Origin of the sequence: Mesobacillus harenae (genome assembly GCF_013343715.1) — a bacterium.
GTDB classification, from domain to species: Bacteria; Bacillota; Bacilli; order Bacillales; family Cytobacillaceae; genus Mesobacillus_A; species Mesobacillus_A harenae.
Genome location: NZ_JABUNR010000002.1, coordinates 286,741 through 344,411, shown reverse-complemented (window position 1 = coordinate 344,411; position 57,671 = coordinate 286,741). Strand labels below are relative to the sequence as shown.

At 41.6% G+C, this 57,671-nt stretch carries 56 protein-coding genes, 1 other RNA gene, 1 pseudogene and 2 riboswitches (2 of these 60 only partly in view); of the genes and pseudogenes, 43 read left to right on the top strand and 15 right to left on the bottom strand.

The window, feature by feature from the left end; translation table 11 throughout:
- The 3 genes from thiW to HRJ06_RS03860 form a co-directional block, all read right to left on the bottom strand.
- Positions 1 to 377 carry the 5' portion of an energy coupling factor transporter S component ThiW gene (thiW, locus tag HRJ06_RS03870; RefSeq protein WP_174729176.1) on the bottom strand. Its footprint begins 133 nt before the window's first position, so the window shows 377 of its 510 coding nt (coding positions 1-377); it begins with the start codon at positions 375 to 377; its stop codon lies off the left edge, out of view.
- A gap of 108 nt (positions 378 to 485) precedes the next feature.
- Positions 486 to 596, bottom strand: a riboswitch (TPP riboswitch).
- A 128-nt stretch (positions 597 to 724) separates the two neighbouring features.
- The gene (locus HRJ06_RS03865; RefSeq protein ID WP_242035130.1) at positions 725 to 1,414 is read right to left on the bottom strand and encodes an ABC transporter permease; all 690 of its coding nucleotides are present in this window, start codon (positions 1,412 to 1,414) and stop codon (positions 725 to 727) included.
- A 2-nt stretch (positions 1,415 to 1,416) separates the two neighbouring features.
- Complete coding sequence (locus tag HRJ06_RS03860) at positions 1,417 to 2,265, bottom strand: ABC transporter ATP-binding protein (RefSeq protein ID WP_174729170.1); 849 nt, start codon at positions 2,263 to 2,265, stop codon at positions 1,417 to 1,419.
- A 170-nt stretch (positions 2,266 to 2,435) separates the two neighbouring features.
- Here HRJ06_RS03860 and HRJ06_RS03855 point away from each other — a divergent pair, with 170 nt between their 5' ends.
- From HRJ06_RS03855 to HRJ06_RS03810, 10 genes are all read left to right on the top strand, one after another.
- Entirely contained in the window at positions 2,436 to 2,753 is a 318-nt protein-coding gene (locus HRJ06_RS03855; protein ID WP_174729168.1) for an antibiotic biosynthesis monooxygenase, read from the top strand.
- Positions 2,754 to 2,881: 128 nt separating this feature from the next.
- Positions 2,882 to 3,646: a sensor histidine kinase gene (locus HRJ06_RS03850; protein ID WP_174729165.1), complete on the top strand. Its 765-nt coding sequence runs from the start codon at positions 2,882 to 2,884 to the stop codon at positions 3,644 to 3,646.
- 17 nt (positions 3,647 to 3,663) lie between these two features.
- On the top strand, positions 3,664 to 4,386 hold the full coding sequence (locus HRJ06_RS03845; protein ID WP_174729162.1) for a response regulator transcription factor: 723 nt from the start codon (positions 3,664 to 3,666) through the stop codon (positions 4,384 to 4,386).
- A complete protein-coding gene (locus HRJ06_RS03840; protein ID WP_174729159.1) occupies positions 4,383 to 5,426 on the top strand; it encodes a hypothetical protein in 1,044 nt (347 codons plus the stop codon). The genes HRJ06_RS03845 and HRJ06_RS03840 overlap by 4 nt, the downstream gene beginning before the upstream one ends.
- Positions 5,427 to 5,478: 52 nt before the next feature.
- On the top strand, positions 5,479 to 7,080 hold the full coding sequence (locus HRJ06_RS03835) for an ABC transporter substrate-binding protein (RefSeq protein ID WP_242035122.1): 1,602 nt from the start codon (positions 5,479 to 5,481) through the stop codon (positions 7,078 to 7,080).
- A gap of 148 nt (positions 7,081 to 7,228) precedes the next feature.
- On the top strand, positions 7,229 to 8,176 hold the full coding sequence (locus tag HRJ06_RS03830) for an ABC transporter permease (RefSeq protein WP_174729156.1): 948 nt from the start codon (positions 7,229 to 7,231) through the stop codon (positions 8,174 to 8,176).
- A gap of 13 nt (positions 8,177 to 8,189) precedes the next feature.
- Positions 8,190 to 9,089, top strand: a complete 900-nt coding sequence (locus tag HRJ06_RS03825; protein ID WP_197969826.1) for an ABC transporter permease — start codon at positions 8,190 to 8,192, stop codon at positions 9,087 to 9,089.
- 12 nt (positions 9,090 to 9,101) lie between these two features.
- The gene (locus HRJ06_RS03820) at positions 9,102 to 9,995 is read left to right on the top strand and encodes a DUF1028 domain-containing protein (protein ID WP_174729153.1); all 894 of its coding nucleotides are present in this window, start codon (positions 9,102 to 9,104) and stop codon (positions 9,993 to 9,995) included.
- 5 nt (positions 9,996 to 10,000) lie between these two features.
- On the top strand, positions 10,001 to 10,990 hold the full coding sequence (locus tag HRJ06_RS03815; protein ID WP_174729150.1) for an ABC transporter ATP-binding protein: 990 nt from the start codon (positions 10,001 to 10,003) through the stop codon (positions 10,988 to 10,990).
- Positions 10,983 to 11,945 (top strand): ABC transporter ATP-binding protein, encoded by a 963-nt coding sequence (locus HRJ06_RS03810; protein ID WP_174729147.1) that lies wholly within the window; start codon positions 10,983 to 10,985, stop codon positions 11,943 to 11,945. The genes HRJ06_RS03815 and HRJ06_RS03810 overlap by 8 nt, the downstream gene beginning before the upstream one ends.
- Positions 11,946 to 12,140: 195 nt before the next feature.
- Here HRJ06_RS03810 and HRJ06_RS03805 read toward each other — a convergent pair whose 3' ends face one another.
- Positions 12,141 to 13,613, bottom strand: coding sequence for a gluconokinase (locus HRJ06_RS03805; RefSeq protein WP_174729144.1), 1,473 nt, complete (start codon positions 13,611 to 13,613; stop codon positions 12,141 to 12,143).
- A gap of 568 nt (positions 13,614 to 14,181) precedes the next feature.
- Positions 14,182 to 15,039 carry a MurR/RpiR family transcriptional regulator gene (locus HRJ06_RS03800; RefSeq protein ID WP_174729325.1) on the bottom strand — a complete coding sequence of 286 codons (858 nt, stop codon included), beginning with the start codon at positions 15,037 to 15,039 and terminating at the stop codon, positions 14,182 to 14,184.
- A gap of 266 nt (positions 15,040 to 15,305) precedes the next feature.
- On the opposite strand from HRJ06_RS03800, the gene gnd reads away from it, so the two are divergent.
- The 11 genes from gnd to HRJ06_RS03745 all read left to right on the top strand — a co-directional run bounded on the left by gnd (position 15,306) and on the right by HRJ06_RS03745 (position 26,539).
- Positions 15,306 to 16,202, top strand: a complete 897-nt coding sequence (gene gnd / locus HRJ06_RS03795; protein ID WP_174729141.1) for a phosphogluconate dehydrogenase (NAD(+)-dependent, decarboxylating) — start codon at positions 15,306 to 15,308, stop codon at positions 16,200 to 16,202.
- 175 nt (positions 16,203 to 16,377) lie between these two features.
- Positions 16,378 to 17,430: a TRAP transporter substrate-binding protein gene (locus HRJ06_RS03790; protein WP_174729137.1), complete on the top strand. Its 1,053-nt coding sequence runs from the start codon at positions 16,378 to 16,380 to the stop codon at positions 17,428 to 17,430.
- Positions 17,431 to 17,595: 165 nt separating this feature from the next.
- Positions 17,596 to 18,126 (top strand): TRAP transporter small permease, encoded by a 531-nt coding sequence (locus HRJ06_RS03785; protein ID WP_174729134.1) that lies wholly within the window; start codon positions 17,596 to 17,598, stop codon positions 18,124 to 18,126.
- A 17-nt stretch (positions 18,127 to 18,143) separates the two neighbouring features.
- Positions 18,144 to 19,424 (top strand): TRAP transporter large permease, encoded by a 1,281-nt coding sequence (locus HRJ06_RS03780; protein WP_174729131.1) that lies wholly within the window; start codon positions 18,144 to 18,146, stop codon positions 19,422 to 19,424.
- 27 nt (positions 19,425 to 19,451) lie between these two features.
- Entirely contained in the window at positions 19,452 to 20,417 is a 966-nt protein-coding gene (locus HRJ06_RS03775; protein ID WP_174729128.1) for a sugar kinase, read from the top strand.
- 20 nt (positions 20,418 to 20,437) lie between these two features.
- The gene (locus tag HRJ06_RS03770; protein ID WP_174729125.1) at positions 20,438 to 21,082 is read left to right on the top strand and encodes a bifunctional 4-hydroxy-2-oxoglutarate aldolase/2-dehydro-3-deoxy-phosphogluconate aldolase; all 645 of its coding nucleotides are present in this window, start codon (positions 20,438 to 20,440) and stop codon (positions 21,080 to 21,082) included.
- Between the two features lie 36 nt (positions 21,083 to 21,118).
- The gene (dgoD, locus tag HRJ06_RS03765) at positions 21,119 to 22,267 is read left to right on the top strand and encodes a galactonate dehydratase (protein ID WP_174729122.1); all 1,149 of its coding nucleotides are present in this window, start codon (positions 21,119 to 21,121) and stop codon (positions 22,265 to 22,267) included.
- 4 nt (positions 22,268 to 22,271) lie between these two features.
- A complete protein-coding gene (locus HRJ06_RS03760; RefSeq protein ID WP_174729119.1) occupies positions 22,272 to 23,168 on the top strand; it encodes an AEC family transporter in 897 nt (298 codons plus the stop codon).
- Between the two features lie 24 nt (positions 23,169 to 23,192).
- A complete protein-coding gene (locus tag HRJ06_RS03755) occupies positions 23,193 to 24,188 on the top strand; it encodes a C-terminal binding protein (protein ID WP_174729116.1) in 996 nt (331 codons plus the stop codon).
- Positions 24,189 to 24,296: 108 nt separating this feature from the next.
- Positions 24,297 to 24,557 carry an HPr family phosphocarrier protein gene (locus HRJ06_RS03750; RefSeq protein ID WP_174729113.1) on the top strand — a complete coding sequence of 87 codons (261 nt, stop codon included), beginning with the start codon at positions 24,297 to 24,299 and terminating at the stop codon, positions 24,555 to 24,557.
- 236 nt (positions 24,558 to 24,793) lie between these two features.
- A complete protein-coding gene (locus tag HRJ06_RS03745) occupies positions 24,794 to 26,539 on the top strand; it encodes an ABC transporter ATP-binding protein (RefSeq protein WP_174729110.1) in 1,746 nt (581 codons plus the stop codon).
- Between the two features lie 177 nt (positions 26,540 to 26,716).
- Here HRJ06_RS03745 and HRJ06_RS03740 read toward each other — a convergent pair whose 3' ends face one another.
- Positions 26,717 to 27,193, bottom strand: coding sequence for a GNAT family N-acetyltransferase (locus tag HRJ06_RS03740; RefSeq protein WP_174729107.1), 477 nt, complete (start codon positions 27,191 to 27,193; stop codon positions 26,717 to 26,719).
- A 252-nt stretch (positions 27,194 to 27,445) separates the two neighbouring features.
- Positions 27,446 to 28,762, bottom strand: a complete 1,317-nt coding sequence (locus HRJ06_RS03735) for a short-chain fatty acid transporter (RefSeq protein ID WP_174729104.1) — start codon at positions 28,760 to 28,762, stop codon at positions 27,446 to 27,448.
- A 312-nt stretch (positions 28,763 to 29,074) separates the two neighbouring features.
- Here HRJ06_RS03735 and HRJ06_RS03730 point away from each other — a divergent pair, with 312 nt between their 5' ends.
- The 14 genes from HRJ06_RS03730 (at position 29,075) to hxlA (ending at position 41,215) form a co-directional block, all read left to right on the top strand.
- Entirely contained in the window at positions 29,075 to 29,635 is a 561-nt protein-coding gene (locus HRJ06_RS03730; protein WP_174729101.1) for a transposase, read from the top strand.
- 449 nt (positions 29,636 to 30,084) lie between these two features.
- Entirely contained in the window at positions 30,085 to 30,312 is a 228-nt protein-coding gene (locus tag HRJ06_RS03725; protein ID WP_174729097.1) for a hypothetical protein, read from the top strand.
- Positions 30,313 to 30,492: 180 nt separating this feature from the next.
- Entirely contained in the window at positions 30,493 to 31,497 is a 1,005-nt protein-coding gene (locus HRJ06_RS03720; RefSeq protein WP_174729094.1) for a LacI family DNA-binding transcriptional regulator, read from the top strand.
- Between the two features lie 21 nt (positions 31,498 to 31,518).
- A complete protein-coding gene (locus HRJ06_RS03715) occupies positions 31,519 to 32,475 on the top strand; it encodes a sugar kinase (protein ID WP_174729091.1) in 957 nt (318 codons plus the stop codon).
- Between the two features lie 12 nt (positions 32,476 to 32,487).
- Positions 32,488 to 33,036, top strand: a complete 549-nt coding sequence (gene hxlB, locus HRJ06_RS03710) for a 6-phospho-3-hexuloisomerase (RefSeq protein ID WP_174729088.1) — start codon at positions 32,488 to 32,490, stop codon at positions 33,034 to 33,036.
- A gap of 11 nt (positions 33,037 to 33,047) precedes the next feature.
- Complete coding sequence (allD, locus tag HRJ06_RS03705) at positions 33,048 to 34,058, top strand: ureidoglycolate dehydrogenase (protein WP_174729085.1); 1,011 nt, start codon at positions 33,048 to 33,050, stop codon at positions 34,056 to 34,058.
- A gap of 28 nt (positions 34,059 to 34,086) precedes the next feature.
- Positions 34,087 to 35,094 (top strand): TRAP transporter substrate-binding protein, encoded by a 1,008-nt coding sequence (locus HRJ06_RS03700; protein WP_174729082.1) that lies wholly within the window; start codon positions 34,087 to 34,089, stop codon positions 35,092 to 35,094.
- Between the two features lie 69 nt (positions 35,095 to 35,163).
- Positions 35,164 to 35,658, top strand: a complete 495-nt coding sequence (locus HRJ06_RS03695) for a TRAP transporter small permease (protein ID WP_174729079.1) — start codon at positions 35,164 to 35,166, stop codon at positions 35,656 to 35,658.
- The gene (locus HRJ06_RS03690) at positions 35,655 to 36,929 is read left to right on the top strand and encodes a TRAP transporter large permease subunit (protein ID WP_174729322.1); all 1,275 of its coding nucleotides are present in this window, start codon (positions 35,655 to 35,657) and stop codon (positions 36,927 to 36,929) included. Before HRJ06_RS03695 ends, HRJ06_RS03690 begins: the two co-directional genes overlap by 4 nt.
- Positions 36,930 to 36,940: 11 nt before the next feature.
- Positions 36,941 to 37,960, top strand: a complete 1,020-nt coding sequence (locus HRJ06_RS03685) for a zinc-binding alcohol dehydrogenase family protein (RefSeq protein ID WP_174729076.1) — start codon at positions 36,941 to 36,943, stop codon at positions 37,958 to 37,960.
- A gap of 11 nt (positions 37,961 to 37,971) precedes the next feature.
- Positions 37,972 to 38,601 carry a bifunctional 2-keto-4-hydroxyglutarate aldolase/2-keto-3-deoxy-6-phosphogluconate aldolase gene (locus HRJ06_RS03680; protein ID WP_174729073.1) on the top strand — a complete coding sequence of 210 codons (630 nt, stop codon included), beginning with the start codon at positions 37,972 to 37,974 and terminating at the stop codon, positions 38,599 to 38,601.
- Positions 38,601 to 39,656: a mannonate dehydratase gene (uxuA, locus tag HRJ06_RS03675; protein WP_174729070.1), complete on the top strand. Its 1,056-nt coding sequence runs from the start codon at positions 38,601 to 38,603 to the stop codon at positions 39,654 to 39,656. Before HRJ06_RS03680 ends, uxuA begins: the two co-directional genes overlap by 1 nt.
- Positions 39,657 to 39,671: 15 nt before the next feature.
- Complete coding sequence (locus tag HRJ06_RS03670; RefSeq protein WP_174729067.1) at positions 39,672 to 40,508, top strand: SDR family oxidoreductase; 837 nt, start codon at positions 39,672 to 39,674, stop codon at positions 40,506 to 40,508.
- Between the two features lie 86 nt (positions 40,509 to 40,594).
- Entirely contained in the window at positions 40,595 to 41,215 is a 621-nt protein-coding gene (gene hxlA, locus HRJ06_RS03665) for a 3-hexulose-6-phosphate synthase (protein WP_174729064.1), read from the top strand.
- Between the two features lie 53 nt (positions 41,216 to 41,268).
- On the opposite strand, the gene HRJ06_RS03660 is transcribed toward hxlA, so the two are convergent.
- The 6 genes from HRJ06_RS03660 to HRJ06_RS03635 form a co-directional block, all read right to left on the bottom strand.
- Positions 41,269 to 44,178 carry an EAL domain-containing protein gene (locus HRJ06_RS03660; protein ID WP_174729061.1) on the bottom strand — a complete coding sequence of 970 codons (2,910 nt, stop codon included), beginning with the start codon at positions 44,176 to 44,178 and terminating at the stop codon, positions 41,269 to 41,271.
- The gene (locus HRJ06_RS03655) at positions 44,179 to 44,385 is read right to left on the bottom strand and encodes an aspartyl-phosphate phosphatase Spo0E family protein (protein WP_174729058.1); all 207 of its coding nucleotides are present in this window, start codon (positions 44,383 to 44,385) and stop codon (positions 44,179 to 44,181) included.
- A 96-nt stretch (positions 44,386 to 44,481) separates the two neighbouring features.
- On the bottom strand, positions 44,482 to 44,721 hold the full coding sequence (locus HRJ06_RS03650) for a hypothetical protein (protein ID WP_174729055.1): 240 nt from the start codon (positions 44,719 to 44,721) through the stop codon (positions 44,482 to 44,484).
- A 399-nt stretch (positions 44,722 to 45,120) separates the two neighbouring features.
- A complete protein-coding gene (locus tag HRJ06_RS03645) occupies positions 45,121 to 47,220 on the bottom strand; it encodes a helix-turn-helix domain-containing protein (RefSeq protein WP_174729052.1) in 2,100 nt (699 codons plus the stop codon).
- A 2-nt stretch (positions 47,221 to 47,222) separates the two neighbouring features.
- Positions 47,223 to 47,456 carry a hypothetical protein gene (locus tag HRJ06_RS03640; RefSeq protein WP_174729049.1) on the bottom strand — a complete coding sequence of 78 codons (234 nt, stop codon included), beginning with the start codon at positions 47,454 to 47,456 and terminating at the stop codon, positions 47,223 to 47,225.
- A 13-nt stretch (positions 47,457 to 47,469) separates the two neighbouring features.
- On the bottom strand, positions 47,470 to 48,897 hold the full coding sequence (locus HRJ06_RS03635) for an ATPase domain-containing protein (protein ID WP_174729046.1): 1,428 nt from the start codon (positions 48,895 to 48,897) through the stop codon (positions 47,470 to 47,472).
- A gap of 292 nt (positions 48,898 to 49,189) precedes the next feature.
- Between HRJ06_RS03635 and ssrS the strand changes: the two genes are divergently transcribed.
- The 7 genes and pseudogenes from ssrS to HRJ06_RS03595 all read left to right on the top strand — a co-directional run bounded on the left by ssrS (position 49,190) and on the right by HRJ06_RS03595 (position 55,468).
- A non-coding RNA gene (ssrS, locus tag HRJ06_RS03630) (6S RNA) lies at positions 49,190 to 49,384 on the top strand.
- A 283-nt stretch (positions 49,385 to 49,667) separates the two neighbouring features.
- On the top strand, positions 49,668 to 50,324 hold the full coding sequence (locus HRJ06_RS03625) for a 5-bromo-4-chloroindolyl phosphate hydrolysis family protein (RefSeq protein ID WP_174729043.1): 657 nt from the start codon (positions 49,668 to 49,670) through the stop codon (positions 50,322 to 50,324).
- 2 nt (positions 50,325 to 50,326) lie between these two features.
- Positions 50,327 to 51,523, top strand: coding sequence for a toxic anion resistance protein (locus HRJ06_RS03620; RefSeq protein ID WP_174729040.1), 1,197 nt, complete (start codon positions 50,327 to 50,329; stop codon positions 51,521 to 51,523).
- A 534-nt stretch (positions 51,524 to 52,057) separates the two neighbouring features.
- Positions 52,058 to 52,145: riboswitch (cyclic di-GMP riboswitch) on the bottom strand.
- Between the two features lie 90 nt (positions 52,146 to 52,235).
- Positions 52,236 to 52,448 carry a zinc-ribbon domain-containing protein gene (locus tag HRJ06_RS03615; RefSeq protein ID WP_174729037.1) on the top strand — a complete coding sequence of 71 codons (213 nt, stop codon included), beginning with the start codon at positions 52,236 to 52,238 and terminating at the stop codon, positions 52,446 to 52,448.
- 211 nt (positions 52,449 to 52,659) lie between these two features.
- A pseudogene (locus HRJ06_RS23660) lies at positions 52,660 to 53,369 on the top strand (PrsW family glutamic-type intramembrane protease).
- 590 nt (positions 53,370 to 53,959) lie between these two features.
- Positions 53,960 to 54,388 carry a hypothetical protein gene (locus HRJ06_RS03600; protein WP_174729029.1) on the top strand — a complete coding sequence of 143 codons (429 nt, stop codon included), beginning with the start codon at positions 53,960 to 53,962 and terminating at the stop codon, positions 54,386 to 54,388.
- Positions 54,389 to 54,562: 174 nt separating this feature from the next.
- Positions 54,563 to 55,468: an acetamidase/formamidase family protein gene (locus HRJ06_RS03595; protein WP_174729026.1), complete on the top strand. Its 906-nt coding sequence runs from the start codon at positions 54,563 to 54,565 to the stop codon at positions 55,466 to 55,468.
- A 183-nt stretch (positions 55,469 to 55,651) separates the two neighbouring features.
- On the opposite strand, the gene HRJ06_RS03590 is transcribed toward HRJ06_RS03595, so the two are convergent.
- A complete protein-coding gene (locus HRJ06_RS03590) occupies positions 55,652 to 56,329 on the bottom strand; it encodes a type 1 glutamine amidotransferase domain-containing protein (RefSeq protein ID WP_174729023.1) in 678 nt (225 codons plus the stop codon).
- A 363-nt stretch (positions 56,330 to 56,692) separates the two neighbouring features.
- Here HRJ06_RS03590 and HRJ06_RS23560 point away from each other — a divergent pair, with 363 nt between their 5' ends.
- Positions 56,693 to 56,896 (top strand): DUF6688 family protein, encoded by a 204-nt coding sequence (locus tag HRJ06_RS23560; protein WP_338421045.1) that lies wholly within the window; start codon positions 56,693 to 56,695, stop codon positions 56,894 to 56,896.
- Positions 56,897 to 57,066: 170 nt separating this feature from the next.
- Here HRJ06_RS23560 and HRJ06_RS03585 read toward each other — a convergent pair whose 3' ends face one another.
- Positions 57,067 to 57,671: the 3' portion of a bifunctional diguanylate cyclase/phosphohydrolase gene (locus tag HRJ06_RS03585; protein WP_174729020.1), read on the bottom strand. Its footprint extends 1,216 nt past the window's final position; the window shows 605 of its 1,821 coding nt (coding positions 1,217-1,821); its start codon lies beyond the right edge, outside the window; it ends in the stop codon at positions 57,067 to 57,069.

Below are 57,671 nucleotides of genomic sequence, written 5' to 3'. Positions count from 1 at the left end.
GCTTCACGTCCAAGGAGCAATACGGCAATTGGGTAAGAGGCAATTGCACCCAAAATTCCTGTTCCGAATACCTCGCCAAGAGCGACCGCATATAGCTTTCGTGTTTTTAAATAAACGAAGGAAGCCAATAAAGCACCAATCATGCTGCCAGGGAATGCAAACAAAGATCCTGTTCCCATCATGTTACGAAGCAAAGACACGGTAAGGGCCTGTGCTACTGCGTAGTATGGCCCGAGTAATACCGCCGATAGTACATTGATGAGATGCTGCATGGGAAATACCTTTGCGAAGCCAACTGGGATATAAAACATATGGCTTGTTAGAGTGCCGATCGCAACCATCATAGCAGTCAACGTCAGCTTTTGCGTTTTTCTCATAAAAAATCCCTCCAGTAAATTTTGCACTGGGGGTGAAGAACCGAATTTCCTATCACTGAAGTCAACAAAAAAAGCCGACTCCAGCTTAGGAATCCGCGTATGTACGACAACAGAGCCGATACACTTCCCTCCGCTGGTATTAACCAGATCAGGTTCAAGGGTCAAAGACTACAGGTCTTAATCTCAGCCGGCTATTATCCGGCACCCCCAGTGCCAATCAAATATTCAATTCATTCACACTATAACATAAAGAAAGAAAATTGGGAATAGTCGTCGTGTGGCTTCTTCCATATTTCTGGGTGGTGCCTGTCACCTACCAGGCACCTTCCAGTTGTGGCCCAACAAAATCATCGATTCAATTCTTTTTTAACTAGGTATTGAATGATGAGATAACAGATTAAGATCCAAAGTAGGAGGAGTCCTAGCTCAAACCAAAGAATCTTTCGGTTGAAAATAGCAAAAATATTTTCTGCTACCACGACACTGGGTATGAACTTCAAAACGTCCTCCCAAGCTGGTAGCACTTGATATAAGGTTCCGATTAAAAATAGGGTAATCATAACAATGGATGACAGTGCGGATGCCGTTTTTGAGGAGTTCATCGTCAGGCCGATAATGATCCCGATTTGAATGAACAAGATTCCGCCTGCGACCATTAATGGAATCACTTTTAATAATTCCAAATCGAATCCAGTATTTAATAAATAGACTAGTGTTTGTGATAAAAATGAAAATAATAGGATGGTCGTACCTTTAGCCATGATTACTTCATTTAAGGTTAGAGGAGATATCATGAGTGCATCAAGCGTTTTATGCTCTTTCTCTTCAATAAAATTTGGGGCTGTAATCATGATGCCTACCATCACTTGAGCAAACAGAATCCAGCTGGGCAGCAGCATCATTTCCTGACCTGTGTCGCTCATTACACCAATAATCATGACAGACATGACAATCGGCAGAAGAACGAGGATCCATAGGGGAGGCTGCTTGAGGAAATCAATGATTTCATGTTTTATCAGCTTATACGTCAAGTTCATCCTCAACTTAATTCACTTCCTGTCAGTCTCGCAAACACATCCGCCAAGGTTGCTTCCTGTGAATGAAGATTGATTATGCTCCCTGCATACATTTTTTCATATAAAAAAGCAGCCGTTTCCGGTGTGTTTAGAGGTAAAATGACCTTCACCAAGTCGTTGTTTTCCTTGTATTCCACAACAACTTCGTCTTTCCCGTACCGTTCTTTTATTTTCTGAGGAGAGTCAAGTGCAACTAGTTTCCCTTGATACATGATTCCAACACGGTCACTTAATTGATCAGCCTCGTTCATATCATGAGTGGTCAAAACAATTGTAGTTCCCTGTAATTTTAACGAATGTATGTATTTGCGAATTAACGTTGCTGTGTTTGGGTCAAGTCCGCTTGTTGGTTCATCTAAAAATAAGATTTTAGGCTGATGGAGCAATGCCCTAGCGATAAGAACTCTTTGCTTCCAGCCCTTTGACAGTGAATGCACCTTTTGTTCAGCCTTGTTATCCAGATGTAAACTTTCCATAATATTTTCTACTTGTTTCAAAGGAACTTTATATAAATCTGCAAAAAACACAAGGTTGTCTCGGATCGACCATTTCAAATACAAATTTGGGAGTTCAAAGACGACGCCGATGCGTTCATGCACCTTTTTTGTGTTGCTTTGTATGTTTAATTGATCGATCCAAATTTCCCCTTTGCTCGGTTTCAGCAAACCAATCATCATTCGAATAGTCGTCGTTTTCCCAGCTCCATTAGGCCCTAAGAAACCGAATATCTCCCCTTCATTTACCTTAAAATTAATTTGGTCCACTGCTATAGAATCCTTAAATACCTTTGAGACATTCCGTACATCTATCATTCATTCCTCACCCCCTATATTTTTGCCTTAAACGTATCATACTAAAAAATAGTAAGCAACGGGTGACAGGCACCATCCAATTCACTTCCAATTACAGCTATTATGTTTTTGTGGTAATGATAATCATTTTCAGTTAAACTAATGGTATTAAGCATGGGGAGAGATGATTTATGTTTGTTCAAATGAGGAAGACGATCGTTACTGAGGGGAATTCTGATAAGGTTGTGGCAAGGTTTAGTGGGGAAGGAATTATTGAAAAACAAGAAGGGTTTGTAGATGTAACGGTGATGGTTAAGAAGGTTCGCCGCGGAGATGAAGAGGTTGTTGTGTTAGTCCGCTGGGAATCGGAAGACCACTGGAAGCAGTGGGAAAAGAGCGAGGAACATATTGCAGGCCATAAGGCGAAGTTAGGCCAGCCTAAGCCAGATTACATAGTAAGCTCTGAAGGCGGAACATACGAAATCAAAGCAGTCAAAACAGCAAAATAAGATTAAAGGTGACAGGCACCATCCAGTTTTCTGGATGGTGCCTGTCACCTTTTCTTTTTGAGGTATATCATGATGATTATGTTTGGAGTATAATAATTTTAAATATTTGAAATAATGGGGACTTTTGAATGATATCGTATGAGAGTTTTTTTATTGTGATTCTGATTAGTATTTTGGGGCCAGTGGTTGGTTTCTTTATATTGATTTTTTATACGAGCAATGAACGGCAGGTTTATTTTTTAGAAATGGAAAATCGCCAAGCATTACTTGAAAAAGAACTGGAAGTTAGCCGCTACCTGCAGCTCAATCAGCAAATCCAGCCGCATTTTCTTTTTAATGCGTTAAATTCTTTGCTCGGTTTGGTGCGTTTAAAACAATATGATCGGCTTTCAGGAGCGTTCGAGCATATGGTGATGTATTTACGGTCAAAGTACACGAACAAAGAAGCTTTATACCCAATGGAAAAGGAAATTTCCTACACAAATAACTATCTGGAAATACAAAAGCTGCGGTTTGGACATCGGCTGCAGATAGATTGGGAGATTGAAAAGGGATTAAATCAAACTCTCGTAATACCGTATCTATTGCAAACATTAGTCGAGAATGCTTTTAAGCATGGGCTTGAAATGATAGAAGAGGATGCTGCACTTTCCATTAAAATTAGTCAGCTAGACTCACAGACAATCCAGCTCACAGTAGAGGATAATGGGCCGGGTTTCAAAGAAGATTATATGGAACTAGCTTCGGAGGAAAATAAGATTGGCCTTTTAAATCTGCAGCGAAGATTATTTTTGCTTTTTCAACAAGAAGCTACCTTCACAACAAAAAACCGCAGCCACAATGGGGGTGCTGTAGTTGAAGTGACTTGGCCGCTTCGGACAGATCTAACATAAGAAAGGGGACGGACGATATGGATGTTTTATTGCTTGATGATGAACCAATCGAGTTGGCGCAGCTCGAGTTACTGATAAATGCTCATTATCCGACCTGGAATGTTCATCAGGCCATTAATGGTTCTGAAGCCATCCGGATTGTTGACCGCTGGGCTGAACGAGGCGAAACCTTCCAGCTGGCTTTTATAGATGTGAAATTGCCAGGCCGAAATGGACTCGAGGTAGCTTCGATCATGAAGCAGAAAATGCCTAACTTGGACCTCATTGTTGTAACGGCCTTCCAGGATTTTGACTATGCCAAAGAGTCTATTAAATTGAGAGTTTATGATTATGTAGTAAAGCCAGTCATCGAAAGAGAGCTTATTAAGGTATTGGACAATTATGTACTCGAACACCCTGAATTTGGGATGAAATCCAATGTAATAGAAAAGGTAATTACGACCATCAAGGAGCGCTTCCAAGAGCCTTTAAAATTAACCGCACTTGCCGAGGAGCTGCATTTTAATTCGAATTATTTAAGCCGATTGTTCAGTGAAGAAGTGGGTCAATCTTTTTCGGAATTTTTACTTCACTACCGAATTGAAATGGCCAAACAGCTGCTGGTCAAGCATAAGGACTGGAGCATTAACCGTGTCGCGGAAACTTGCGGTTTTAGCAGCCAGCACCATTTAAGCAGTTCTTTTAAAAAGCATACTGGCTTCTCTCCAAGTGAATACCGGAATTCGGTGCTGACAAAATGATCGTGCCGCAAGCGTTCCCGCCCAGTCTATCCAAGTTGGTTTCAGTGTGGCTCACGATCAGTCTTTTGTTTGTATCAGGACAAGCCGTCTATTCTTACGGTGCACTAGCTGGCTTTATAATCATCGGCAGTTTTCTTGCCGCTTTTGTACTTTTGATTCCATTTTTGTGGATGTCCCGCAGAAAGCTGATGAAAAACTCGCATTTGTTACCCCTTTTAAATGCAATCTTATTTTTGGAGTCGGTTACGATCCATCTTTTAATTTTATTCCTTATTTTAAATGCGTCATTAAGGTACTCATCTTATTTAATTCTGTTTGTACTGACCGTGTTTCTGCTCGCTTTAATTGTTCTTTTCAGAAATAAGGCGGACAGCCTGCATACAGTTAAAATTTCCATACTTTTAGGGTTAGCCGTATTCCTGCCCAACTACATTTTTCTGCAAAAAGGGCTTGAGACAGTTTATCATAATCTCTTGCACTATCATCCAAGGTTTCTTCACATCGAACAGGAGGGTGCAATTCTATTATTCTTCCTATTAACAGCAACATTCTTTTCGAAAATGTTTTCGCAGCTGCCATGGCTCGATCGTTATGTGGAAGTTAACTTCTCAAAGGGAATTCAAAAGTTGTTCTTTGGCACGTTAATTTGGGCGACAATTATTCTCGCCTTTTCTTCAATGACGCTTGTTTCGTTTACCCATACTAAACTTCTTCACCATGAGAATGAGCTTTTGTTTATGATGCTTGGCCAACAGGTTGAGCGCGGCTTCCTTATCATCGTTTATCTCAGTCTATTCACTTCAACCATCATCGAGCTATCAGGAGCCATTCGAAAGTTAGCGCCAGAACATTCCTTTTTAAAGTTTGGGCTGGCAGCAACAGCGATTATATTAACTGGGTATTCCCACCAGTTAGGCATTTCAATTATCACTCTATTTATATCGTTTGGCTTTATTTCTTCCATTATTTGTTTAATTTATATAATCAGAATGTTTTTACATCATTTAAATATAAAAACCGGGAAGGTAGATATAAATTAAATATTGAGAAAATTATTATAATTTTAATAATAGATGAGAGGGGGATTATATTTTGAAAAAATACGTACTTTACCTGTTTATGACTGTTCTATTAGTATCAACTTTCTTAATGGGTTGTTCTAATGACTCGTCATCTGGCTCCAGCGGCGGGTCTGCTGAAGAGAAGAATAACTTAATTATTGGTCTGGAGGCTGAGCCGACTTCACTAGATGCCCATCAGATTTCTGACTACAACTCCAGCCGTGCGGCTATGGAGATTTACGATCAATTGGTTCAGTTTAAAGACGAGAGCACAGAACTAGAACCAGATCTAGCTGAAAAATGGGATGTATCCGATGATGGACTTGAGTACACATTCCACTTGAAGAAGGATGTAAAATTCCACGATGGAACTCCGTTAAATGCAGAAGCTGTTAAATTCAGCATTGAACGCCAGACAGATCCTAACCACCCGTTCCATGATACTGGAACATATGCTTATGCGGAATTCACATTTGGACAAGTAGCTTCCGTTGAAGCCGTTGATGAACATACCGTAAAAATTACGCTGACAGAACCATTTGCTCCTTTCTTGGGCAACATGGCTATGCATGCAGCGAGCATTGTCAGCCCTGCTGCCGTTGAGGAGCATGGAGCAGATTTTACGAAAAATCCTGTTGGAACAGGCCCTTACAAGTTTACAAGCTGGAGCCCGGGAGTTGAAATCATTTTAGAAAAAAATGATGAATATTTCAAAGGTGCACCAAGTGTCGAGCAGCTGATTTTCAAGCCAATTACTGAAGCGCAAACTCGCTTGGCAGAGCTTGAGGCAGGCAATATCGATGTCATGGTTAATATTCCTCCGGATGATCTAGAAAGACTCCGCGGAAATGAAGACATCACAATGAACGAACAAGCAGGTATGCATGTTTGGTGGACAGCATTCAATACACAGCGTGCACCTTTTGATAATGTGAAGGTAAGACAAGCAGTTAACTACGCAATTAATAAAGAAGCAATTGTCGATGGAATTCTTCAGGGATCTGGTGAGATTGCAAACAGCCCGCTTCCTCCGACAGTTTGGGGCCATAATCCTAATGTAACAAACTATGATTTTGATCTTGAAAAGGCAAAGGAATTGCTTGCTGAGGCTGGACATCCAGATGGCTTTAAAGTGACATATTGGGTTCCGGAATCTGGTTCAGGCATGCAGCAGCCGCAAGCAATGGCAGCTGCGATTCAATCAGACCTTGCTAAAATTGGCGTAGAAGTTGAAATTCAAACGTTGGAGTGGGGAGCATACTTGGATAAAGTATTTGTTCCTGCTGATCAAAATGATATGGATATGCACCAAATGTCTTGGATCGGCGACAATGGAGACCCAGACAACTTCCTGTACATCTTGTTTAGCGGTGCACAATGGCCAACTGCCGGATTCAACGATTCTTACTATAAGAACGAAGAGGTAGATGAGCTCCTTGCTAAAGCTCGTGTAACGAAGGACAAAGCAGAGCGTACAAAAATGTACGAAGAAGCGCAAGAAATCATTATGTCTGAAGCACCTTGGATTGTTGTAGACCATGAGAAACAAATTATCGCTACATCCAGCCGTGTTAAAGACTTTAAGCTTCACCCAACTGGAGTATTCCGCTTTGCCAACGTTAATATTGAGTAAATTTTAAAGAGGAAATAGGAGGTAGCTCCTCTTTCCTCTTTTTCTTCCATTAGGAGATTTATTTTAAAAGGTTTTCGATTGCGTAAAACCATGAACGGCAATATCGAAAAAACGATTCTCAACTAAAGTTCTTCAGGAGGTGTTATGGTTGGCTTCTTATATTTTGAGGCGATTATTCGGACTAGTTCCGGTTTTGTTCGGCGTTACCGTACTCGTGTTTTCGATTATGCATCTATCGCCAGGTGACCCTGCGAAAATTATTCTTGGCCCGAAAGCGACAGAGGCGTCGATTGCCAAGCTCAATACACAGCTAGGGTTGGATCAGCCGCTCCATACACAGTACATAACTTGGATTGGCAACGTGTTTCAAGGTGATTGGGGCCGGTCGATTCAAATGAAAATGGAAGTGCTGCCGCTTGTAGCGGAGCGCTTTACAGCCACATTTATTCTTACGCTCGCCAGTATTATCATTGCTTCCGTCTTCGGAATTGGCGCGGGTATTATCTCAGCTTATAAAAAATACTCCTGGCTAGATCGTTCCATGATGTTCATGGTGCTGATCGGTTTTTGTCTTCCTGTATTCTGGCTGGGGCTTCTTCTTCAAATTGTCTTTGGTCTTAATTTAGACTGGCTGCCTATTTCCGGAATGTACTCGGCAGGACAGGATGGATTTTGGGACATGATCAGGCATTTAATCCTTCCGGCGATTGCGCTTTCAGCCGGTGCTGGAGCGATTATTGCCCGAATGACGCGTTCCAGTATGGTTGAAGTATTTAGCCAGGATTACATCCGTACAGCAAGATCAAAAGGATTAAAGGAAAAAAACGTTGTCCTTATCCATGCTTTGAAAAATGCTTTTATCCCTGTATTGACTGTAATTGGGATGCAAATTGGATTCCTGCTAGCGGGAGCTGTTTTAGTAGAAATGGTTTTTGCATGGCCAGGAATCGGAACACTGATGGTCAATGGGATTCTCGCCAGGGATTTCCCGCTCGTCCAAGGAGTCATTTTATTTGTAGCGACAACCTACGTGGCCATAAACTTATTGATTGATATTTTATACGCAATATTTGACCCACGCATTTCATATAAGTAGGAGGGGCTGATCAATGGAACCAGTCATACAAAATCAAGAAATCCCCAGCATCAAGCCTAAACAAAAAGCAAAGCAGGGTCCATGGGGAATGGCTTGGAAGGTATTTAAAAAAGACAAAGCGGCTGTTGCCGGCCTGATCCTGCTCGCGATTATGATGGTTGCAATGGCACTAGCCCCATTTTTGCCGTTCGCAGATCCCAATGAGGTAGACCTGACAAACCGATTAAAGCCAGTCGGTACGGAGGGACATGTTTTGGGGACGGATCATTTAGGCAGGGACATGCTTAGCAGAATTATATACGGAGGCAGGGTCTCGATCATTGTCGGTATTATCGCTGTTACCATTGCACTGGTTATTGGATCTGCTCTCGGATTAATTGCCGGTTATTTTAGAAATTTCTATGACACCGTCATTATGCGCTTTATGGATATTTTAATGGCATTCCCATACGTTTTGCTTGCAATTGCTATTATTGCAGCATTAGGGCCTGGCCTTATGAACACAATGATTGCAGTTAGTATTGTTGGAATTCCCTATTACGCGAGGATAGTCCGGGGAAGTACTCTATCCTTTAGGGAAATGGAATTTGTTTTAGCTGAGCGTGCTCTTGGAGCCGGACATTTGCATATCATTTTCCATCATATTTTGCCAAACTGTCTGCCGCCGATTATTGTTGCCGTCAGTTTAGATGTTGGCTGGATGATCCTTGCTGCTGCCGGAATGAGTTTCTTAGGTTTAGGAGCTCAGCCGCCATTAGCTGAATGGGGCGTCATGTTAAGTGAAGGCCAGGAGTTTATTCGTGTGGCCCCTCATGTCAGCTTATTGCCGGGCTTTGCAATTTTCCTTGTTGTTCTCGCCCTTAACCTTGTCGGAGATGGACTGCGAGACGCTTTAGACCCTAAATCGAAATAGGAGGAATAACAGATGACTAACAACCTAAAAATCCCTCGTGATTATGTTAATACTTTTTCCATCGTTGGACGTGATCCTGAAACGGGCGAGCTTGGAGTAGCGGTTGCCTCAAAGTTTCTGTCCGTTGGATCCCTCGTGCCATGGGCGAAAGCCGGAGTAGGCGCCATTGCCACTCAATCATGGGTAAATCCTTTATATGGAATACGCGGATTGGAACTAATGGAAGCAGGCAAAAGTGCGGAAGAAACGAGCCGTATTTTAACAGAGGAAGATGAAAATAAAGAAGTTCGCCAAGCAGGATTTGTTGATGCCAGCGGAAACAGTGCAACTTTTACCGGTACAGAATGTTACACATGGGCAGGCGGCATATCAGGCTTCAATTTTGCAGTCCAAGGGAATATTTTAACGGGAGAAGATGTTGTTCAAGCCATGGCAGACGCTTTTCAAAATGCCCAAGGAGATTTGGCATCCCGGCTGACAGCTTCGCTACAGGCTGGTGAAGATGCAGGCGGAGACAGCCGCGGCAAGCAGTCAGCAGCCTTGCTTGTGGTAAAAGAAAATGGCGGTTATGGCGGAGTCACGGACCGCTATATTGATTTGCGAATTGATGATCACGAGGAACCAGTCAAAGAATTAACACGGATTCTCAAGCTGCACCTGCTTTACTTCCAAAAGCCGAAGGAAGAAGATATTTTATCTGTTGATGGTGAGTTAAAAGCAGAGCTGACGGCCTTGCTTCAAAAACTTGGTTACATCAAGACTGAGGACCCATCTGATGAAGAAGTATACGAAGCAATTCATTCATTCCACTTGATCGAAAACTTTGACGAGCGGGTTATGGAAAAGGGCTCTATCGATAAGAAAGTCGTGGAATTTATCCAAGAATTAGCGGCACAAAAGGACTGATTGATATGACAGCTCTATTAGAAGTCAAAGATTTAGAAATTAAGTTCAGAAAAGATAAAGAAATGATATCGACCGTGGGTGAAATTAGTTTCGCTGTTAACGAAGGAGAGATGCTTGGGATCGTGGGGGAGTCAGGCTGCGGAAAAAGCGTTACATCGTTGGCAATCATGGGTCTCCTGCCAAAGGAAATGAGCCAAATCGGCAGGAACAGCGATATTCTTTTTAATGGAACTTCTCTTACAAAACTGAGTGACGCCGATTATCGCCGGGTTAGAGGTAAAGACATTTCGATGATTTTTCAGGATCCAATGACTTCATTAAATCCTGTCCTGACAATTGGGTACCAGATGAAAGAGATGATTCTTGCTCATGAAAAGGTATCAAAGCGCGAGTGCTGGACGCGATCTGTAGAAATGCTGAAAAAGGTTGGGATTCCACGTGCCGAGCAGATTATGGATGAATATCCGCATCAGCTTTCCGGTGGTATGAGGCAGCGTGTCATGATTGCGATCGCACTCACGCTTCAGCCAAAGCTCCTGATTGCAGATGAGCCAACGACCGCACTCGACGTTACCATTCAAGCACAGATTCTGGATTTAATAAAAGAGATCCAGAGAGAATCGAACACCGCCGTCATTCTAATTACCCATGATTTAGGCGTTGTTGCCGAGGTTTGCGACAGGGTTGTCGTGATGTATGCGGGCAAGGTTGTGGAGGAAGCTCCTGTAAAAGAGCTGTTTGTGGATCCAAAACACCCATACACAAAGGGGCTGCTTGGATCAATGCCGACATTGATTAATGACCAGAACCGCCTTAATGCTATACCAGGGAGTGTGCCGCTGCCAGAGGAAATGCCCCAGGGGTGCAGGTTTGCACCACGCTGTTCTCAGGCGATGCCTCATTGCTATACAGCCGAGCCGCCACTTGTTTCATTAGGAAATTCCCATGCGACGAGCTGCTGGCTTTATGACAAGGAGGAACAAAAATATGGCTGAACTGCTGCAAGTTCGCAATCTAAAAAAATACTACCCTGTTAAAAGCGGTGTTTTACAAAGAACAACTGGCTATGTAAAAGCTGTCGATGATGTCAGTTTTACTCTCCATGAGGGCGAGTCACTTGGACTTGTAGGAGAAAGCGGCTGTGGAAAATCAACATTAGGACGGACGGTTTTACAGCTGATCAAGCCGACAGCAGGGGAGGTCGTCTATGATGATAAAAACCTGTCCGATTTGAGCTTTCGGGAAATGAAGCCGTACCGGAAAGAGCTGCAAATGATTTTCCAGGATCCGTACGCTTCGTTAAATTCACGTAAAAAAATCAGTAATATCGTCACCGAGCCGCTTAGGATTCATAAAATCTCTACTATCAAAGAACGGGAAGAAAAAATGGAAGAAATTTTGGAGAAGGTAGGTTTAAACAGGGCATTTGCTGACCGCTATCCACATGAATTCAGCGGCGGACAGCGTCAGAGAATTGGAATTGCGCGTGCACTTATGCTGAATCCAAAGCTGATTATCGCTGATGAACCAGTATCAGCCCTTGACGTTTCGATCCAAGCGCAAGTTTTAAACCTGCTTCAGGATTTGCAGGAAGAGTTTAATCTCACGTACTTATTCATCGCTCATGATTTAAGCGTAGTCAAGCACATCAGTACACGGGTCGGAGTCATGTACTTGGGAAGAATGGCAGAGCTTGCGCCGAAAAATGCTCTTTATAAAGAGCCGCTCCACCCATACACACAGGCATTAATGTCTGCTGTTCCCGTACCGAATCCGCTGATCAAACGCGAAAGAATTATTCTAAAAGGGGACGTGCCCAGCCCGCAGAACCCCCCATCCGGCTGCGCCTTCCACACCCGCTGCTCAGCCTGCATGGCCATCTGCAAAGAACAGCGTCCCGAACTAAAAGAAGTCCAAAAAGACCACTTTGTAGCATGCCATTTATACTAAACGGTGACAGGCACCTTCCAGCTTTCTGGAAGGTGCCTGTTTTTTATCTAATAAGGTTCCGAAAACATTGATAAATCAGCTAATCAATCGTTTGATTAACAAAGAATTAGCGTTAAATTGAAGGTGATTTTACACTAAATGGGCGGTGCCAGGCACCATCCATTTAGTGCCAGGCACCATCCATTTATTACCTGCCTACAAGTATTGCTTATTGATGACTTCTGAGAGTTCTTTGTAGACTGAGAATCTTTCTTTGTAAATCTTATGGTTGTCTGCGTTTGGGGTATAATGGCCTTGCATTGGGATGTGTTCTTTGATCGAGGCGAGGTCTTTGACTTCACCTATACCATATAAGGCTACCCATGCAGCACCCCATGCTGAGCTCTGATAACTTATCGGAACCTGTACTTCCTGGTTGAAGACGTCAGCAAGGATTTGAAGCCACAACGGTGATCGGGCAAACCCGCCACTTGCGAGTATTTTTGTTGGTTCTCCTGCAAGCCGTTCTAGTGCTTGTCCAACATGAAAAATACTGTATATGACACCTTCCAAACCTGCTCTCACAATATGCTCTTTTCCGTGTCGTAATGATAAACCGAATAAATTGCCTCTTAATTGAGAGTTCCACATCGGTGCTCTTTCTCCATTTAGATATGGAAGGAATATTAATCCTTCTGCGCCAGGGTCTACTTTTGCTGCAAGGGAAGTAAGGTTTTCATAGCTATCATTATAGCCTAGTGTATCTCTTAGCCATCTCAGCACAATTCCGCCATTATTCGTTGGCCCGCCGATCAGAGAAAGTGATTCTGTGAAGTTATAACAAAAGGTTTCCTGTAACTCATCTGTTTTAGGTGCAGACACAATTTGCCTAATTGCACCACTTGTACCGATAGTGATGGCCACTTCTCCAGGGTTGATCGCTCCGATTCCCAGGTTTGCCAATGGACCATCACTTGCACCTATAACAAATGGGGTGTCGGCTGGAATTCCAAGTTTCTGAGCAACTTCCTTGTTTAAACCTGTTATAACTTCTGAAGGGGGAACAGGTTTAAAGAGTTTATCTTTTGTAATTCCAGCTGCTTGGAGTGCGTCATCATTCCATTGTTTACTTGTTAAATCGAATAAACCAGTTGCAGACGCAATGGAATAATCAACGATCTCGGTTCCGAACCAGCGATATAATAAGAATTCTTTAATAGAGACAAATTTTGCCGCTGATAAATATGGTTCGTAATTATGTTCCTTCATCCATATAAGCTTAACTAAGGGAGACATAGGATGAATAGGAGTCCCGGTTGCCTGATATAGGAGCCCGCCATGCTCTCGCAGTAGCGCAGCCTGATTTGAAGCGCGTCCATCCGCCCATGTAATAGATGGAGATAATGGTTCACCATTTTTGTCCATACAGATAAGGGAGTGCATGGCACTTGAGAGCCCGATAGCGAGTAAAGAAGCAGGATCAAGATTATGTGATTTTACTAATTGGTGTATGGCGTTTATTGTTGCGTTTTCGATTTCTAAAGGATCTTGTTCGGCCCAGTTCGGATGTGGTGTGTAAAGCGGGTATTCAACTTCTTTTTCTCCAACTACATTGCCTCTAGTATTAAAAGCGATTGCTTTAACACTAGTTGTTCCTATATCAAGTCCAATTACAATTGATTTATTCAAAAAATGGCACCTTCTTTATTAATCTTTTTGGCTCTGTAAACTTGCCGGTTGATTTACACTCCAGGCACTTCGCTTTCCGCGGGGCGGGCGGTGAGCCTCCTCAGTGCTAAAGCACTTCCGGGGTCTCACCTGTCCCACTGATCCCGCAGGAGTCTCGCACCTTCTGCTCCAATCAACCTGGTGCTACCAAACCTAACTAAGGATAAAACTCAAATTCTTTATAATAAGAAAACTGCCGAATTATTTCCAAGTTACGGAATAGAAAGCCAACTTTTCATATCAGGACTCCTGAGGAAAACTTAAAATCAGGAGATTTTCAGTGGCCTCGCATTAGCGTCTGTGGGGTCTCACTGTCCCGCAGATCCCGCTGGACATTGAAGAACTTCCTCGAGTAAGCCCACGCACGAAGGAAATGCGATAGCACAAGAGCATCCGTGAATTTACATGGCACGAAATTATGCTATAGCATAATAAGGAATTTCGAGGAGTCTCGCACCTTCCGCTCCAATCAACTTTAGTTTTCACAACTCATGCAAAAACAACAATCTTTTAGAAAATAGCCAAATTATTAGATTCGTTTAAGAGAAATGGCAGCTCGCATCTTTCGTAAAGATGGTTTTAATTTATCTTGTAGTTTTACACTCACATTCACAAATAATGCATCGATAATGCTTAATTGCGCAAGACGGGAGGCTAGTGCCTCTGATCTGAATTCTGTTTCTTCCGAGACAGTAAGCAGCGAGATGTCTGCCTTCGCAGTTAAAGGTGTCTTAGCGAAATGGGTAATTCCTATAATCGTTGCTCCGCTTGCCTTAGCTACGTCTACTGAGTCCAGAATATCTTTACTTGCCCCAGAATGAGAGATACAAACCACAACATCCTGATTTGTTAGCTGAGAAGCGCTCATGATTTGAAGATGTGCGTCCGTATAGCAGCTCGTTAGCAACCCACTTCGCATAAACTTATGGTTAGCATCCATAGCAATGGCTCCTGATCCGCCACTCCCGTAAAAATCAACCTTCCTAGCCTTTGTCAATGCTTCTACCGCTTTTTTAAACTGCTTTCCATCTATTATTTGCAAGGTGTCCTCGAGCGTTCTGATATTGGCTTTAAAAATTTTTTCAGCGATCGTTCCTTCGTCATCATCCAATGAAATGGTTTCGTGAATGTCATTCATCGGAGAAGTCATTTCAGAAGCTAGGGCAATTTTCATTGCTTGATAACCTTTAAATCCTAAACGCTTACAAAGACGAAATACAGTTGCATCAGCGACGTTTAGATCTTCAGCAATCTGACTTATTGTAGAATGAATAATTTTATCAGGATGGTCCAAAATATACTTGGCTACCGTCTTTTCTTTGATGCTTAATTGCGAATATACAGCGCGGATCCTAGTAAAGCAATAAGGTGATTGTGATTCAATCATCATGTATTCTCCTTTTAAACAGAATTAAAGCGTCACAGATGGGTTTTAAAAAGATAGTCAGTGAAAAACAATAGCTGCCGTAATCGCTTCCATTAAGAGTTATATCTATCATAATACAAAAATCAAAAAAAAAATATTTTTCACGAAACAAAAACTAATAAAAAAATATTTTTTCATGTAAACGCTTGAAATAAAAAATATTCGTTATATAATGAGTTCATAAGAAATAAATTTTCACACAATGCTGTGAAAGGGGTTACAGATATATGAAATTAGCAATGGTCGGCCTTGGGAAAATGGGTTATAACTTAGCGCTTAACTTACTGGATCATGGCCATGAGGTAGTTGCCAATGATGTTAACGCAGAACAGGTAACAAACATTTCTGCCAAAGGTGCTATTGGAGCCTTTAGCTTAGAAGAAGTTGTTCAGCAGCTAGAAACCCCAAGAATAATTTGGTTAATGGTTCCTGCGGGTGATATTACGGAAAGAGTGATCTCTACATTAGAAACGCTCTTAGAACCAGGTGATATTATCATTGACGGTGGGAATTCAAATTATAAGAATTCGGTCCAACAAGGAAACAGACTCCTTGAAAAAGGAATCTATTTTTATGATTGCGGTACTAGCGGCGGGGTAGACGGTGCGCGAAATGGTGCTTGCTTAATGGTTGGAGGAGACAAAGACGTCTTTAAGACGATTGAACCTCTTTTTAAAGATATTACAGTAGAAAACGGCTACTTCTATTCGGGTCCTTTAGGCAGCGGCCACTTTTTAAAAATGATTCATAATGGAATTGAATATGGCATGATGCAAGCAATTGCAGAAGGCTTTGATATTCTTGAAAAAAGCGAATTCGATTACGATTATGAAGGTGTAGCTAAAGTATGGAATAACGGTTCTGTTGTCAGGTCCTGGTTAATGGAATTAACCGAAAACGCCTTCTCTAAAGATCCAAAGCTAGAAGAAATTCGCGGGGTTATGAATTCTTCGGGTGAAGGTAAATGGACTGTTGAAACTGCTTTAGATTTACAAGTGCCAGCACCGGTTATCACTCTTTCATTATTAATGAGATACCGCTCACTAGAGGATGATACTTTTACTGGAAAAGTAGTAGCAGCATTGCGCAATGAGTTTGGCGGCCATGCTGTAGTTAAAAAATAATTCTGCTGGACTTAACACGAGCTGGAAAACTCTGCTGAGCAGACATCCTGTTGCTTAGTGGGGTGGAACAGTCTGTGATATTTGTAGGAGGTGAGGAATCGATACTACGCTGCCAATGATAAAGCTGAAATAATTATTAAATTATCATAAATATACTAATTAGGGGGATTTACAAATGAAAAAGTTTCTTGGATTAATCTTAACTGCATTTCTTGTTCTTGCTCTTGCAGCCTGTGGCGGGGGGAATAACGAAGGTGGAGAAAATGCTGACGATAAAGAAAGCGCTGACACTGCTGAAAAGAAAACGATCCGCGCTGGAATTGGATTAAATGATTCACATCCACAATATAAAGGACTTTTAAAGTTTAAAGAAATCGTTGAAGAGAAAACAGATGGCCAAATTGTTGTTGAAACTTATCACAGTGGACAGCTTGGTGATGACCGTACTATGACGGAAGCATTGCAATTAGGAAGCCAAGAGGTAGTAATTCCTTCAACAGCACCTTTAGCTAACTTTGTTCCTGAATTCAGCGTATTCGACTTCCCATTCTTGTTCCCAAGTGAAGAAGTGGCTGATAAAGTATTAGACGGTGAAGTTGGACAGAAATTCCTAGATAAATTAGAGGATCAAAACTTAATTGGTTTATCATATTGGGAAAATGGATTCCGCCAAGTATCAAATAGCGAAAGAGCAATTGCTAGTGCAGCTGACTTTAAAGGCTTGAAGCTTCGTACAATGGAAAATGATTTACACTTAGAAGCGTTCCGTGCGCTAGGTGCAAACCCAACTCCAATGGCATTTACTGAACTATTTACTGCAATGCAGCAAGGTACTGTTGATGGGCAAGAAAACCCATTTGCAACCATTTACCTATCAAAATTCTATGAAGTACAAGATCATGTATCAAATACAAACCATATTTATAGCCCGTTTGTATTCCTAATGAGCAAAACTTTCTATGATGGATTAACAGAAGAGCAACAGCAAATCGTAAGAGAAGCTTCTGTTGAAGCTGGAGTATACGAGCGTCAGTTAAACCGTGAAGCAAATGAGCAATACCTACAAGATCTACAAGCTGAAGGTGTAACTTACACTGAAATCGCTCCTGAACAGCATGCAGAAATGAAAGAGCTTGTTCAGCCAGTAATCGATAAGTATGCTGACAAAATTGGTAAAGATACAGTTCAAGAAGTATACGATGCAATCGAAGCTGCTTCTAAGGAATAATTAATTAAAAAGACTTTGGGGACGAGTTATTCTCAAAGTCTTTTTTTTCCCCATAAGCAGGATAACTCTTTCGCAGGTGAGCACACTAGGCTTAGGCCAAACTTGGCACAAGCAAAGGTTTATTTAATTTCTCTAGTTTAATTCTTTAGTAAAGAGGAGATCAAAATGAAAATCATTCGATGGTTTGATCGACATATAGAAGAGGCTTTATTAGTACTCTTTTCTTCGGTTATGGTATCTGTCATTTTTTTACAAGTAATAATGAGGCTTTTAGATAATTCATTATCCTGGTCTGAAGAGCTAGCGAGATACTGCTTTATTTGGATGGTGTATATCGGTATCAGTTATGGTGTTAAAAAGCAAAGACATATAAAAGTGGATGTAGCCTTCATGCTTCTTAAAGAAAAAGGGAAAATCATTCTAACGATAATTGCAAATCTACTATTTATCATCTTTGCACTATTTATCATTCGCTACGGGTATGATATTGCAAGTAAGTTATTAGCTTTTGGTCAGCAGTCTCCTGCGCTGCACATTCCAATGGGACTAGTTTATATGGCGACACCAATAGGCATTGGGTTGACTCTCATTCGGCTTATTCAAAATCTCATTAAATATGTTAAAGCCTTACTAGGTAAGGGAGAAATAGACGATCGGTCTGAAGCTGAAAGAGTTATAGAAAATGTTCGTGATTAATTTAGGGGGTTTCTAACATGACTGCTGCCGTGTTGTTTGGTAGTTTTGCGATCTTATTATTTCTAACAGTTCCTATTGGAATAGCTATTGGGCTAGCTACCCTAATTACCATTTTTTACTCGGGGAGCCTGCCGGTAGAATTTTTAGCAAAAGAACTTATTACTTCTGTAGACTCGTTTCCGTTAATGGCAGTTCCATTCTTTATCCTGGCTGGAGAAATAATGGGTAAAGGCGGTATATCCGAAAGGCTTTTTAAAGTAGCAAATGCACTAGTTGGTAACAAAACAGGCGGCTTTGCGATCGCAACAATTGTTACGTGTATGTTCTTTGCTGCCATATCAGGTTCAGGTCCTGCGACCGTTGCTGCTATCGGCGGAATTATGATTCCAGCGATGGTTCGTAATGGCTATGATAAAAAGTTCGCTACTGCTACAGTAGCAGCTGCAGGTTCTATTGGGGTTATTATACCGCCAAGTATTCCAATGGTTATCTATGGTGTTGTCGGGAATGCTTCTATCGGTGATTTATTTATTGCTGGTATTGTCCCTGGTGTTTTAGTAGGTTTAGCTATGATGGTCTGGGCATACGTACACTCCAAGAAAAAAGGATATAAAGGTTTAGACGAGCCAACTTCTTTAAAGAAAATAGGGGAAGCTTTTTGGGATGCAAAGTGGGCATTATTGATTCCAATTATTATCCTTGGAGGAATTTATGGAGGAATCTTTACTCCAACAGAGGCAGCAGTTATAGCGGTCGTATACGGTTTATTTGCAGGGGTTGTATTATATCGTGAACTCCGGATAAAAGACCTGCCTAAAATATTGGCTGACGCAGCTTTAACAACGGCTACCATTTTAATTATTGTTGGAACAGCAACAGCATTTGGACGGTTCTTAACAATTGAACAGATTCCAACAAAAGTGGCAAATGCAATGCTTTCTATTTCAAGTGAGCCGCTGGTCATTATTATACTGATTACCATTTTGTTGTTAATTGTCGGTACTTTTATGGACACATTAGCAGCGATCATTATCTTAACACCAATACTACTTCCAATCGCCCTGCAAATTGGCTATGATCCAATTCATTTTGGGATTATCATGGTTGTCAATTTAGCCATTGGCTTTATTACACCGCCATTAGGTGTTAACTTGTTTGTTGCATCAGGGATATCTGGATTATCAATAGAAACATTATCAAAGGCAATTGTTCCGTATTTCTTTGCGATGGTAATTACCTTATTGTTCATCACATTTATGCCGCAGATTTCACTGTTTCTTGTGAATCTAGGTGGATAATCAAACTAGATAAAGAAGGTTTTATAAATGAATAAAATTGATGTATTTACGTTCGGTGAAACGATGGTACTTTTTCAAGCAGATCAAATGCTGCCACTGGAGTATGTTCACCAATTCCCAAAACAAATTGGCGGTGCAGAATCGAACATGGCCATTGGATTAACAAGGCTAGGCCATTCAGTCGGCTGGGCCAGCAAGCTAGGAAATGACCCATTTGGTCGCTATGTTCTTAAATACATTCGTGGGGAAGGTGTAGATACATCTTCCTGTCTTTTTACAGAAAAAGCTCAAACTGGAATTTTCTTTAAAGAAAGATTATCTCCAGAAGACGTTAATGTGTATTATTACCGGAAAAATTCGGCGGCTTCCTTAATGGAGCCCGCCGATTTAAATGAGCAGTACATAGCACAAGCGAAAATACTACATATTACTGGCATTACACCAGCCCTCAGTGAGTCATGCTATCAAACCGTTTTAGCAGCGATAGAAATAGCCAAACGAAACGAAATGACGATCGTTTTTGATCCTAATTTACGTTTGAAGCTTTGGTCTGCTCAGCAAGCTAAAAAAGTGTTTAATGAAATTGCCTCACAGGCTGATGTGATTTTGCCAGGCCTTGATGAAGGCCAATTTATGACAGGTGAAAATGAAGTTGAAGATGTTGCAGAAGCACTTCTGGGGAACAAGGATAAGACCATTATCATTAAGCTCGGAAGTGAGGGGGCGTACTATCAAACTAATAAAGAAAAAGGGTATGTTGCGGGCTTCCCGGTCTCAAGAATCATTGATCCCGTAGGTGCGGGAGATGGTTTTGCTGCAGGGATTATAAGTGGTATTTTACGTAATGACCCGATAGAGCTTGTTGTAAAAAGAGCAAATGCAATAGGAGCAATGGTAGTTGGGGTAAGCGGAGATGTCGAGGGTTTACCGACAATGATTGATGTTGAAAGATTCATGAACCCTGATTTTAGTTCCAGAGATGTAAAAAGATAAGCGAAGGGAGCTAGGTGACTATGAAAAAATGGGAAGACTTAATTCGACTCAAAGAATCGGGTCTTGTTGCTGTTATTCGCAGACCGAAGCAATCACAAATTCATTCCATTGCAGAAGCACTTGTAAACGGCGGTGTTGGCGCTTTAGAAATCACTGTTGATACACCTGGAGCTTTGGAGATGATTAATAGTTTAAAGGATAACTTTAAAGATAAAGTCCTTGTAGGTGCCGGAACAGTCCTTGATGCGGTATCGGCAAAGAGTGCAATAGACGCAGGAGCTGACTTTATTTTTTCACCGATTTTCGATATTGAAACCATTCAATTAACAAATCGTTATGGGAGAATTTCGATCCCTGGTGTTATGACCCCAACTGAAGTTGTTCAGGCCTATTCTGCAGGAGCAGACTTACTCAAGGTGTTTCCCGGAGATTCGCTTGGTATTAATTACATTAAGAACCTCAAAGGGCCGCTGCCCCATATTCCAATGATGCCAACAGGAGGTGTAAGCCTTGACAACGTTGAAGCATTTATTAAAAACGGTGCAGTAGCTGTTGGTGCCGGCGGAACTCTTGTAGACAGCAAGGCTATTGCTGAAGAGCGCTATGAAGTATTAACAGAAATCGCACAGGAATTCATAACAAAAATTCAAAATGCAAGAAGCTGAAACGGGGATCCCCTAAAAAGAAGTGAGGGTTACAATATGAAAATCACGAAATTTGAAACATTCATTGTCCCGCCGAGATGGCTATTCTTAAAAATTGAAACAGATGAAGGAATTGTCGGGTGGGGTGAACCAATCGTTGAAGGTCGTGCTGCCACTGTCAAGGCAGCTGTAGAAGAATTAAGTGACTATCTAATTGGCAAGGATCCGCTAAGAATTGAGGATCATTGGCAAATGATGTACCGTTCAGGCTTTTATCGCGGAGGGCCAATCCTAATGAGCGCAATCTCAGGGATCGATCAAGCCCTTTGGGATATCAAAGGAAAATACCATAATGCACCTGTCTACGAATTGATGGGTGGAGCATGCCGTGATTCGGTTCGGGTCTATTCTTGGATTGGCGGGGACAGGCCAAGCGATGTAGGAATGGCTGCTAAAGCCGCAGTAGAAGCAGGTTTTACAGCAGTGAAAATGAATGGAACAGAGGAACTGCAATACATTGATTCATATCAAAAGATTGATGAGGCTGTAGAAAGAATTGCAGCTGTTCGTGAAGCTGTAGGAGATTATATAGGAATCGGGATAGACTTCCACGGCAGAGTCCATAAGCCAATGGCGAAAATTTTAGCGCGCGAACTAGAACAGTTCAGACCCATGTTTATCGAAGAACCAGTCCTGCCCGAAAATAATGAAGCTCTTCGTGAGATTGCACATGCAACGAATATTCCAATCGCTACTGGAGAAAGAATGTATTCAAAGTGGGATTTTAAAAAATTACTTGAAGATGGTTATGTAGATATCATTCAGCCTGATTTATCTCATGCTGGAGGAATAACAGAGTGTAAGAAAATATTTGCTATGGCTGAAGCTTATGATGTAGCGGTTGCTCCTCATTGTCCACTAGGACCTATTGCATTAGCATCATGTTTACAGGTAGATGCAACCTCGCATAATGTGTTTATTCAAGAGCAAAGCCTGGGGATTCATTATAACCAGGGCAGTGATTTGCTTGATTATCTCGAAGATAAACAGGTGTTTGAGTACAAGGATGGGTATGTTGATATGTTACATAAACCAGGGTTAGGTATTTCTATTAATGAAGAATTTGTAAGGAAACAGGCAGAGCAAGGACATAATTGGAAAAATCCTGTATGGCGTCATAAAGATGGTACGATTGCTGAGTGGTAACTAGATGACTATTTTTATTCAAGTTGTAATGCCTGTCCTCCTTATATTCCTATTAGGGTATGGCATTCAAAAGTGGAAAAGGCTTGATATAAGGCCCCTTTCAACAGTAGCTATCTATATCTTTACGCCGTTGCTGGTGTTCCAGACATTTTATCGGGCAGAGTTAAATAAACAATACGCCATTATGGTCTTATTCTCGGCCCTACTATTAATTGCATTAATTATTGTAAATAAGATTTATTGTAAAATAAGAAAACACGATTCATCGGTAGAGAGTGGGCTTATATTATCAACGGCATTTATGAATTCGGGTAATTATGGGGCACCAATTGTGTTATTTGCTTACGGAAATACCGGATTTGCCTATGCGGTTTCTTTTTTGGTCTTACAGGCGATAATTATGAATTTCTTTGGGATTTACTATGCTGCCAGAGGAAAAGCAGGGTTTAAATTTGCTTTAAAGGCCGTCTTTGAAATGCCACCTACCTATGCGGTAATTATTGCCCTAATACTAAATTTGGGCGGAATAAAAGTCCCGGAAAATATTTTGTCGGCCGTAGACCTTGTAGGACCGGCAACAATCCCGCTTGTAATGGTAATACTAGGTATGCAGCTTGCAGAAATTAAATTAACAAACATGGAATTGGATAAAATCTCTTTTGGAGTAATAGCCAGGTTATTTTTGTCCCCTATTATCGCATTTGGCATTATTTTATTAATTCCAATGGACCCTATTTTACAAAAGGTACTAATCCTTTCAGCAGCGATGCCATCTGCCGCTACGACGGTATTATATGCGGTTCAATTTGATACAGAGCCTGAGCTTGTGTCCAGTATCACCTTAATCACTACCTTGATTAGTATCTTTTCAATCACTACGCTGCTAATCATATTAGGATAATTTACTATCTGAGGAGTGTCAGAAATGAGTCGTTTCAAAGTACTCGTTACAGATTTTGAATATGATACCTTTGCACCTGAACAAGAGGTATTAGATAAACTCGGAATTGAGTTAACTTTTGCTCAATGCCGGACAGAAGATGAGGTAATCGAGGCTGCCAAAGATGCTGATGCTCTGATCAATCAGTATGCTCCTATCTCACGCAAGGTTATTGAAAGTCTGGAAAAATGTAAAGTTATCTCACGGTATGGCATTGGATTTAACACAATCGATGTGGATGCAGCTACCGAAAAAGGGATCATCGTCGGAAATGTAACAGATTATTGTTTGGACGAAGTTTCCGATCATGCAATGGCTTTGCTGCTTTCATCTGCACGTAAAGTGACCATGTTAAACAATACAGTGAAGGGTGGAACCTGGGATTATAAGGTAAGTATCCCGATCTTTCGCTTAAGAGGGCGTACTTTAGGTCTCGTTGGGTTTGGAAATATTCCTCAAACTGTTGCAAAAAAAGCACAGGCGTTTGGTTTGAACGTTATTGCATATGACCCATTTGTGCCCGAAACGGCTGCAAACCAGATGAATGTAAAACTTGTTACCTTGGATGAATTATGTGAAAGGTCGGACTTCATATCCGTTCATGCTCCGCTAAATCAACATACACAAGGTATGATTAGCTATGACCAGTTTAATAAAATGAAAAAAGAAGCCTTTATCATTAACACGGCACGCGGTCCTGTCATCGATGAAGCAGCTCTCATTGCTGCATTGCAGGAGGAAAAGATCGCTGGTGCCGGCCTGGATGTTCTTGAGATTGAACCGATTAAACCTGACAACCCTTTGTTAAAAATGGATCATGTGATCCTCAATCCTCATGCTGCTTTTTATTCAGTGGAAGCAGAAGCGGAACTAAAACGAAAAGTTGCTCAAAACGTTGCAGATGTGTTATCTGGTTATTACCCAACCTATTTAGTTAACAGGAATGTAAAAGAAAAAGTAAGTCTTAAAGATAAGGAATAAGGTGATTTACCCAGGTGAGGGGCTTAACGAACGATTGCCCCGAAGCTTGCTGGAATTAGCGTCATTGCTTAAAAGGAAAATCACTATAAACCTAAAGGAGATAGGCAAATGGAAAAAAGCAAGAGTCAAAAAATTATTGTGAACATTTCCGAAAGTGTAACAATCTCAGAAGTAAGTAAAGCTACCCAAAAGTATCATTCTGATATCTTACTTGAAAAAACGGTGAATGGCATTCCCCATGAAATTAACCTGAAAAGCTTTCTTGGTTTAATTACATTGCAGTTAAAAAACGGTGACAGTATTAACATCAAAGCAATCGGGGAAGATTGTGAAGAAGCACTAGCAGAAGTAGTGGATTATCTATCTTAAGTAAGATAACCAGTATAAGGCCAAGGTAATGGAAGGGCCCTTTAACTTTACTAATACAGTTGTAGCGATCTTAAATGGGATCGCTATTTTTTTTGCTGTTTAGTAGGCGCAGACACACTGTATGGTGGACCAATTTTATATAGGAACTGAGTCTATAATTTGGTAATGGCAGATAAAGTCTATATAATTTTAGCTGAATCTAAATAAAATGTAACAGTTGAAAAGGTGTGACCTGTATGGAAGATAAAGCGGGGACTGAGAAATTGAACTCCAGTAATTGGAAGGCTTTCTGGCAATTGTTAAAAGAGTCGAATCCGCCTAAGTGGATTTTGATTGTGGCGATCGTATTAAGTTTACTTGAAACAGCTGCCGCTTTAATTGTGCCGCTTTTTACAAAATCGCTTGTCGACCAGATCGCAGAAGCTTCACTCGAAGCCTCTCTGATCTTAATGCTGGCGGCTGCATTTATCATCCAGACGATTTCGTCAGGATTTTCGTTTTACTTTTTAAGTTACATAGGAGAATCAGTTGTTGCGTCGATTCGGAAGAGGCTATGGCAGCAGATCTTAAACCTGCCGGTGTCTTTCTTTGATAGCCATCAATCAGGGGAAACGATGAGCCGGGTGACCCAGGATACTAACATCGTCAAAAATCTAATCACTCAGCATTTAATTTCTTTTATTACTGGAATTATATCAATTATCGGTGCTGTGGCGATCCTTCTCGTAATTGACTGGCGAATGACGCTCATCATGCTGCTTGCTGTCCCGCTTTCACTTGGAATCATGATGCCACTGGGACGGAAGATTTATAAAATTTCAAGAGCCACCCAGGATGAGATGGCGAGCTTTTCAGGGAATTTAGGCAGAGTGCTGTCGGACATTAGGCTCGTGAAAGCTTACCATGCTGAGAATGCCGAAAAAGAAAACGGAGAGAAGGGCATTAGGCACCTATTTGGATTCGGCATGAAGGAGGCGAAAATTCAGGCAGTCATTTCACCTTTTATGACGTTCATAATGATGCTTGTGCTGGTTATTTTAATCGGCTATGGAGGCGTCCGAGTAGCATCAGGGGACTTGTCGGCGGGATCTTTAGTGGCAATTATTATTTACATGTTTCAGATAGTCGTACCCTTTACACGAATGGCCTCCTTTTTTACTAGCTTCCAAAAGGCAATAGGAGCGACCGAACGTATCCAGGACATTTTAGGTTTGGACAAAGAGACGTCTGAACAGAAATTAGAAGTGGCAGATCCAGCACAGGATATCGAGTTTCGGAATCTTTCTTTTTCATATAAGGAAACCCCAATTATAAATGGTATTTCTCTTATGGTGCCTGCCGGGAAAACAACGGCCTTTGTTGGGCCGAGCGGAGGCGGAAAAACGACCTTGTTCGCGTTGCTGGAGCGGTTTTATAAACTTGATTCAGGAGAAATTTTACTGGGAAATACCAGTATAACAGATTTCAATCTCGGATCTTGGCGAACTCAGATTGGCTACGTATCGCAGGAAAGCCCGATTATGTCAGGAACAGTTAAAGACAATATAAAGTATGGAATAGACGAAGAAGTCTCGGATGAGGAGATCAAGCAGGCAGCTGAGCTCGCGAATGCCGCAGAGTTCATTGAGAGGCTGCCTGAAGGGTATGAAACTCAAGTGGGGGAACGAGGGATGAAGCTTTCGGGGGGACAGCGGCAGCGGATCGCAATCGCTCGAGCGATCATCCGAAATCCGCAAATTCTGCTGCTGGATGAGGCCACCTCCAACTTGGATAGTGCTTCAGAGCTCTTAGTGCAAAAGGCTCTCCAGCGGCTGATGGCAGGGAGGACAACTCTCGTTATAGCACACCGCCTCTCAACCGTCATCGAAGCAGAACAAATCGCCGTCGTCGAAAATGGCCAAATAACCGGCACAGGCACCCACCACCAACTCATGCAAACCCATTCATTATACAAACAACTCGCCGACCAGCAACTCGGGTAGGGGAGAGGTTAGGTGACAGGCACCATCCAATTTTCTGGAAGGTGCCTGTTTTTGATGGGCTAAGGTTCCAAAACATTGATACATCAACTAATCAAACGTTTGATTAGTTGAATATTGGGAGTGGTGTGCTAAAAGTTGACTGGATTTTTCCAGTTAATGGGCGGTGCCTGTCACCATTTAAATTGACAGGCTATAGATGAATTGTTCGCCGATGGGGCCTAGCTTTCGTCGGCCGGTGTCTTTATAGCCGACTTTCTTATATAGGTTTTGGGCAGGAATGTTTTTATGGTTAACCGCAAGAATGATCTCATTGCACCAAGGAAACTCCTCTTTCAAGAAATCCCTTACCCCTAGCATCCCTTTCTGGGCCAAGCCCTTGCCCTGCTGCGTGTATTCAATCGAAAAAGCTGTTAATAACATGGCATTCGGATTATCTGTATACTCGTTTACTCGAGCGCTAGAGTGCAAAACAAAGAAACCGACTGGTTCCACACCGCTTACAATAACAATAGGGAACCGCTCTGCTGAAGCTTCAAGCATGTCAACAGGCTTAGCTGTAAATCTCTCTTGCTCCTCAGGCAGTGTGAAATTTTTTAGGTGTTCATAATAACCCGGTGCGTAGTGTTTTAATACAACCGTATTTTCAGCTTCCATCCTAATTCTCCTTGGCATGATATTTTCTTAATTGTAAACCAAAGAAGGCTCCTATGCCGAATATGGTGACAGGCACCATCCAAATTTCTGGAAGGTGCCTAGTTTTTGAATGAGGTAGGATATATAAACCTTGATACAAAAACTAAAACATAGGATTGATGAACAAATGCTTAGAGATGGATTTAAGTGAGTTAGACTGATTTTTCCACATAATGGATGGTGCCTGTCACCTTTTTAGTAGTGCCTACCTTTTTAGTAAACAAACAACATTAATATTGAGGTGATAATTCCGACCCAGATTCCTAGCAGGATGCAGTAGCCCATGATGTGGCGAATGTGGAGCCCGACGACACTCAGTATTGGCAATGCCCAGAATGGCTGGATTAGGTTCGTCCATGCATCTCCCCATCCAACGGCCATGGCTGTTACTGCTGGCTCGACACCGAGCTGTAAGCCCGCAGGAACTTGCAAAGGTCCTTGTAAAGCCCACTGGCCTCCGCCTGAAGGAGCAAGAATGTTAACAAGTCCTGCAGACCAATAGGTAAAAAGATCAAATGTTTCTTTAGTAGCCACGGAAGCCATGCCATTAATAATAGACTCACCTAAACCAGAACTCCCAAGTACCGCAATGATTCCAGCATAGAATGGGAACTGAAGAATAATAGGTGATATAGCAGATGCTGCAGCTTTAAATGCTTTTGCATATTGAATAAGTGATTTGTGCAAAAAGAGACCGAGTGATAAGAATAGAATATTAATAATATTTAAATCTAAATCTCTTCCATTTATAAATTCATAGATAAGGTAAACGAAACCTATAATTCCAGTTAGGATTCCAAGAATAGGGCTGTTTTCCAATCGGCCAGCTGGTGTTCCTGACGTTTCATCCAACGATTCCGTCTGTTTCTGCTTGATGGAGGGAGGAGCATAGGGGATGATTCCTTTTTTAGGAGCCATTAAAACAATAAAAATCGGAATTGTAATTAACAGAGCAATTAAAATCGTGATCGTTCCAGGGTGGAAAATTGTCTCGGAGGTTGGTATCACACCCGAAATTCCTTCGAGAAAGTGCCCCTTTGTTGCGACTGTAAGTCCGATGGAACTTGAGAGGCCAGCTGTGTACAAAACTGTTGGTGCATATGCAGATGCTACCAATAGGGGGAAGTGGGCATTCTTATTTCTTTTACCAACTTCACGGGCAATAATGGCTCCCACAACAACCGCGAGCCCCCAGTTTATATAGTAGGCTGCAGATGCGACAAAGAATGTTAAAACATAAGCTTGGTTGGCTGTTTTAGCCTTTGATGATAAGGCTTCTAGCAAACGCTGGATCATCGGCACAGAGGCTAGCGCCATCCCTGTCATAAGTAAAAGGACCATTTGCATCGTAAAAGCAAGATATACCCAGAAGCCATCACCGAAAGATTTAAAAAGTTCAACAGGCTCAGACGGCTTCATAAAAAAGCCAAGGATAAAAACAAATAGGGTCATAAGCACGGCAATAACAAACGCATCCGGCAGATACTTCTCAACAAGCTTCGAAAAACGATTAGCCATCCTGTTTAACATAATTCACTCTCCCCTTCATGTTGTCAGTACATGCTATGGAGAGGACAAGTTCAATATGACAAATTTCAGGAGGGAAACTCCTGGAAGGTGACAGGCACCATCCAGAAGATTGGAAACTATTATTTCATGAAAGGCTCCGCACTAGGAACTGAAAGATGCTGCCATCACAATAGAGATAAAATCCAACAAAAATTGCTCATCTTTTGAGGTATTCTCGCCAATTCGGCTGATATATAATTTGAGGTAGGTGGTCCAGTCAGGTGACAGGCACCACCCAATTTATTGGAAATAAACTTCCGAAAGGAGCAGAATATGGGAAGAAAGAAGAGAGTGTGGGTTCCAGAGGCCTACCATCATATTTATTCAAGAGGAAACAATCGGCAAGTTATTTTCCGGGATGAAATCGACGTGGCCGAGGTATTTAGGCTGTTGACGATGATTCATGAAAAGAGTCCAATTTCGATTTCAGCCTTCTGTCTCATGACAAACCATTATCACTTCCTGTTAAAATCGGAGAAATTATCTATCTCTGATGTAATGAGCACCTTTAACAAACGCTATACAGACTATTACAATCGCAAGTATGAGCATATTGGCCATCTGTATCAGCAACGTTTCAACAGTAGTCCTGTTCTGTACCCCCAAGATCTCCTGTATGTTAGCAGGTACATTCACCGGAATCCGATTAGCACGAAAGAACCACTGGTGAAACGAATGGAAGATTACCCCTACAGCAGCTACCAATACTACAAAAAAACCATTATACCGCCATTCCCTTTCATCACCACTCAGGATCTCCCCACTAATTTCACCTCTCCATCAGAAAAGTCTCTTACACATTATTGTGAATACGTCGAGTCCGAGGACGAATAAAAGGTGACAGGCACCATCCAGAAAACTGGATGGTGCCTGTCACCTTTAAGTCTACTACTACTTTACTTTTCGATATGCTCGGCGTTCGGCGTATTCGGAACAGGGGATGCAGACTTTTATGGTTTTGTCATTGTCATCAATGTACTTTCGCAATGGCTTGATTTTTCTTTTGCAGATCACACATTTGTTGTTGAAAAAATCAAAAAGACCCATGTTTTCTCCTCGAAAAATCTGACATATCTCTGTTTCTCCATTTTACTTTTTTGTAAGCTAGGATTACAACCGAACAGCTTTGCTGAGATAAATGCTGAGCTTGGAAGGCTTGCCAGCACGAACAAACCCACTATGAAATATAAAGTTTTCAGAAAATTCACTTATAGTTTGCGTGTGCCACAAAAAAGACATATAATAATCATAAAATAGACAAAAAATACAAAAGGCGGGATACAATGATTCGGATGTCAGTTGCAGGTATTGGCGGTTTTATTCTTGTCTTTATTGAAACCTTTATTGTTATGAAGTTAAAAAATTATCATTCAATCGAATTCGGAGGCGTCGCCCCCTTTGTGAATGTTTGGGCGATGAACTTTTTCATGCTTTTTGCGATGTTTACCCAATACAAAAACTGGCATGAAGAAAAAGAAGCCGCAAAAGAAGAAACACAGTACGAAAGATAACCTGAACGGGATCGAAGCCAAAAAGGTGACAGGCACCATCCAGAAAACTGGATGGTGCCTGTCACCTTTTTTAGTATTTTCGTTATATTAGAAAAGTTCTTGACAGTGAAAGGGGTTTCATTCTATAATTCTACTAAATCGGTTTACTAAATCGGTTTAGTAGTAGCGAGGCGATGAAAAATGAGAAGTGTAACTATGCAGGATGTAGCTGAAAAAGCTGGTGTTTCTAAGAGCACTGTGTCGCAGTATATTAATAGCCGCTATGAATATATGGGAGAGTCAACAAAGCTTCGCATTCAGGAAGCGATACGGGAGCTTGGTTACATACCGAACTCTGTTGCTAAAAGCCTGAAGCTGAAAAAAACATCAACAATTGGTGTGATTGTCGCCAATATTCTCCATACTTTTTCAACTGAAATTATCAGAGCCATTGAAGATGTATGTGAAGAAAACCATTTACAGTTATTCGTATGTAATGCAGATGACAATCCTGTGAAGGAACGCGAGTATATTGAGATGCTTTTAGCAAAACAGGTTGATGGTCTGATTATCTTTCCAACGGACGCCAATATGTTTTTGTATGAGCAGCTGAAACACTCCAATTTCCCGCTAGTGTTTGTAGACAGGAAACTGGAACAGCCGATATACCCTGTTTTGATGCTCGATAATGAAAAAGCTGCAGAAATTGCTATAAAGCGGCTGATTCAAAAAGGACTAACAAAGATCGGTTCTGTCTCGATGTCGATCACCCTTAATGTTTCACCAAGGATTGAACGAATTGAGGGATTTAAAAAAACATTAACGGCAAATGGTATCGTTCCAAATGATAATTGGATTGTTGCAACACACCGGACCGATATTATATCCGAACTGGAAAAAATCTGGCTTGGAGAAGACAGGCCGGAAGCATTCTTTGCGACAAATGATTTATCTCTCATAGAACTACTTAAATTTTTTAGAAAAATAAATATTCGCATTCCCCAAGATGTAAGCGTTATAGCGATTGATGATTCAGACTTTTTGGAAATTGTATCAACACCGATTACCGCAATTAAGCAGCCAACCTTCCAAATCGGCAAGGATGCGGCTGAAGCACTGCTAAACATGATAGCAGCGGAAAAATTAGAAGATTCATATGAAATAAAAAGATACACTCCGCATTTAATCGAGCGTGAATCTGTTTAAGAGTGTTAGGAGGGAAAAGTAATGCCATCACCATTTAAAGTTATGACAATAGGCGATGCAATGATCACATTTAATCCTGCTGCCAAAGGTCCTTTGCGTTTCGTGGGCAGTTTCGATCGAAAGGTAGGCGGGGCAGAGCTGAACTTTGCTATCGGGTGTGCACGGCTTGGTTTAAACAGCAAGTGGGTCAGCCGGCTTGGCAAAGATGAGTTTGGCCGGGTCATCTATAACTTCACTCGCGGTGAAGGTGTAGATGTGTCGGCAGTCGAGTTTGTTGAAGGGTACCCTACTTCGCTAAACTTCAAAGAAATCAATGAAGATGGTTCAGGAAAAACCTTTTACTACCGCTTTAAATCACCGATTTCAACATTATCACCAGAAGATATCACAGCAGACTTATTTGAAGAGGTCAGCCTCATCCATTTAACCGGTGTATTTCTTGCAATCGATAAAAATAACCTCGCTATTGCTCAAAGAATTATCGAGGTCGCTAAACAGAAAGGGATCCCAATTTCTTTTGACCCAAACATCAGACTTAAGCTTTGGACAATTGAGGAAGCCAGAAAAGCATATGAGTCAATCTTCCCCCATATAGATATCTTGTTGACAGGCCTTGACGAGATCAAGTTGATCGCAGGCAAGGATTCTGAAGAAGATTTAAAGGAGTTTGCAAGCGAATACAGCATTAAAGACCTTGTGATCAAGGATGGGGCGAATGGGTCAAAACTATTGCGCAACGGAGAGTGGGTCCACGGATCCAGCTTCAAGGTCACACCAGTCGACACGGTTGGAGCAGGAGATGGCTTTGATTCAGGTTATGTCTACGGTTGGCTTCACGGGTATTCTCCAGAAGAGCTTCTCCGTTTTGCGAACGGTGTCGGAGCACTTGTAACGACCGTTTCAGGAGATAATGAAGGCCTTCCTTATTTGGAAGAGGTAAGCGCTTTTATCAATGATGAAGCCATTATCGAGCGGTAAAGGGGTGAGACAATGGAAACTATTTCAACCGTTTTAAACGAAATGCTGGCAGTCTGCAAGAAGGTTGAACAAAAGCAGTACGCCTCATTTGTTGAATTGCTTAAAGAAAACAAACGGTTTTTCTTCACCGGCGAGGGCCGTTCCGGATTTGTTGCCAAGGCAATCGCGATGCGTTTAATGCACAGCGGCAAATCAGTTCATGTTGTCGGAGAAACAACAACACCAGCTATCAAGGAAAATGATATTTTAGTAGTGCTGTCAGGTTCTGCGAAAACTGCGCAAACGGTTAACGTATCAGAAAGCGCTTCTAAAGCAGGAGCAACAGTGTTCCTTATTACTACAAATAAAGAGGTACTTGATCATGAGGGTTGGGTTTCAGGCGGATTATTAATTCCAGCCGCGACCAAATATCGTTTGCCAAATGAGCCGAATACGATTCAGCCTCTCGGAAATCAATTTGACCAGGCGGCCCATTTGATCATGGACGCGGCCATAATTGATAGTCTGGCAGCCGAAAAATCTAACGAAGAATTAAGAAAACAGCATGCGAATCTGGAGTAGGAGGAATGGGGATGTCAACGGTTACCCTTTCACATGAAGAAGCAAAAGCATTAGTTGTTAAAAAATTAAGCGAAGCAGGATTGAACAAAGACCACGCTGAAAAGGTGGCGGAAATTCTTGTTCATGCAGACTTGCGCAACGTTAACTCACATGGGGTTCTGCGGACCGAGCATTATGTGAACCGCTTGAATGAAGGCGGTATCAATCCTAATGCAAATATTGAGTTCAACAAAACAGGCCCGGTTACCGGAGTAGTGGACGGCGATGACGGCTTTGGCCACGTAATTGGTGATGTCGCTATGAACCAGGCTATTGAGATGGCGAAGGAAAATGGCATCGGAATGATTACGGCAATCAACAGCAGCCACTGCGGAGCACTTAGCTATTTTGTTGAAAGAGCAGCTGAACAAAACCTGATTGGAATTGCCATGACCCACACGGACAAAATTGTTGTCCCATTTGGAGGCAAGGAAGCTTTCCTTGGAACCAACCCAATTGCATACGGCATTCCCGCTAAAACGAATAAACCTTTTATCTTAGACATGGCGACCTCAAACGTTGCGTTTGGTAAAATCCTTCAGTATAAGGAAGAAGGAAAGGATATCCCGCCAGGCTGGGGGGTTGATGAAAACGGTGAAACGGTTAGTGACCCATCAAAGGTCGTGTCATTGCTGCCATTTGGAGGGCCAAAAGGCTATGGCCTGTCTATGATTGTCGACATCTTCTCAGGTTTGCTGGCAGGAGCTGCTTTTGGGCCGCATGTAGCAAAAATGTATGGAGACTTAGACAAAAAGCGTAAGCTTGGACATTACTTCTGTGCTATAAACCCAGCATTTTTCACTAATGTTGATGACTTCTTGGCAGGAATGGATCAAATGATGGATGAGGTTCGTCAAGTGCCGCCAGCACCTGGATTCTCAAGTGTTATGGTACCTGGTGAAATTGAACAGAAGAATGAAGAAAGAAACCTTGAAAATGGCATCACGATTGCTTCTACTGTGCATCAATTTTTAACAAAATAAATATTAAAGGAAAAAGGGGAGAATTAATATGAAAAAAGTAAAATGGTTATCTGGTATTCTAGCTGCTAGCTTACTGCTAAGCGCTTGTGGTTCAGGAGATTCTGGCAGCTCAGACAGCGCTGGCGGAGAGCAAGAGGTAATTAAGTGGAAGTTCGGTCACCTGGCTGATGAAAACCACATCTGGCACAAAACAGCTGAAAAATATGCTGAGCTTGTTGATGAAAAAACGGATGGCGGGATTCAAATTCAAATTTACCCAAGTAACTCACTTGGCGGAGAAACAGATACAATCAATGCGATTCAATCTGGAACAGCTGATATGGTCATTTCCGGTGAAACCCTGCAAAACTGGGCTCCAAAAGCAGCCTTGATGGCAGTACCATACGCATTCCGCGACTTAGACCATGTACAATCTGTTGTTGAAGGTGAAATTGGGGAGCAAATCGAAGCTGAGATCACTGAAAAAGCTGGACTAACTCCATTGTATTACCATACTCGTGCACCGCGTAACTTGACTTCTAATAAAGAAATCAAAACGCCTGCAGATTTAAAAGGCTTCAGCATGCGTGTACCGAACGTTCCATTGTTCTTAAAAGTTTGGGAAGCTGCAGGTGCAAAGCCGCAAGTTATGGACTTTAACGAAGTATTTACAGGACTTCAGCAGGGCGTTATCGATGGTCAGGAAAACCCAGTTGACCTTATCAAGAGCGGTGGACTATATGAAGTTCAAGACTACGTAAACCGTACTGAGCATGTATATTCTTGGATTTATATCCTTGTTGGAAACAAACAGTTCGAAGCACTTAATGAAGATCAAAAGAAAGCTGTAACTGAAGCAGCTGCTGAAGCACAAGCTTTTGGTGAAGAGCTTTACAACAGTGAGATTTCACAAATTGAAGAAGACCTAAAAGCAGAAGGCATGGAGTTTGTTGATGTTGACCAGGATGCATTCCGTGAAGCAATGATCCCAGCAATTAAAGATTCTCTAAAGCCTGAGCAGTTTGAATTATATGAGCAAATTCTTGAAGTAGAGTAATCATTTTAAAAGGCACAGCTTGGCCGTCTTGGCCAGCCGTGCCTTTCCCTTAAGAAAGGAATGAAACGAATGAAAGTTCGTAAGTGGCTGGATATGCTTTTATCCATATTAACTGTTCTAAGCTTTGCCGGTGTTATCGTTGTTGTCATGATTCAGATCATGTCACGGTACTTCCCTTACACAGCCATTTGGACGGAAGAACTTACACGATATTTATTTCTTTATTCTATATGTTTTGGAGCCCCGCTGGCTTTGCTTAAAGGTGAGTTCATTAACGTGGATATGATCTTAACGAAAATGTCCCATAATTTCAGGCGTTACTATGAGATTGTTATTTACCTAGCAATCATTGGATTGAACTTAGTAATGGTTAAGGAAGGATGGGCTTTTACACTTGTCGGAAATGTCCAGACCTCAGCCACGATGCCATTCCAAATGTCTGTCATTCATGTGTCCATTTTCTTAATGAGTTTATTTTTAGTTCTATATTCAATTTTTAAAATCATTCGCCTCTTACGGGATCAAGAGGACTTTAATTCGCAAATGGGTGGTGGAGAACTATAATGGCTGCCGTACTTTTCATCTCGTTTATATTGCTCATTTTTCTAGGCGTGCCAGTAGCTTTCAGCCTTGGTTTGTCTTCCTTGGTTTACTTAATTATTGCTGAGATACCGCTTACCATTATTCCTCAAAAAATGTTTGCAGGGCTTAACTCGTTCGTCCTGCTTTGTATTCCTGGCTTTATCCTTGCAGGTAACCTAATGAACGCAGGTGGTATTACTGAGCGGATCATTCAGTTTGCGAACAATATTTTGGGTCATATTCGCGGTGGGCTGGGACTTGCTAATGTTGGTTCATCGATGGGCTTTGCCGGAATTTCGGGTACAGCACTAGCAGATACTGCGAGCATCGGTTCAGTCATGATTCCCGCTATGAAAAAAGAAGGTTATGGAGCGGGCTTTTCTGCGGCTGTAACGGCTTCATCCTCTACAGTTGGGCCGATTATTCCTCCATCCTTGCCAATGATTATTGTTGGAACGTTAGCTTCTGTTTCGATTGGAGATTTGTTTTTAGCAGGAGCGCTTCCTGGTTTATTGCTTGGGGTAGGATTAATGATTCCAACTTATATTATTTCTGTGAAACGGAATTATCCAAAAGGAACACGGAAATCACTTAAGGAAATTTGGACTAGCTTTACGGGAGCCTTCTGGGCACTGTTTATGACAGTGATCATTTTATGGGGTATCCTTGGCGGTTACTTTACACCAACAGAGGCTTCCATTATTGCTGCACTATATGCATTGGTGATTGGAATTTTTGTTTATAAAGAATTGCCAATTAGAAAGATTCCTAGTATCATGCTGTCGACTATGACAACGACTGCATCCATTATGCTGCTTGTCGGTTTTGCCAATTTGTTTGGCTGGATTATGGTCAGTGAGCAAATTCCGCAAATGGTTGCAGATGCGATTTTGGGCATTTCGTCGAACCCGATTGTTGTTATCCTGTTAATTAACTTGCTGCTGCTGTTTGTCGGAACATTCATGGAAACAATTGCAGCGCTTGTTATTTTATTCCCTGTGCTAATGCCGGTCGCATCCTCGGTAGGAATGGACCCAGTACAGTTTGGCGTTATGATGGTATTGAACCTTGTAATCGGCCTAGTAACCCCTCCAGTCGGTGTCTGTTTGTTTGTTGCTTCTCAGATTGGTAAAGTTCCAATCGGAAAAACAGCAAGAGAACTTGTGCCTTTCCTTGGGGTAAGTTTAATTGTATTAATGCTAGTGGCGTTTGTGCCACAGGTTTCACTATTTCTTCCAAGTCTATTTGAATAGGTGGTTTTAAAATGAAAGCAGTCCAAGTCCCGAAAGCGATGGAACTGGAAATTCTCGAATTAGAACAACCCGTTATAAAAAATTCCGATGATGTACTTGTAAAAGTAAAGCGAGTCGGTATTTGCGGCTCTGATATGCATATCTACCATGGTACAAACCCGCTTGCCACATATCCGAGAATCGTCGGCCATGAAGTCGCTGGCGAAGTTGTTGAAATTGGCACAAATGTAAAGAACGTAAAAGTCGGTGACCATGTGGTTGTCGAGCCGATCCGCTACTGCGGTGAATGTTATGCTTGCCGTAAAGGCCGGCCAAATGTTTGTGAATCACTGTCTGTTTTTGGTGTCCATGAAGACGGCGGAATGCGCGAATCCTTCGTTTTACCGGAAAAACAGCTTCATCCAGTTGATTCCTCGCTGGATTGGGATGAAATTGTGCTGGCTGAACCTTATACAATTGGTGCCCAGGCTGTTTGGCGGGGCGGAGTCCAGGATGGTGACACTGTATTAATTCAAGGCAGCGGTCCAATTGGGATTTGTATTTTAAAAATGGCGAAGCTTCAAGGTGCGAAGGTCATTATTACAGATTTAAAAGAAGAACGCCTTGCTTTTGCAAAGGAAAATGGAGCAGATGTTACAATTAATGCTTCAAAGGAACCTGTTGGAGACAGAGTAATGGAAATAACGGATGGGGAAGGTCCCAATGTTGTGATCGATGCGGTATGCCTGCCGTCAACTTTTGAACTTGGAGTCGAGCTTGTGTCTCCAGCCGGAACCGTTGTTGTGCTTGGCTTTGATGAGCGCCCGTCCGCAATTTCACAGCTGCCAATTACAAAAAAAGAAGTGACCATTGTAGGCTCGCGTTTACAAACCAACCAATTTGAAAAAGTTGTGTCCTTACTTAACGAGAGAAAAATCAAAGCAAATGGCTTTATATCGCATCAATTTCCGTTAGAGCAAGTAAAGGAAGCGTTTGAGTTTGTCGAAAAAAATCCGGATCAGGTTCGTAAAGCTGTTATCGTTTTTGAATAAGGAGTGATTGGATGAATATTAAAATAGAAGTTTTAAATGAATTAGTCGAATCAAAGGTAGTGGCTGTTGTCAGGGGAGCGGATGCAGATGAAGCGATCGCAATTTCTGAAGGTGCCATCAGCGGCGGATTTCGGGCGATTGAGTTAACCTATACGACTCCAGATATTGCAAAGGTATTTGAAGCATTAAAGGGATCAGATGCCGTTTTAGGCGCTGGAACAGTCCTTGATCCAGAAACAGCCCGTCATGCCATTTTAAGTGGAGCGAAGTTTGTTGTAAGCCCGCATTTCAACAAGGAAATAGCGGTATTGTGCAATCGGTACAGCGTTGCCTATTTGCCAGGCTGCATGACAATAACTGAAATCGTGACGGCTCTTGAAAGCGGCTGTGATATCGTCAAGCTATTCCCAGCCAACCGTTTTGATCCTTCCTTCATTGGTGCGGTTAATGGACCGCTGCCAAACGTTAAGGTTATGCCTACAGGCGGAGTGAATCTTAATAATGTAAATGATTGGCTCAATGCAGGGGCAGTTGCTGCTGGCATCGGAAGCGATCTAAATAAGGCCTACCGTTCAGGCGGCAAAGCAGCTGTACAAGAGCTTTGCCAAAAATATACTGATACAGTTAGCGGTGAACGATAATGAATATGACATTCCGCTGGTACGGTCGAGGCAATGACACGGTAACGCTTGAACAGGTTAAACAGATTCCCGGTGTAAAGGGTATTGTCTGGGGACTGCACCAGAAACCGGTTGGGGAGTTATGGGAAAAGGCTGAAATCGAAGCTGAAATGAAGTATATCCAGTCTTATGGCTTTCATGGTGATGTTGTTGAAAGTGTGAATATCCATGAAGCAATCAAGCTTGGCAATGAAGACAGGGACCGCTACATCGAGAACTACAAACAAACGATTCGTCATCTTGGTGAATATGGAGTTAAGGTCATTTGCTATAATTTCATGCCGATTTTTGACTGGACGCGTACCGACCTATTTAAAGAACTTCCAGATGGTTCAACTGCGCTATTTTATGAAAAAGCTAAAGTGGAAAACTTAGACCCCCAAGAGCTTGTTGATACGATTTCTTCAGCAGGTAACTTAACGCTGCCTGGCTGGGAACCGGAAAAAATGGCTCAAATTAAAGAATTGTTTGCTGCTTATGAAAATGTGACGGAAGACGATCTATGGGAGAACCTTGGTTACTTCCTTCAAGAGATTCTGCCAGTAGCGGAGCAGGCTGGGATTAAAATGGCGATTCATCCGGATGATCCGCCTTGGTCCATCTTCGGACTGCCACGCATCATGACAGGAAGAAACAGCTTAGAGAAACTCCTTGGGATATCTGATTCACCATCAAACGGTATTACATTCTGCACGGGCTCGCTTGGGGCAAATCCGGATAATGACATGGTAGCGCTCGCTGCTGAGTTTGCTGGCCGGTCACCGTTTGCACACATCCGAAACGTTAAGATTTATGAGAATGGCGACTTCATCGAAACCTCCCATTTAACCGCTGACGGATCCATTGATCTTAAAAGGGTCGTGAAGGAATTATCCGATATTCAGTATGACGGCTATGTACGCCCTGATCACGGACGTCACCTTTGGAATGAAAAATGCAGGCCTGGTTACGGATTATACGACAGAGCGTTAGGAATCATGTATTTACATGGCCTATGGGATGCTTACCAATCTTAAAAAGGAGGAATCAAGATGTTCCCAATTCATGAAAATTTAAAAGGAAAAACAGCAGTAATTACAGGCGGCAGCGGCGTTCTTTGTTCAGAAATGGCACGTGAACTGGCACGCCAAGGCGTAAACGTTGCGATTCTTAACCGTACAGCTGAAAAAGGCGAAGTGGTTGCTTCAGAAATTAAAAATGCAGGAGGGTCAGCTCTGGCTGTTGCAGCAGATGTACTTGACCGAGCTTCGCTTGAAAATGCAAGAAAGACTGTAATGGATGCATTTGGCGGAATCGATATTTTAATCAATGGTGCAGGCGGGAACCATCCCGACGCCATTACAGCAGCTGAGACCTATGATGAAAACAGTACAGGGAAATCATTCTTTGATTTGGATGAAAGTGGATTCTCTCAGGTTTTTGCTAGCAATTTTACCGGATCGTTTATGGCTAGCCAAGTTTTTGGTCAGGAGCTGCTTAAGAAGGAGGCGCCTGTTATCATCAACGTATCTTCAATGAGTGCTTACTCACCAATGACAAAGGTTCCGGCCTATAGTGCGGCTAAATCGGCAATTAACAATTTCACGATGTGGATGGCTGTTCATTTTGCAGAAACTGGTCTTCGTGTTAATGCAATTGCACCAGGATTCTTCCTGACAACTCAAAATGAAAAGCTGCTTCAGAACGAAGACGGCACACCTACTGCAAGAGCCCAAAAGATTTTGACAAACACACCGATGAAACGTTTTGGTGAACCAACCGATTTAATTGGTGCTTTGCTGTGGCTTGTTGATCCAGACTATTCCCGTTTCATAACAGGCATCACTGTTCCAGTTGATGGCGGATTTATGGCTTATTCAGGAGTTTAATAGTAATAAAGGCAAGATCCATAGGAGAATTTCCTGTGGTTTTTCCTTTTTAAAAGGGAAATCTAATTTCAGGCAAGGAGGCAATCATGAAGATACAATTGGCTTTAGACCGTCTGACAGAGGAAGCATGCTTTCATATTGTTGAAGAGACTGTAGATCAGATAGATTGGATTGAGATTGGAACTGGTGTCATTAAAGAGTACGGCATGGAGATTGTACGAAAACTGAAAAAGAAATACCCAGAAAAAACGATTGTTGCCGATATGAAAACATGCGATGCCGGGAAGCATGAAGCTATTCAGGCCTTCGAGGCAGGCGCTGATATTATTACTGTAATGGGTTTTTCATACAATGGAACCGTGACGGAAACGCTCAAGGCAGCACGGGATTACAATAAGAAGATTATGATTGATCTGCTTGGGATTACTGAGAAGGAACGGGTAGAAGAGCTTCACAAGCTTGGAGTCGATTTATTTTGTCTCCACGTTGGGAAGGACATGCAAAAGGAAGGCGGATTAGCCGACCCATCCCTCTACCAGCTAGTGGAAGGACTTGAAGGCATCCAGGTGGCAATCGCTGGGGGAATCTCTGAACAAACAATCGGAGCATTAAAAGAAACACCAGTCGACATTGCCATCGTCGGCAGCGCAATCACAGCCAGCAGCAACCCAAAAACCGCAAGCCAAAAAATAAAAGAGCTAATCTAAAAATGAAAAGGTGACAGGCACCATCCAGTTTTCTGGATGGTGCCTGTCACCTTTTATTTGCGAACTTTGATTGCGAGTTTATTGAGTGTGGCGGCTAGGTTTTCGCGTTCTTTTTCGGTGATGTTAAATTCGACTCCATATTGTTGAAGATCGTCATTTAATGTTTGTTTCCACGCCACGTTACCTTCGAAAGTAAAGGGATTCTCTAGTACTTCAAATTCAAACCGCAATAAGAAGTCCTTGGACTCTGGGATTTTTAAAGATGAGTTAAATCTTAGGCCCCCTAAGCCAATATCATCTATTTCAACCTTCGTCTTTCCAAGTCGAATAGTTTTTCCATTGATTTTAACAATCGTCATTAAGGAATCTAGTGGTTCCGGCAATTGGATCCTAAAGTATTCTCGTCTGTTTTCGGCTGGTCTCGATTCTGCTTTTAAAGCAGCTGGGAAAAGGGTTGTCCCTTTAGCAAGCATACCGGCAAAGTCATCAGCTTGTAATGGTTTACTGAACAGGAACCCTTGAATAAAGTCACATTTATTTTCAACCAGGAAAGCAGCTTCCTCAGCCGTTTCGACTCCTTCGGCAACTACCTTCATATTAAGACCGTGTGCAAGCGATAGGATTGATTTAACGATCGCTTTGTCTTCAGCGTTGGGAGTGATGCCGCTAATGAAAGAGCGATCAATTTTCAAATAGTCGGCTTTAAATTTTTTCAAATAGCCAATTGAGGAATATCCGGTTCCAAAGTCATCTAAAGAAATCGCAATGCCCATTTCTTTTAACGTGGCGATAGCTGCTAAAACCTTTTCTTCATACTGGATTAAAGAGGTTTCCGTTATTTCAAACTCAATCCATTTAGGGTCTATATTCATTTCCGCTAGTATGCTCGATACTTTGAGGGCGAGATCTCCTTTGTTAAATCGTTTCGGACTGACGTTGATGCTGATCGGAACAAGGTTAACGCCGTTTGCCTGCCATTCATTGATCTGCTTGCAAACAGAGCGTAATACCCAGTCACCAATTTCAAGGATTAAATTGCTTCCTTCTGCAATTGGAATAAATTCCCCAGGAGATAAGATTCCCCACTCCGGATGAATCCAGCGAATTAACGCTTCAGCCCCAATAATCTTAGAAGTTATTGGATCTACCTTTGGCTGGAAATGAAGCAAAAATTGTTCCTCTGTAATCGCTTTTCGCAAGTCATTTTCAAACAGGAAGGACTTATAAGTTTCAATATTAAGTGAGGGAGTGTACAGCTGCAGGTTGTTTTTTCCTGCGTCCTTGGCCCGATATAAGGCTAAATCAGCATTAGCAGTTAACTCTTTAACCGTCTGTCCATCCTGAGGAAAGAACCCAATCCCAATACTCGTTGTTATGTGCAATTCGTAGTCTTCGATCATAAATGTTTTTTCAATATCTTCAATGATATCTCCGGCGATTCGGATGGCTTCTGATTCTTCTCCATAATTGGACAGAAGAATTGCAAATTCGTCTCCGCCCAGCCTAACCAATAAATCATCCTTGGTTATGTGTGTTGCAAGCCTTTTTGACAGTGCTTTTAAAAGTTCATCCCCAATAGAATGGCCTAGTGTATCATTTACAAATTTGAAGCGATCCATATCCAAAAAAAGCAGAGCGAAGTTTTTGCCAAGCCTAATTAGATCTCTTAGCTCTTCTTCGTACATATGTCTGTTAGGCAGACCGGTTAAATAGTCATGATAGGCGTAAAAATTAATTTTCTCTTCATGCAGCTTCTGTTCATGTATATCAGTCATTAGACCATCAACCCGGATCAAATCTCCTGAAGAATCAAGAGAAGGGAAGAGCCGGTCGTCGACCCATTTAATGTTTCCGAATTTATCATAAATCCTATACTGCAGCTGTGCAGGAACACCTGAGGCTAACCCTTCAAAGTGCTTGTTGAAATTTTCTACATCATCAGGATGGATATAATCCGTCCATTTCAAGCTCATACCCAGCAGTTCGGTAGGGTGAACTCCAAATAATGGTTCCATTCCGGAGGAAGCATAAACCAACGTATTAGTACGGAAGTCGAGAGACCTTATCCCTACATCAAACGCATCTGAAATCGTTCTTAACTGCTTTTGATTCTCCATTAGCCGTTGTTCAGCCAGCTTATGTTCAGTAATATCATGGAACGTGCCAATTAATCGAGCTGCTTGTCCACTATCATCCAAAATAAAATCTGCTTTTAAGTTGATGAATCTTTCTGTGCTATCTTGACGAATAATATAAAATTCAGTAACAATCCCTGTCGCTGAAGTACAAGCTTCACTAAAGGTTTTATTCAGGCGATCCAAATCCTTTGGATGTACCATATCCAAAAAACCGTTTGTTAACTCCGCTTCCAAAGGCACACCCATTATGCGGTGTGTTTGTTCTGAGCAAAACACCTTGCCTGACTTTATGTCATATTCCCAGCTGCCGATATTGGCAACCTCCTGGGCGCGGTTCAGGCTGTTTTTCATATTTGTCAATTCACGGTTTTTGTCTTTTCTCTCGGTTATATCTTTAATAATTCCGTAAACACCAGTGATCTTGCCATCTGTATACATGGGAATGCTTGTAACGCTCAGATCAACAATGTGGCCATCTCTATGGATTGCCTGGCAATAGTAGTTTTGTGCTTTCCCCTGAGCTGCCAATGTAAAATGATAGACGACTTGTGCTAGATAATCTTCTACAACGAACTGGTGGAACGGGCCCTCAATTTCCTCCGGCAACAGTCCAATTAAACTTTCGCTATGTTTATTACAGCTTGTAATTATGCCTTCTAAATCCATGGTTATGATCGTATCCGGATGGTGTACGAATAGAGAGTGGTAGGAATCGATTTGTGCTTGGTCGGACAGAGACTGTGGAATAGTAAGAACAGCTGAACCAGTCCGCCTTGATTTAGAATTAGTCCGGTTTCTTTTGCGCGTAAGATTAAGTAAGCTCATCTATTGTCTCTCCTTTTCAACCAGGTCAGTATTTTGTTCGTTTTCTAGTAGTGATTTGAGTTGGTATTCGTTAATCAGCTTGTCTAATTTTCGGCTGGAGTTTAGCACCATAATACTATTTAATCCGTACAGGGATACCAATTGAAAAAGCTCTAACTTTTTAAGGTGAATTTGCTCTGACAATTGATTTTTATACGTATTCTGCATAGGATACTCCTCCGACCTAGTTAATTTTTATGGTTTTTACTATTCTGATAAATTGTGTTAAATAAAAAATCGAAAAAACAAAATAGGAACCGGCTCCTATTTTTCAGGGAAATCTACCTTCCTGAAAATAGGAGGCTGATAATGATATATTGTTTTCCCGTTAAATTCTACTTTTCTAATGATCTGCAAATCCGCGAGTTCTTTTAAAGAGACTTCAATCTGGTCAGGATTTTGGCCGAGTGCATCAGCGAAGTTAGGGATGGATTGAAAACTAGACTGGTTGGCTTCTAAAAGGACGAGACACTGGCTTTTTATTTGCAGGTTATGTTCATACATAATAGGGTTAGTTCCTTTGCGTTTAACTTAGTTTATGTCATTATCTTGCCTGAAAAAGAAGGATAAATAAATGAGAGTCTGTTCTCATTTTTGTTAGACAGCCTAATAGGAACAGTTTCTCATAGCACAAAAAATCTTTAGCGATTGTGCAAGGCTCCTGTGTCTAAAAATGAGAAAAAATCCAAGAACAAAAGCGCAAGCGCCCGTTAAGCGACGTATGGACTGAAGGAAACCGACTGAGATAAAGGAAACACGAAGAGCGGAAGCGATTCGATGTTGACTTATCAAAGGGAGGCGGACGAAGTACACAAGTAAGCTGGGCGCTGGAGCTGGATGTAGACAACCCTTACTATGATCCACACTGAAACTTTTATAGTTTCATAAACAACAAAAAAAGGGCTATAGCCCTTTTATAAAGTCCCATCCACTTTGATATATTTTGGCAATTGCCTGGGACCGATCCGTTACATTCATTTTCTGAAAAATGTTAGTCATATGGTTTTTGACGGTATGCTCACTAATATATAAATGACTGGCAATGTCGCGATTGTTCAGTCCCTTTACCACTAATTTCATCACTTCAGATTCACGTTTTGATAAATTTAAATCATGGCTAATTTCTGGCTGCCTTGAAACAGGGTCTGCCAATTGTATTTCTTTTACAACAATGTTTGTATGGTTTAAATAAGAAATGAATTCATTCAACAAACTGCGATTAACCGCCGTGATTTGCATGAGGTTCTCGATCTTTTCTCCTTGTTTGATGTAGGTCCAGACAAGGTGGAGCAGTTGAGCTTGAATGGATGCTGTTGGGATTGAAGGTTTATTTTCTTCTATAGAATGGTATTCCTCAATCAAGCTCAGGACAGACGGTTTTCCTATGTTCTTTTTTAAAAGGTTAATCGGATAGGCGATCAAGTAGCATGAGTCTTTCAAATCTGCTCTATTGGAAACTGGAATACTTGTACTCTCACAAAATGATTCTATTAATTTACTAGCCTTGGCAGCAAGCAGAGAATGTCCCGGTTCGATTAGCTCGACAAGCTCAACTAAAACGCCAGCTGCTGAGCTTTGCTTGCTTTCTTCCTTCATTGATCTGATAAGGTGAATGGAAATCCCACCGGCAAACGAAAGGCTATTTAGAAAGGAAAGATCCTCTTCATCGATATCTGTACCATTGCAGCCGATACTGAGGTAACCATAGCTATGATTTTGATATCGCAAGGGAATTTCATATACGGCTGCACCCCAGCCAGTAACATGCGTGGAGAGCTTATCTTCCTCGTTTATGGAGAAACGGCCGCTCACATCCTTGGAATAAGAGTCAATTTGCTCGCTCGTTAAGCCTCTTGAGACAATCTCCAGAGAATTTTTTAACGGCTGTCTGAGTATGACACTAACGAACGGACCACGAATTAGATTCATGCTCATATCTAGTAAAATAAGCAAAATTCTTTTTTCATCCTGAACAGCAGCCATAACCTGAAAGATTTCATTTAAGGTCGTTAATTTCATCAGGTTGTTGGAAGCTTTTAAACGCAAAGCTAAAGTGCTTTCCATTATTGACAGAAAAGAGGCTGCAATTGAGCCCTCCGTGTTTGTTGGCTTCGATAGCTGTTCATTTGCAGAACTCCCCCAAAATAATAAGCCGCATTGCTGTCCGCCCTTTAAAATCGGGACAGCAGCGAGGGATTTGGGGACAATTCCTTTTTGGCTAAAATAACTGATTCGGGGATCACGGTAAACCTTTTCCCAGTAGCGCTTTTTGTTAGTTGCAACAACTTGGCCTAATAGGCCTTCACCAGTGGAAAAAGTTGATCCCTTAAGGGAACTGTTCCCCGATTGGAGGATTTCTTCAATGACGAGCTGGTCGCCTTCAGTTTTTCGCGCAAAGCCAACCAAATCAACTTCCTGATTTGAATTAGAAAAGGTTTTAAGAAAAGTATTAATATCAGTATTTCCCGCCTCTATCAATTGCAAGAAGGAATCTATGCTAGCTTCCTTCCGCGACCGTTCACTTGCTGCTTTTTGTGAAGCTAACTGCTTTGAAAGGATTGCAGCCATTTTTTTTAACTTATCAATCTTGGTCTGAATTTCTTCGGCTGAGCTTTCGGGTATTTCAGCAAGAATTTCAGCCGGGGCATTTAACTCTTGTTTTAAGTATGAAATCACGGAGTCTTTTTCGGTTTTTTTTATAATCATGCCGGCAAAAATAAAATAGGTGTTAGTATTGTTGACGGTTACTGGACAAACGACTACCTTTACACCCGGAAGCGCATCATAAAGAACAGGTCCGGTTATCTTAGAAAAATTTTTGACACGCTGGCATAGGGCTTCATTGATCGATTTGTATTCGTAAACAAGATCTAACAAATTTTTGTTCCCTGTGAAATTAGTAATCATTTCGCCTATATTATCTGTTATAACCATTGTTAAATCCGTCAAATCTGAATATACGTCTTGCACGTCCTGAAAAAAATCTTGATCCGCTAAAATCATACCTAAACCAAACCTGAGCTAGTATCTGGTTGAATGTATCGATAGATCGCTTGGTCACCATCGCCAATTTTTTCAAGGAGGGAATTAGAGACCAGTTGTTTGACAACTGGATCTATATCTTCTCTTTTTCGGCCCAGCCTAAGGGCAATGCCATCCAATGTCTCAAACATGTAGGGATTTTCCTGAAAAAACAACGTGCATTCCATCTGTAACGGAAGATTGATCGTGAAATTCATATCGTGAGCCTCCCTAAACCAGTCGGATGAATGGTTTTGTCATAATGTTTTCAACGAGAAATGGACTGGACATATTGCCCTGCGGCGATTTTAATACTTGAAGATACTGATAGCTGCCGTCGACCCAGGTTTTAATGACCCCATGCGAAGTTCTTTCGAGAAAACTGGCTGTTTCGTAGCCGATTTCAGTGAAATTGGATAGAGCGAGCATGCTCATTCCTGCTGAGCTTATCTTGGAAACTTCTTCTGCAAAATATTTAATAACAAACTCTTTCCCTCTTTGGGAGACAATCGTATTTAAATCATAATAAAGGAACCACTCGTCTCCTGACTCATTACGATGGGAAGAAGCGTAACCGAGTTTTTCGTTTATCGTGTTTTTAAATTCCTGATTGGTCATGTTTCCGGCATGAATGGTTGAGGATTCATAGCCAGGCGGCCGTTGGCGTTCATAATGTTCTATAAAAATAACGTGCCCGCTTTTAACATAATCGTCAAGGTCGAGACCAAAGAGCTGGCATAAATACTTTAGATCATATAGATCAACCAAACTGGATAACAAAAGTGCAACATGATCACCCTTAAGCAGCCGGGTTACGATAACCGAGGCAATTATATACCTATAGTTAGCTTTGCTATTTGTATCCAGCATGAAGCAGGAACCTTTTGGGATTCCTCCTGTGAGAAGTTCGTCCAATTTTGCAATGCCAGTGCTGCCAAACGACTGCAATTGCATAGCGGTTTTGTCTTCAATCATTGACAAGGCAGGAACCAAATGAATTCCTTGCTCGTTGATTCGGTAAATGTGTTCCCCTTCCGTTATTTTGCAGCCGCGCATTTTTAAAACTTCCAGCGTCCTTTTCCTGTATTCATTCAGGTGGGTTTTAAGGGAAAGCCTCACGACACCATCAACAAGGTAATTTACGAATGGTACTTCACTCTGTTCTGATGAATTGGATTCCTGAATGAGAAGAGAGGTAAGTTTTAGCTTTCTCAATATGTTCCGGAGTTTATAAAGCGTGTTTCTGCTCTCTTTTAAATCATTAGATGCGAATTGAAAAAGGCTGACGCTGTCAATGACAATTCTTTTACAGCCAATTTCATTAACAATATTTTCAAAAAGCCCATTCGGCTGCTCCATTTGCTCTATCAAGATTTCTGGAGAGATACAAATGACCCGCAGCATATTGGCTCTTTCTAAAGCCTTAAGATCCCATCCAAAGGCCAGTAATTCAGCGTAAAGCTGGTCAGGAAACTCTTCGAAGGTAATAAAAATTCCTGGTTCATTATGGTCAACAGCACCATGATAAAGAAACTGCATTCCTAAAATTGTTTTCCCAGTACCAGGCAGACCTTCCACTAAAACCGTGGAACCAGTCGGAAACCCTCCGCTTATAACAAAATCTAGTCCCTCAATCCCACTCGCTGTGCAGGAATTCATATAAGATCGCCCCTCTAGAAGTATATATGGTCTATCATTAATGTCTTTATTCTTATCGGTAGGCTAAACGGCCCCCTTAACTATTATTGCATAAAAATACGAATTTGGGTGCGTCTTTGGGTGACAGGCACCATCCAAATATCTGGAAACATCCCGCCTGCTCCATATATTGGGCATTGATAAACCAAACAAAAATGGGTAAGATAACTCTACAGAAGTCATCCGAAAAGGTGACAGGAACCATCCATTTTTTGGGACTTGAAAAGATCATTCAAATCAGTTACTATAATATTACTAGCTGCATTGTTCGTAACCATAATAAAGTTTTAACCTTTAAGCTGTAATAGGGAGTTTTAATTGAAGCCGAAATGACAAGCCTCTGTCTATACGACAAGGAGGACATGCAGGAAGGTTTCTGCGAACACCCACTTTGAGGAGTGGTGGTTTAAAACTTTCTTATATTTATTACGGCAATTGCGGCTGTACATACACATTCACAAACCAGTTTCCAATCGGGAGCTGGTTTTTTGTATAGTAAGGATCAAGGATTGATTTCCATTTAAATGGGTGGTGCCTGTCACCTGGGAAATATCGGTCTCTGGTCTTAGTGTGCTGTAGGGTGTTGGGCTGTTGGAAAGAAGGGTATAGTGGTGTAATGTAGAGGTATTGGGAGAAGTTTTTCTCTTCACAGGAAATTCCCATTATTTTAGTGAAACTCTGTGCTGGTTCATTCGTATGAATAGATAAGATGAAGTCAGGAGTCGATTATAATGAATCCATTTATAACCTTTCTTGCAGGAGCGTTCGCAGCTATTCCTGTTGCTATAACAGTTTGGTTTGTAAGCTTTTTTGGCTTTGACCAAGCTTTCATGCTCTCATCCCTCATTTCCTTAACAGGAGGGGCAGCCACTTATTGGCTGACGGCTGTTGTTTTAAAGGGACGATTCCTGAAGCGGCATCAGCTTACAAGGAAAGAATACCAATACATTAAAAAGAATACAGAAGAAGCAAAACATAAATTAAAGCGTCTGCACAAAGTCCTGTTTAAGATCCGCCATGTCCCAAGCCTAAAGCAGAGGATGGATCTGCTAAGAATGACACGAAAAATTTATAAGCTGACGCTAAAGGAACCTAAACGATTTTACAAGGCTGAGACATTTTATTTTTCGCATCTAGATTCAGTCTTGGAGCTCAGTGAAAAATATGCGTTTTTAGCATCGCAGCCGACAAAAAACCGTGAACTCGAACATTCCTTGTTCGAAACACGCCAAACGCTGTATGAATTGACCCAGGCCGTTGAACGAGATTTAGATCAAATCATTTCAGATGATCTTGATCATTTGAATTTTGAAATTGATGTGGCCAAGCATACAATCAAAACGCATCATGAAACACAAGCAATTGAAGAAAACAGGAGGTTAAAATAATTATGAGTGAAAAAAATCCAAACCTGTTAAATAATACGGGCACTGCATTAGATGATATTTTAGCCAATCCTTTCGGGGATACAAATGAATTAACGGATCCAGTTGCCCAGCCTCAGCGCCAGACACAAACTTCAGAAAATGGGAAGCCTGTAAAGCTGATTGACGTGCTCCCAGAAGAAAATCGCGCTAAGGCCTACGAGCTTGCGGAGCAGATTGACCCGAAAAATCACCAGGCGATGATCCTGTATGGCACCCAGGCTCAAGGCAAGCTCTTAACTTTTTCTCATGCCATGCTTGAACATGTCCAGAAGAAGGATGTTGGCGAAGTTGGGAACATCATTAATGATCTGATGAAGCATTTGAATGATGTGAATCCTGACGAATTAAAGCAAGGGAAGAAAGGCCTCCTCGGGCGTATGTTCGGGAAAATTACCGGCTCGGTTCAGGAAGTAATGTCCAAGTATCAAAAAACGGGAGCTCAGATTGATCGAATCAGCGTAAAGCTTGACCGCAGCAAGAATGCCCTGTTATCCGACATTTCTCTGTTGGAGCAGCTTTATGAAACCAATAAGGAGTATTTCCATGCTTTAAACGTTTATATTGCAGCGGGGGAAATAAAGCTTGAGGAGCTTCATGGAAAGACCATTCCAGAACTGAAAAAGACGGCCCAAGAAACAAACGATCAAATGAAGTATCAGGATGTTAATGATATGATTCAGTTCGCTGACCGCCTTGATAAACGGCTTTACGATTTAAAGCTGAGCCGCGAAATAACGATCCAAAGTGCTCCGCAAATTCGTCTGATCCAAAATACCAATCAGGCGCTAGTGGAAAAAATCCAGTCCTCAATCGTAACGGCTATACCACTTTGGAAAAACCAGGTGGCGATTGCATTGACTCTGATTAGGCAGCGCCATGCTGTTGAGGCTCAAAAGCAGGTTTCAAAGACAACGAACGAATTGCTGCTTAAAAATGCTGAAATGTTAAAAACGAACACAATTGAAACGGCCAAAGAAAATGAACGCGGCCTTGTTGATATTGACACTTTAAAGAAAACTCAGGAAAGCTTGATGTCCACTCTTGAAGAAACGCTCAGGATCCAGCAGGAAGGCCGCAACAAGCGCCGGCATGCTGAAACAGAACTAGCAAGCATGGAAGACGAACTAAGGCAAAAGCTGCTTGAAATAAAAGGTGAATAATACAGAGTCTGGCCCGGGACGAGCTCTCGGCCAGGCTTTTTTTTATCGTGAGGAAACTTATAAGTTGTAGTGCCCAGCGACTCGAATACACCGACCGCCTCTCTACGATAAGTTAACACCGAATCGCTTCCGGTCTTCGTGTCGGCTCCGGCATACGTCGCTGCGCTTTTTTAAAAGTGCCATTGTTTTATTAATCAAACGTTTGATTAAATGTAGCAGGTTACTTCCAGACATAAAAAAGGCCTGCACTGGAAAATTCCTGTGCTGGCTTTTGGATTTTAGGGCGATTTTATATGGATCAAAATAGGAAACGTTACTTATAAAACTGTGGATTTGCACTGGTAACAGGTTACATCATTCAGGTGTTTAAATTTGATTTTCTTAAAATCCTTTTTGGTAAAAGTATAAAAGTGATTATAAGTGAATCCGCATTGACACTTTTTCTGATCTCTAACGATATGCCTTTTTTCACTTGCTTGATCAGTTATAGTAGGAAGATACATGGGGGTCCCTCTCTTTATCAAGATTTGCCATCTTGGCAACCCGGCTGCCGTGTCATTTTATATGGTTTAGGCCCGTGGCTTTGCGTCTTTTACTTTCGTAAAATTTGCCCAACTCTATTTTACCATATCGAATTTTGTCGAATAGATTAAATATAAAAATTTGTTCATCTTATTCGATATTATGGATAGGGTAAAAGGGGGAATCAGGTATGTTATGTGAAAGCTGCCACGAAGCTAACGATGGTGATGCCAAATTTTGTACCAATTGCGGAGCATCTCTCCAACCAGGAGCCGCACAACCATTTGAGCTTAATGAGTCGCCTATAAGATTTAGCGGAATCGCCAGCAGGAGTAATGCAGTTGCGGGCATTAACACCCCAATTGATATGAAATCAAAGAAGTTTTTTCAAGCGTTTTTATAAAGCATACGGAAGAAGACGCCGAGAAACTTTTCTTTGTAGGAACGAGCCAAACAACGCCAGCAATTGAGAACGTGCTGGACAGCTGGCCGCGGCATTGGCTGTTTGCCCAGGTTTTCCTGATTGTCGGCCTGCTTTATTTTGGTATGTACATTGGTGTTGAAGAGTTTAAAACCCTAATTTTCTTCCGGGGCTGATTATTCTTGGCTCATTCATGGTTCCGCTGACTATTCTAATTTTCTTTTGGGAAATGAATGTCCCTCAAAACATCTCAATTTATAAAATAACGAAGATCTTATTTACTGGCGGGATTTTATCACTCATAATCGCCGTTTTTCTGTTCGAGTTCTCTGGCAGTACTAGTGTGATCATGGTCGGAATAGTTGAAGAAGCGGCCAAGGTACTCGCTATTATTTGGTTTTTAAAAGACAGACAGGTTAAATACATATTCAACGGATTGTTAATCGGTGCTGCCGTCGGCACAGGTTTTCTGCCTTTGAGTCAGCAGGGTATGCGTTAAGAATGGTCTTGTATACTGGTACCCTGGAATCTATGTATTCAACCATCTTTTGGCGAGGGGTATTAGCACCTGGGGGCCATATTGTCTGGGCGGCTTTATCAGGAGCGGCGATTTGTATGGTAAAAGGGGACAAGGCGTTTGAATGGTCTATGCTGAAGGATAGCCGATTTTTAAGGATATTTGCGATTGTTGTATTCATGCATGCCATGTGGAATACAGAATGGCCGCAAGTTCTAGGCCTCCCTTTTGCCCAGATTTGCCTAACAGCCATTTCGTGGATTATTGCTATGGGTGTTATGAACGCTTCCCTAAAAGAGATAACCGGGTTCAAACAGATTCAAATGGAGCAAGCCACAGTTATTCCGCTTCACAACTCCATCTCGGAACAGAATTATAAAATGTGAAAAATCAGAGTGAGATTGCCGGTTGTACTTCGTGCCGATATTTAATTAACAAACGCAGATGCCTTATCGTAACGGGTTCGGTTTTCGAATACTAAAACTAAATTAGCACACCAATTAGCACTCCCATTCGCAACTGAATTAGACTGCTTCTTTTTTGTTGATAAATCTGGGTTTTTAATAAAATGAACGGTGAAAAAACCTTGTAATTCTCACCCCTTTTAACATGATGACATGAATTTTTGTCAGCGTGAGAATTCATATGCTAATTGTTATGTTTATCCTTAATTCAGTAATCAGTGATCTATAAAATAAGCGGAAATTTTACCGTTATACTGCAGAATAGAGCTCGGTTTGGGTATGTAAGCGGAGATTTTCCCGTTAAGTAAAGCAAAATGATCGATTTTTAGGTTTTTGACTTAAATAGGCGGAATCTTTCCCTCTATTTAATCCTCCATTTTGAGCTTTTTTCTAATTAAGAGGAATTTCACCCCTTATTTATAAACCATGCAGATTCCCTCCTGGGCACCGGTACTGAAGATGTTTTTGTATATGAAGTAACGAATAGTATAGAAGATTTCGATAAATATAAAATGATTTTCCGCGGTAATGGAACGATTGTGCATACCGAGAAGCCTCCGGAAAAAGTATCCCGTCCGAAGCCATACCGAAATACAGAGTTTTCGATATGGGAAGGAACATGGGATCACACTGTTGAAAACAAGGAAGGGTATATAGAAGAAATTAAAATTACCAACACGAATCCGCTCCGATTTTCTTTCCATTTACATTCTATGCTTGGACAAAACATAGGAGATATTGAAGGTATAGCCTATTATACTAGCAATGATACCGCTGTATTTGATGACCGAGTTGAGGACCCGACAAACTGGGGCGAGGGCTGCCGGTTAGAGTTTGTTATGGGGAATGACGGAGTCCTAGCCATTGAAGCAAGCGACGAGTGCACCGTATATGGCGGACTGAACGTCTCCTTTGGCGGGAATTATACGAAAAAGAACTAAATTGAGCTTGCCCAGGTTGCCGTTTGGTTCGTGTTGAACAACCTTTAACCGCTTAGGCCATTAAGCTATGCTTGGTATACGAATAGCGGAGTTATGAAAATAGTCTAATGATTACGCAAAATACACTCTATTGTTTTATAATAAATAAAAGAGTTTTAAAAGGGGAGTAGCAACATGCCACAAACATTAGCAAAGGAAACCTATTTCTATGCGTTCAGTAAAGAAAATCAAACTGCGCTGAAGGTGCCGTCCGGTTCTCAGGTGGTGGTTGAGACGTATGATTGCTTCCAGAACCAAATTGAGTCTGAGGACGCATCGTTTAATTCGATTGATTGGAATCAGATTAACCCTGCCACTGGGTCAATTTATGTGGAAGATGCTCAGCCAGGTGATATTTTAAAGGTGAAAATTGATAATATCGAGCTAGGCAACAAAGGAGTTCTCGCTACAGGACCTGGGCTAGGCGTTATGGGTCATCGAATTGACGAATTCACGGTAAAAATGGTGCCCATTGTGGATGGGAAAGCGGTATTCAATGAGAAGCTAAAACTCCCATTAAATCCGATGATCGGTGTAATTGGTGTTGCCCCAGAAGGAGAGCCGGTCTCCTGTGGTACTCCAGGTGCGCATGGCGGCAACATGGACACGAAGTCCATTACTACAGGAGCGACTCTGTATTTCCCTGTTTTTCAAGAGGGTGCCTTGTTTGGACTTGGAGATTTGCACGCAGCCATGGGTGACGGAGAAATTGGCGTCTCAGGCGTGGAGATTCCCGGAAAAGTAACGGTAACATTGGAAGTTATTAAAGGAAAATCAATTCCTTTCCCATTTGTAGAAAATGACGAGGGTGTAGCAGCCATTGTTTCAATGGAGACACTTGACGAAGCTGCTAAAAAAGCAGTCGAGCTTTTCGTTGATACCTTGCTACCGCATACAGATTTGACGATAGCTGAACTGACTATGCTTTTCAGTGCTGCTGGACAGGTCCAAGTATCACAAATTGTTGATCCACTAATCACTGCAAGGTTTTTAGTTCCAAAATATATATTAGATGCCTATCAAGTCAGCCTGTTTGAATAGAGTGATTGGAAAATGAAGCTGGGGGTAAACACCTGCTCCCGCCGAGACAGTCTACATTAAATGTAGAATAATAGAAGCGAATAAGCCTGCTCACCTTGGCATAGGGGAGCAGGCTTTTTATTTGGAAGATTTAGAGAACGATCTGGTAAATTGCTGGGATTTTTCTGCTAATTAACCTCATAGTTATTTGTTTTCAAGAGCTTTAACCAGTTCCTCACCCATTAATTCAGAAGAGAAAGGGTCCCGGCTTGTAATAATTTGCTCATCAGCCCATACAGCGTATCCCTGTTTACTTAAGTCACCTTTATCGTACGAAGCGATATTGGCCATTTCTTGTTCAAGGCTAAATGGTAAAATTTCCAGCAGGCCCTCTGGCTCAATTTCATCCGGGTAGCCAGTCACTTTTTTTCCTGCTATTATACTCTTTCCATCGGGCCTTAATGTCCATATAAGAGGGGCTGGTCCATGACATTCAGCAGCGACGATTCCTCCATTATCATAAATCGTATTAATAATACGATGAAGGTCCTCATCTCTTGCTAGATCGTACATAGCACCATGGCCACCAACTATTAAAACTACATCATATTCTTTTGGATTTATGTCAGATATTTTTTGCGTATCTTCTGCTCTTCCTGACTCATATAGGGCCTTGTAAGTGCCTTCTGGGTCATATTCAGGTAAAAGACTAACCTGATCTACGTCTGGATTTCCTCCTAGCGGGGAAGCAAGGTCAACCTGGTGACCTGCCTTTTCAAGAGCTTCTAACGGAGCAAAAAGTTCTTCTCCCCACCAGCCAGTTTCGTATTTATTTTTCTCATCCTTGTAGCCGCTTGATAGCACTGCTAAAACTTTTGCCATATAGCTTTCCTCCATTACTTATAATTTCCCCTCAAAGTAGATTAATCCATACCAATGAATATCAATTACTGTCTTTCTTTTTGAGGTGGTCCTTTGTGATTAGCCTTTTTTCTATGCAATCACTTGTTTCTTTTCACGTCCGAGTCACTTTCTAAACCTGTTTGCAATTTGGCCGATTCATAGAGACAGCTTCGAGTCTACTGTTGTGATTCAAAGTATTAACGAAAAGAATAGAGCAGGTTTGATGTAATAAATTCCTTTTCTAGCTGAGACACTGTTTAGTATCTTCATGTTTTGTTGAAAAATCCTTATAAATTATCACCGCCCGATTCCGGCTGCAAATTCCTTTCAAAACATTCTCAAATGCCAAATACGCACAAAGTGATCCGCGGTTTATATAACAGTTACGGATATCCAATCAGCAGGCATATTAACACAGAATGGTCAGCTGACATCGTCTATCTCTTAATGAAACCAATAGAATGGCTTTTCCTCCTTGTATTGTACACCGTGGACAAGAACCCGGAGAATAGAATTGCTGTCCAGTACAGTGAGCTGAGAAAGTAAATTTATGGATGGTGCCTGTCACCGTGTAATTACTTGGTAATGACCTGGTAATCACTTGGTAAATCTCCATATATCCTTTGTCTTCAATAAAAAAATAGAGCTGGCAGGTTGCCAGCTCTATTTGTTTGGAAAATAATTGGATGGTGCCTGTCACCAGTTATCGTCACCAGTTATCCTATTTTGGTGAATTTATGGTTTTGCTGGATTAGCTGGATGAATGGTTCGACGTAGGCGGGATCGAATTGTTTTCCGGAGCATTCTCTTAATTCTCGTATCGCTTCTTCGAATGTTTTTGTTTTTTGGTATGGGCGTTCTGTTGTCATAGCATCGAAGGAATCAATAATACACAAAATCCGGGCCAGCTTAGGAATGTTGTCACCCTTTAATCCATGTGGGTAGCCTTTGCCATCTAAGCGTTCATGATGAAGCTCAACGAGCGGAATCAACTCTTCAAGCTGTTTGTTTGTCGAGATAATTTCTTTGCCGAAAATAACATGCTTTTTCATAATTTCCCATTCAATTGGCTCAAGCTTTCCCTTCTTATTGATGATATCGCGCGGTACCTCGAGCTTTCCGATATCATGAACCAAAGCACCAAGCGTTAAAACTTTACGCTCATGTTCGCTTAAATTCAGCTTCCTTCCAAAATCAACGGCATATTGGAACACACGTTTACTGTGCCGGTAGGTGTATACGTCTTTTGAAAGAAAGATTTTGAGCTGCTGTTCTGCTTCTTCAAGCTGTTTCGCAAAAGTCTGAGAGTCTTCAGTCAGGT

Bases quoted from the DNA above. Each gene is read 5' to 3' on its own strand.
- HRJ06_RS03865 (WP_242035130.1), bottom strand. From the start codon at position 1,414: ATGAACTTGACGTATAAGCTGATAAAACATGAAATCATTGATTTCCTC.
- HRJ06_RS03860 (WP_174729170.1), bottom strand. From the start codon at position 2,265: ATGATAGATGTACGGAATGTCTCAAAGGTATTTAAGGATTCTATAGCA.
- HRJ06_RS03855 (WP_174729168.1), top strand. From the start codon at position 2,436: ATGTTTGTTCAAATGAGGAAGACGATCGTTACTGAGGGGAATTCTGAT.
- HRJ06_RS03850 (WP_174729165.1), top strand. From the start codon at position 2,882: ATGATATCGTATGAGAGTTTTTTTATTGTGATTCTGATTAGTATTTTG.
- HRJ06_RS03845 (WP_174729162.1), top strand. From the start codon at position 3,664: ATGGATGTTTTATTGCTTGATGATGAACCAATCGAGTTGGCGCAGCTC.
- HRJ06_RS03840 (WP_174729159.1), top strand. From the start codon at position 4,383: ATGATCGTGCCGCAAGCGTTCCCGCCCAGTCTATCCAAGTTGGTTTCA.
- HRJ06_RS03825 (WP_197969826.1), top strand. From the start codon at position 8,190: ATGGAACCAGTCATACAAAATCAAGAAATCCCCAGCATCAAGCCTAAA.
- HRJ06_RS03820 (WP_174729153.1), top strand. From the start codon at position 9,102: ATGACTAACAACCTAAAAATCCCTCGTGATTATGTTAATACTTTTTCC.
- HRJ06_RS03815 (WP_174729150.1), top strand. From the start codon at position 10,001: ATGACAGCTCTATTAGAAGTCAAAGATTTAGAAATTAAGTTCAGAAAA.
- HRJ06_RS03810 (WP_174729147.1), top strand. From the start codon at position 10,983: ATGGCTGAACTGCTGCAAGTTCGCAATCTAAAAAAATACTACCCTGTT.
- HRJ06_RS03800 (WP_174729325.1), bottom strand. From the start codon at position 15,039: ATGATTGAATCACAATCACCTTATTGCTTTACTAGGATCCGCGCTGTA.
- gnd (WP_174729141.1), top strand. From the start codon at position 15,306: ATGAAATTAGCAATGGTCGGCCTTGGGAAAATGGGTTATAACTTAGCG.
- HRJ06_RS03790 (WP_174729137.1), top strand. From the start codon at position 16,378: ATGAAAAAGTTTCTTGGATTAATCTTAACTGCATTTCTTGTTCTTGCT.
- HRJ06_RS03785 (WP_174729134.1), top strand. From the start codon at position 17,596: ATGAAAATCATTCGATGGTTTGATCGACATATAGAAGAGGCTTTATTA.
- HRJ06_RS03780 (WP_174729131.1), top strand. From the start codon at position 18,144: ATGACTGCTGCCGTGTTGTTTGGTAGTTTTGCGATCTTATTATTTCTA.
- HRJ06_RS03775 (WP_174729128.1), top strand. From the start codon at position 19,452: ATGAATAAAATTGATGTATTTACGTTCGGTGAAACGATGGTACTTTTT.
- HRJ06_RS03770 (WP_174729125.1), top strand. From the start codon at position 20,438: ATGAAAAAATGGGAAGACTTAATTCGACTCAAAGAATCGGGTCTTGTT.
- dgoD (WP_174729122.1), top strand. From the start codon at position 21,119: ATGAAAATCACGAAATTTGAAACATTCATTGTCCCGCCGAGATGGCTA.
- HRJ06_RS03760 (WP_174729119.1), top strand. From the start codon at position 22,272: ATGACTATTTTTATTCAAGTTGTAATGCCTGTCCTCCTTATATTCCTA.
- HRJ06_RS03755 (WP_174729116.1), top strand. From the start codon at position 23,193: ATGAGTCGTTTCAAAGTACTCGTTACAGATTTTGAATATGATACCTTT.
- HRJ06_RS03750 (WP_174729113.1), top strand. From the start codon at position 24,297: ATGGAAAAAAGCAAGAGTCAAAAAATTATTGTGAACATTTCCGAAAGT.
- HRJ06_RS03745 (WP_174729110.1), top strand. From the start codon at position 24,794: ATGGAAGATAAAGCGGGGACTGAGAAATTGAACTCCAGTAATTGGAAG.
- HRJ06_RS03740 (WP_174729107.1), bottom strand. From the start codon at position 27,193: ATGGAAGCTGAAAATACGGTTGTATTAAAACACTACGCACCGGGTTAT.
- HRJ06_RS03735 (WP_174729104.1), bottom strand. From the start codon at position 28,762: ATGTTAAACAGGATGGCTAATCGTTTTTCGAAGCTTGTTGAGAAGTAT.
- HRJ06_RS03730 (WP_174729101.1), top strand. From the start codon at position 29,075: ATGGGAAGAAAGAAGAGAGTGTGGGTTCCAGAGGCCTACCATCATATT.
- HRJ06_RS03725 (WP_174729097.1), top strand. From the start codon at position 30,085: ATGATTCGGATGTCAGTTGCAGGTATTGGCGGTTTTATTCTTGTCTTT.
- HRJ06_RS03720 (WP_174729094.1), top strand. From the start codon at position 30,493: ATGAGAAGTGTAACTATGCAGGATGTAGCTGAAAAAGCTGGTGTTTCT.
- HRJ06_RS03715 (WP_174729091.1), top strand. From the start codon at position 31,519: ATGCCATCACCATTTAAAGTTATGACAATAGGCGATGCAATGATCACA.
- hxlB (WP_174729088.1), top strand. From the start codon at position 32,488: ATGGAAACTATTTCAACCGTTTTAAACGAAATGCTGGCAGTCTGCAAG.
- allD (WP_174729085.1), top strand. From the start codon at position 33,048: ATGTCAACGGTTACCCTTTCACATGAAGAAGCAAAAGCATTAGTTGTT.
- HRJ06_RS03700 (WP_174729082.1), top strand. From the start codon at position 34,087: ATGAAAAAAGTAAAATGGTTATCTGGTATTCTAGCTGCTAGCTTACTG.
- HRJ06_RS03695 (WP_174729079.1), top strand. From the start codon at position 35,164: ATGAAAGTTCGTAAGTGGCTGGATATGCTTTTATCCATATTAACTGTT.
- HRJ06_RS03685 (WP_174729076.1), top strand. From the start codon at position 36,941: ATGAAAGCAGTCCAAGTCCCGAAAGCGATGGAACTGGAAATTCTCGAA.
- HRJ06_RS03680 (WP_174729073.1), top strand. From the start codon at position 37,972: ATGAATATTAAAATAGAAGTTTTAAATGAATTAGTCGAATCAAAGGTA.
- uxuA (WP_174729070.1), top strand. From the start codon at position 38,601: ATGAATATGACATTCCGCTGGTACGGTCGAGGCAATGACACGGTAACG.
- HRJ06_RS03670 (WP_174729067.1), top strand. From the start codon at position 39,672: ATGTTCCCAATTCATGAAAATTTAAAAGGAAAAACAGCAGTAATTACA.
- hxlA (WP_174729064.1), top strand. From the start codon at position 40,595: ATGAAGATACAATTGGCTTTAGACCGTCTGACAGAGGAAGCATGCTTT.
- HRJ06_RS03660 (WP_174729061.1), bottom strand. From the start codon at position 44,178: ATGAGCTTACTTAATCTTACGCGCAAAAGAAACCGGACTAATTCTAAA.
- HRJ06_RS03655 (WP_174729058.1), bottom strand. From the start codon at position 44,385: ATGCAGAATACGTATAAAAATCAATTGTCAGAGCAAATTCACCTTAAA.
- HRJ06_RS03650 (WP_174729055.1), bottom strand. From the start codon at position 44,721: ATGTATGAACATAACCTGCAAATAAAAAGCCAGTGTCTCGTCCTTTTA.
- HRJ06_RS03645 (WP_174729052.1), bottom strand. From the start codon at position 47,220: ATGATTTTAGCGGATCAAGATTTTTTTCAGGACGTGCAAGACGTATAT.
- HRJ06_RS03640 (WP_174729049.1), bottom strand. From the start codon at position 47,456: ATGAATTTCACGATCAATCTTCCGTTACAGATGGAATGCACGTTGTTT.
- HRJ06_RS03635 (WP_174729046.1), bottom strand. From the start codon at position 48,897: ATGAATTCCTGCACAGCGAGTGGGATTGAGGGACTAGATTTTGTTATA.
- HRJ06_RS03625 (WP_174729043.1), top strand. From the start codon at position 49,668: ATGAATCCATTTATAACCTTTCTTGCAGGAGCGTTCGCAGCTATTCCT.
- HRJ06_RS03620 (WP_174729040.1), top strand. From the start codon at position 50,327: ATGAGTGAAAAAAATCCAAACCTGTTAAATAATACGGGCACTGCATTA.
- HRJ06_RS03615 (WP_174729037.1), top strand. From the start codon at position 52,236: ATGTTATGTGAAAGCTGCCACGAAGCTAACGATGGTGATGCCAAATTT.
- HRJ06_RS03600 (WP_174729029.1), top strand. From the start codon at position 53,960: ATGATTTTCCGCGGTAATGGAACGATTGTGCATACCGAGAAGCCTCCG.
- HRJ06_RS03595 (WP_174729026.1), top strand. From the start codon at position 54,563: ATGCCACAAACATTAGCAAAGGAAACCTATTTCTATGCGTTCAGTAAA.
- HRJ06_RS03590 (WP_174729023.1), bottom strand. From the start codon at position 56,329: ATGGCAAAAGTTTTAGCAGTGCTATCAAGCGGCTACAAGGATGAGAAA.
- HRJ06_RS23560 (WP_338421045.1), top strand. From the start codon at position 56,693: ATGCCAAATACGCACAAAGTGATCCGCGGTTTATATAACAGTTACGGA.